At 59.0% G+C, this 57671-nt stretch carries 48 protein-coding genes (2 of these 48 cut by a window edge); 30 read left to right on the top strand and 18 right to left on the bottom strand.

Going from position 1 to position 57671, the window contains the following annotated elements:
- The 3 genes in view from HB393_RS19360 to HB393_RS19370 are tightly spaced (each overlapping or abutting the next) and all read right to left on the bottom strand, a layout consistent with a single transcriptional unit that may run on beyond the window.
- A protein-coding gene (locus HB393_RS19360; protein WP_213806848.1) for a sugar O-acetyltransferase crosses the window boundary here: on the bottom strand, positions 1-381 show its 5' portion. 195 nt of this gene lie to the left of the window's left edge; the window shows 381 of its 576 coding nt (coding positions 1-381); its start codon is at positions 379-381; its stop codon lies beyond the left edge, outside the window.
- Positions 359-1747, bottom strand: coding sequence for a thymidine phosphorylase (locus HB393_RS19365; RefSeq protein ID WP_213806849.1), 1389 nt, complete (start codon positions 1745-1747; stop codon positions 359-361). The genes HB393_RS19360 and HB393_RS19365 overlap by 23 nt, the downstream gene beginning before the upstream one ends.
- The gene (locus HB393_RS19370) at positions 1744-2238 is read right to left on the bottom strand and encodes a cytidine deaminase (RefSeq protein ID WP_213806850.1); all 495 of its coding nucleotides are present in this window, start codon (positions 2236-2238) and stop codon (positions 1744-1746) included. The genes HB393_RS19365 and HB393_RS19370 overlap by 4 nt, the downstream gene beginning before the upstream one ends.
- Before the next feature lie 136 nt (positions 2239-2374).
- Between HB393_RS19370 and HB393_RS19375 the strand changes: the two genes are divergently transcribed.
- Together HB393_RS19375 and HB393_RS19380 are read left to right on the top strand one after the other, a co-directional pair.
- Entirely contained in the window at positions 2375-7240 is a 4866-nt protein-coding gene (locus HB393_RS19375) for a DEAD/DEAH box helicase (RefSeq protein WP_255551377.1), read from the top strand.
- Between the two features lie 20 nt (positions 7241-7260).
- Entirely contained in the window at positions 7261-8115 is an 855-nt protein-coding gene (locus HB393_RS19380; protein ID WP_213806851.1) for a DNA-formamidopyrimidine glycosylase family protein, read from the top strand.
- 516 nt (positions 8116-8631) lie between these two features.
- Here HB393_RS19380 and HB393_RS19385 read toward each other — a convergent pair.
- Together HB393_RS19385 and HB393_RS19390 are read right to left on the bottom strand one after the other, a co-directional pair.
- The gene (locus HB393_RS19385; protein WP_213806852.1) at positions 8632-11232 is read right to left on the bottom strand and encodes a transglycosylase domain-containing protein; all 2601 of its coding nucleotides are present in this window, start codon (positions 11230-11232) and stop codon (positions 8632-8634) included.
- 24 nt (positions 11233-11256) lie between these two features.
- Positions 11257-13029 carry a proline--tRNA ligase gene (locus HB393_RS19390; RefSeq protein ID WP_213806923.1) on the bottom strand — a complete coding sequence of 591 codons (1773 nt, stop codon included), beginning with the start codon at positions 13027-13029 and terminating at the stop codon, positions 11257-11259.
- Positions 13030-13395: 366 nt separating this feature from the next.
- Here HB393_RS19390 and HB393_RS19395 point away from each other — a divergent pair, with 366 nt between their 5' ends.
- Positions 13396-14064 (top strand): Crp/Fnr family transcriptional regulator, encoded by a 669-nt coding sequence (locus tag HB393_RS19395; RefSeq protein WP_255551378.1) that lies wholly within the window; start codon positions 13396-13398, stop codon positions 14062-14064.
- A 101-nt stretch (positions 14065-14165) separates the two neighbouring features.
- Positions 14166-14576: a hypothetical protein gene (locus HB393_RS19400; protein WP_213806854.1), complete on the top strand. Its 411-nt coding sequence runs from the start codon at positions 14166-14168 to the stop codon at positions 14574-14576.
- Between the two features lies 1 nt (position 14577).
- Here HB393_RS19400 and HB393_RS19405 read toward each other — a convergent pair whose 3' ends face one another.
- Positions 14578-15579, bottom strand: coding sequence for a KpsF/GutQ family sugar-phosphate isomerase (locus HB393_RS19405; RefSeq protein WP_213806855.1), 1002 nt, complete (start codon positions 15577-15579; stop codon positions 14578-14580).
- 143 nt (positions 15580-15722) lie between these two features.
- On the opposite strand from HB393_RS19405, the gene HB393_RS19410 reads away from it, so the two are divergent.
- From HB393_RS19410 to HB393_RS19470, 12 genes are all read left to right on the top strand, one after another.
- Positions 15723-16469 (top strand): TlpA disulfide reductase family protein, encoded by a 747-nt coding sequence (locus tag HB393_RS19410; protein ID WP_275951544.1) that lies wholly within the window; start codon positions 15723-15725, stop codon positions 16467-16469.
- Positions 16466-16963: a protein-disulfide reductase DsbD N-terminal domain-containing protein gene (locus HB393_RS19415; RefSeq protein ID WP_345945316.1), complete on the top strand. Its 498-nt coding sequence runs from the start codon at positions 16466-16468 to the stop codon at positions 16961-16963. The genes HB393_RS19410 and HB393_RS19415 overlap by 4 nt, the downstream gene beginning before the upstream one ends.
- Positions 16964-17044: 81 nt before the next feature.
- Positions 17045-18226, top strand: coding sequence for an alanine transaminase (alaC, locus tag HB393_RS19420; protein ID WP_213806856.1), 1182 nt, complete (start codon positions 17045-17047; stop codon positions 18224-18226).
- Between the two features lie 548 nt (positions 18227-18774).
- Complete coding sequence (coxB, locus tag HB393_RS19425; protein ID WP_213806857.1) at positions 18775-19779, top strand: cytochrome c oxidase subunit II; 1005 nt, start codon at positions 18775-18777, stop codon at positions 19777-19779.
- 19 nt (positions 19780-19798) lie between these two features.
- Entirely contained in the window at positions 19799-21487 is a 1689-nt protein-coding gene (ctaD, locus tag HB393_RS19430; RefSeq protein WP_213806858.1) for a cytochrome c oxidase subunit I, read from the top strand.
- Positions 21488-21502: 15 nt separating this feature from the next.
- Positions 21503-22099 carry a cytochrome c oxidase subunit 3 gene (locus HB393_RS19435; RefSeq protein ID WP_213806859.1) on the top strand — a complete coding sequence of 199 codons (597 nt, stop codon included), beginning with the start codon at positions 21503-21505 and terminating at the stop codon, positions 22097-22099.
- A 24-nt stretch (positions 22100-22123) separates the two neighbouring features.
- Complete coding sequence (locus tag HB393_RS19440) at positions 22124-22996, top strand: hypothetical protein (RefSeq protein WP_213806860.1); 873 nt, start codon at positions 22124-22126, stop codon at positions 22994-22996.
- Positions 22993-23736, top strand: coding sequence for a cytochrome c (locus HB393_RS19445; protein WP_213806861.1), 744 nt, complete (start codon positions 22993-22995; stop codon positions 23734-23736). The genes HB393_RS19440 and HB393_RS19445 overlap by 4 nt, the downstream gene beginning before the upstream one ends.
- A 26-nt stretch (positions 23737-23762) precedes the next feature.
- Positions 23763-24401 (top strand): Rieske 2Fe-2S domain-containing protein, encoded by a 639-nt coding sequence (locus tag HB393_RS19450; protein WP_213806862.1) that lies wholly within the window; start codon positions 23763-23765, stop codon positions 24399-24401.
- On the top strand, positions 24389-25933 hold the full coding sequence (locus tag HB393_RS19455) for a cytochrome b N-terminal domain-containing protein (RefSeq protein ID WP_213806863.1): 1545 nt from the start codon (positions 24389-24391) through the stop codon (positions 25931-25933). Before HB393_RS19450 ends, HB393_RS19455 begins: the two co-directional genes overlap by 13 nt.
- Positions 25934-25936: 3 nt before the next feature.
- The gene (locus tag HB393_RS19460; RefSeq protein ID WP_213806864.1) at positions 25937-26785 is read left to right on the top strand and encodes a cytochrome c oxidase assembly protein; all 849 of its coding nucleotides are present in this window, start codon (positions 25937-25939) and stop codon (positions 26783-26785) included.
- A 236-nt stretch (positions 26786-27021) separates the two neighbouring features.
- Complete coding sequence (locus HB393_RS19470) at positions 27022-27501, top strand: nuclear transport factor 2 family protein (RefSeq protein ID WP_213806866.1); 480 nt, start codon at positions 27022-27024, stop codon at positions 27499-27501.
- Between the two features lie 203 nt (positions 27502-27704).
- Here the strand turns inward: HB393_RS19470 and HB393_RS19475 are convergent, their stop codons facing one another.
- The 3 genes from HB393_RS19475 to HB393_RS19485 all read right to left on the bottom strand — a co-directional run bounded on the left by HB393_RS19475 (position 27705) and on the right by HB393_RS19485 (position 30362).
- Positions 27705-29264 (bottom strand): sigma 54-interacting transcriptional regulator, encoded by a 1560-nt coding sequence (locus HB393_RS19475; RefSeq protein ID WP_213806867.1) that lies wholly within the window; start codon positions 29262-29264, stop codon positions 27705-27707.
- A 66-nt stretch (positions 29265-29330) separates the two neighbouring features.
- A complete protein-coding gene (locus HB393_RS19480; protein WP_213806868.1) occupies positions 29331-30029 on the bottom strand; it encodes an MgtC/SapB family protein in 699 nt (232 codons plus the stop codon).
- 21 nt (positions 30030-30050) lie between these two features.
- A complete protein-coding gene (locus HB393_RS19485) occupies positions 30051-30362 on the bottom strand; it encodes a tetratricopeptide repeat protein (RefSeq protein ID WP_213806869.1) in 312 nt (103 codons plus the stop codon).
- A gap of 169 nt (positions 30363-30531) precedes the next feature.
- Between HB393_RS19485 and HB393_RS19490 the strand changes: the two genes are divergently transcribed.
- The 6 genes from HB393_RS19490 to HB393_RS19515 all read left to right on the top strand — a co-directional run bounded on the left by HB393_RS19490 (position 30532) and on the right by HB393_RS19515 (position 36306).
- On the top strand, positions 30532-31053 hold the full coding sequence (locus HB393_RS19490) for an acyl-CoA thioesterase (protein ID WP_213806870.1): 522 nt from the start codon (positions 30532-30534) through the stop codon (positions 31051-31053).
- A gap of 54 nt (positions 31054-31107) precedes the next feature.
- Positions 31108-31941 (top strand): Mrp/NBP35 family ATP-binding protein, encoded by an 834-nt coding sequence (locus tag HB393_RS19495; RefSeq protein ID WP_213806871.1) that lies wholly within the window; start codon positions 31108-31110, stop codon positions 31939-31941.
- A 105-nt stretch (positions 31942-32046) separates the two neighbouring features.
- Positions 32047-33162: a heat-inducible transcriptional repressor HrcA gene (hrcA, locus tag HB393_RS19500; RefSeq protein ID WP_213806872.1), complete on the top strand. Its 1116-nt coding sequence runs from the start codon at positions 32047-32049 to the stop codon at positions 33160-33162.
- A gap of 233 nt (positions 33163-33395) precedes the next feature.
- Positions 33396-33920: a nucleotide exchange factor GrpE gene (locus HB393_RS19505; RefSeq protein WP_213806926.1), complete on the top strand. Its 525-nt coding sequence runs from the start codon at positions 33396-33398 to the stop codon at positions 33918-33920.
- Between the two features lie 129 nt (positions 33921-34049).
- The gene (gene dnaJ, locus HB393_RS19510) at positions 34050-35189 is read left to right on the top strand and encodes a molecular chaperone DnaJ (protein WP_345945326.1); all 1140 of its coding nucleotides are present in this window, start codon (positions 34050-34052) and stop codon (positions 35187-35189) included.
- 427 nt (positions 35190-35616) lie between these two features.
- Entirely contained in the window at positions 35617-36306 is a 690-nt protein-coding gene (locus HB393_RS19515) for a hypothetical protein (RefSeq protein ID WP_213806874.1), read from the top strand.
- Between the two features lie 40 nt (positions 36307-36346).
- Here HB393_RS19515 and HB393_RS19520 read toward each other — a convergent pair whose 3' ends face one another.
- From HB393_RS19520 to HB393_RS19550, 7 genes are all read right to left on the bottom strand, one after another.
- Complete coding sequence (locus tag HB393_RS19520; protein WP_213806875.1) at positions 36347-37078, bottom strand: RsmE family RNA methyltransferase; 732 nt, start codon at positions 37076-37078, stop codon at positions 36347-36349.
- A complete protein-coding gene (locus tag HB393_RS19525) occupies positions 37075-37662 on the bottom strand; it encodes a hypothetical protein (protein WP_213806876.1) in 588 nt (195 codons plus the stop codon). The genes HB393_RS19520 and HB393_RS19525 overlap by 4 nt, the downstream gene beginning before the upstream one ends.
- 63 nt (positions 37663-37725) lie before the next feature.
- Entirely contained in the window at positions 37726-38832 is a 1107-nt protein-coding gene (locus tag HB393_RS19530; protein ID WP_345945327.1) for an AI-2E family transporter, read from the bottom strand.
- A 56-nt stretch (positions 38833-38888) separates the two neighbouring features.
- Positions 38889-39503, bottom strand: a complete 615-nt coding sequence (locus tag HB393_RS19535) for a shikimate kinase (RefSeq protein ID WP_213806877.1) — start codon at positions 39501-39503, stop codon at positions 38889-38891.
- A 284-nt stretch (positions 39504-39787) separates the two neighbouring features.
- On the bottom strand, positions 39788-40093 hold the full coding sequence (locus HB393_RS19540; RefSeq protein WP_213806878.1) for a hypothetical protein: 306 nt from the start codon (positions 40091-40093) through the stop codon (positions 39788-39790).
- Positions 40090-40797 (bottom strand): RNA polymerase sigma factor, encoded by a 708-nt coding sequence (locus HB393_RS19545; RefSeq protein WP_255551380.1) that lies wholly within the window; start codon positions 40795-40797, stop codon positions 40090-40092. The genes HB393_RS19540 and HB393_RS19545 overlap by 4 nt, the downstream gene beginning before the upstream one ends.
- Before the next feature lie 126 nt (positions 40798-40923).
- Positions 40924-42189 (bottom strand): ThiF family adenylyltransferase, encoded by a 1266-nt coding sequence (locus HB393_RS19550; RefSeq protein ID WP_255551381.1) that lies wholly within the window; start codon positions 42187-42189, stop codon positions 40924-40926.
- Between the two features lie 248 nt (positions 42190-42437).
- Here HB393_RS19550 and HB393_RS19555 point away from each other — a divergent pair, with 248 nt between their 5' ends.
- The 5 genes from HB393_RS19555 (at position 42438) to HB393_RS19575 (ending at position 52738) form a co-directional block, all read left to right on the top strand.
- The gene (locus HB393_RS19555) at positions 42438-45680 is read left to right on the top strand and encodes a POTRA domain-containing protein (RefSeq protein WP_345945319.1); all 3243 of its coding nucleotides are present in this window, start codon (positions 42438-42440) and stop codon (positions 45678-45680) included.
- Entirely contained in the window at positions 45680-46471 is a 792-nt protein-coding gene (locus tag HB393_RS19560; RefSeq protein WP_213806879.1) for a peptidylprolyl isomerase, read from the top strand. Before HB393_RS19555 ends, HB393_RS19560 begins: the two co-directional genes overlap by 1 nt.
- Entirely contained in the window at positions 46468-50889 is a 4422-nt protein-coding gene (locus tag HB393_RS19565) for a translocation/assembly module TamB domain-containing protein (RefSeq protein WP_345945320.1), read from the top strand. The genes HB393_RS19560 and HB393_RS19565 overlap by 4 nt, the downstream gene beginning before the upstream one ends.
- A gap of 96 nt (positions 50890-50985) precedes the next feature.
- A complete protein-coding gene (locus tag HB393_RS19570) occupies positions 50986-51804 on the top strand; it encodes a BON domain-containing protein (protein WP_255551382.1) in 819 nt (272 codons plus the stop codon).
- A 67-nt stretch (positions 51805-51871) separates the two neighbouring features.
- The gene (locus HB393_RS19575) at positions 51872-52738 is read left to right on the top strand and encodes a UbiA-like polyprenyltransferase (RefSeq protein WP_213806880.1); all 867 of its coding nucleotides are present in this window, start codon (positions 51872-51874) and stop codon (positions 52736-52738) included.
- A gap of 63 nt (positions 52739-52801) precedes the next feature.
- Here HB393_RS19575 and HB393_RS19580 read toward each other — a convergent pair whose 3' ends face one another.
- Complete coding sequence (locus tag HB393_RS19580) at positions 52802-53137, bottom strand: CsbD family protein (RefSeq protein WP_213806881.1); 336 nt, start codon at positions 53135-53137, stop codon at positions 52802-52804.
- A gap of 90 nt (positions 53138-53227) precedes the next feature.
- A complete protein-coding gene (locus HB393_RS19585) occupies positions 53228-53377 on the bottom strand; it encodes a lmo0937 family membrane protein (protein ID WP_213806882.1) in 150 nt (49 codons plus the stop codon).
- Positions 53378-53534: 157 nt separating this feature from the next.
- Here HB393_RS19585 and HB393_RS19590 point away from each other — a divergent pair, with 157 nt between their 5' ends.
- The 3 genes from HB393_RS19590 to HB393_RS19600 form a co-directional block, all read left to right on the top strand.
- Positions 53535-54362, top strand: a complete 828-nt coding sequence (locus tag HB393_RS19590; RefSeq protein ID WP_213806883.1) for a prephenate dehydratase — start codon at positions 53535-53537, stop codon at positions 54360-54362.
- Between the two features lie 549 nt (positions 54363-54911).
- Positions 54912-57359, top strand: a complete 2448-nt coding sequence (gene lon, locus HB393_RS19595) for an endopeptidase La (protein ID WP_213806884.1) — start codon at positions 54912-54914, stop codon at positions 57357-57359.
- Positions 57360-57443: 84 nt separating this feature from the next.
- Positions 57444-57671, top strand: the 5' end (the start) of a protein-coding gene (locus HB393_RS19600; protein WP_213806885.1) for a DUF488 domain-containing protein. It continues 309 nt past the right edge of the window; the window shows 228 of its 537 coding nt (coding positions 1-228); it begins with the start codon at positions 57444-57446; its stop codon lies off the right edge, out of view.

Here is a 57671-nt window from a genome sequence, read left to right on the forward strand (position 1 = left end):
GCGGGCTTCGGGGTCGCGGGGATGGTCGGCGGCGTAGATCTGGACGGAGGGGCCGATCTGGGTGCGGTCGCCGATCTCAATGAGGTTGACGTCGAGGAGGACGCAGTTGAAGTTGAGGAAGACTCCGATGCCCAGGTGGATGTTGTAGCCGTAGTCGCAGAAGAAGGGTGGGCGGATGGTGGCTCTTTCTCCGCAGGAGGCTAAGAGTTCTTTCAGTAGGGGAGTGTGGGTCGCGGGGTCGTGTGGGGTGGTGTTGTAGGTGTGGAGGAGGGTGGTGGCGTGGAGGCGGTCGGCGATGAGGGTGGGGTCTTCGGCGTTGTAGAGGGCGCCGCTGAGCATCTTTTGTTTTTCGGTGAGGTTATTGGGTGGTTGAAGTGGCATCGGTGATGGTCTCGCGGATGAGGGGTTGGAGGGTGGGTGGAGTGGGAGAGAGTTGGAGGGTGGCGCGGAGCATCTCGTAGGGTTCGGTGAGGAGGGTGGGGTCTTCGCTGAAGAGAGTGATGAGGGGTTGGTTGGGTTCTACTTTGTCGCCGAGTTTGATGTGCATCTCGATGCCAGCGTGGGCGCTGACGGGGTCGCCGGGATGGAGGCGGCCGGCTCCGAGGCGTTGGACGGCCCAGCCTACTTCGGTGCAATCCATGGAGGCGAGGTAGCCGGAGGTCTCGGCTTTCAAGGTGCGGGTGGCAGTGGGTTTGTGAAACGCGGCGGGATCTGCGAAGACGCTGGTGTCGCCGTGGTGGGCTTCTACTATCTTGAGCCAGGCCTGGTAGGCCGCGCCGGATTTGAGGATCTCGTTGGAGAGGGCTGCGCCGGCTTCGGGGGTGGCGGCTTTGCCTGCGAGGTGGAGCATCCAGCCGGAGAGGGCGTTGGTGAGTTCGATGAGGTCGGCCGAGAGGGGGTGGCGGACTTGCTTCATGATGTCGACGCACTCCCAGACCTCGACCCAGTTGCCGGAGAAGCGGCCGAGGGGCTGGTCCATCTGGGTGATGAGGGCGACGGTGCGGGTGCCGGCGAGGGTGCCGGTCTGGACCATGAGGTTGGCGAGGTGGCGGGAGTCGTCGTAGGACTTCATGAAGGCGCCGCTGCCGGTCTTGACGTCGAGGACGAGGGCGTTGAGGGACTCAGCGAGCTTTTTGCTCATGATGCTGGCGGTGATGAGGTTGGGGGACTCGATGGTGCCGGTGTGGTCGCGGAGGGCGTAGAGGATGCGGTCGGCGGGGACGAGGGTGGGAGTTTGGCCAATGAGGGAGGCTCCGCAGCTCTTGAGGGTTTCGAAGAACTGCTGGAGGGTGAGTTGGGTGTTGAAGCCGGGGATGGTTTCGAGCTTGTCGAGGGTGCCGCCGGTGTGGCCGAGGCTTCTTCCGGAGATCATGGGGACGCAGATGCCGGGGACTCCGGCGGGTGTGGGAGAGGCAAGGCCGGCGGCGGCGACGATGGGGGCGATGAGCAGGGAGGTCTTGTCGCCGACGCCGCCGGTGGAGTGCTTGTCGATGGTGAAGGTGTGGAGGGGAGTGGCGTCGAAGACCTCGCCGGAGAAGCGCATGGCGGAGGTGAGGTCGGCGAGCTCCTGCGGGTTGAGGCCGAGGAGGAAGATGGCGGTCAGGAGAGAGGTGGCCTGAGCGTCGGAGATGGTGCGGTCGACGATTCCGCGGATGAAGGCCTGGATCTCAGCGGTAGTGAGAGGCAGGCCTTCGCATTTGTGGCGGATGATGTCGACGGCGTGGATGGTATTGCTTGATTTGGTCATATGGATTGCGGAGTGTCGGGGAGGAGGGATTCGGAGAGGAAGGCTGCGGGGAGCAGGTCGGCGATGGAGGCTTCGACGGTGATGCCGTTGGGGCCGGGGAAGAAGATGCGGGTGGTGGGAGTGCTGAACTCCTGGATGGTCTGGCGGCAGGCTCCGCAGGGTGGGCAGACGGCGCCGTTGAGGTTGACGACGACGATGGTGTCGAGACGGATGGAGGGTCCGTAGAGGGCGACGGCGGCGGCGATGGCAGACTGTTCAGCGCAGGTGGTGAGGCGGAAGGAGGCGTTTTCGACGTTGCAGCCGGTGAGGATGGTGTTGGGGAGGATGTTGGTTGCGGGGTCAGACGCGAGAAGGATGGCTGCTCCGACGCGGAAGTGGCTGTAGGGGGCGTGGGCGTTCAGGGCGACGGCGGCGGCGCGGTCGTTGAGGTCGGTGAGCTGGGATGGGGTGAGGGTGGGCGAGGCTTCGACCTGGGTGTCTGGAGTCGGCATGATGTGTGAGGGTACCGGGTGGCAGAGGGGAAGGCAAGTGAGGTGTTGGTTGTGTCGCGGAGCGCGGGGATGAGAGGGATTTGGCAGGGCGGATGAACTTGTCGAGGCTTCGAAGCATCGTATGGGAGGCGGCGGTATGCTGCTGAGAGTATGGAGTGTTATGCCGCCTGCGAAGACGAAAAAACCGGGTAAGAGCAAAGCCCAGGCGATTGCGCCAGTGGATGCGGCGGAGACTGCGCTGGGGCTGTTTCATCCGATTACGGCGCAGTGGTTTCGAGCGGTGTTTGATGGGCCGACGGCTCCGCAGGTAGAGGGGTGGCCGGCGATTGCGCGGGGGGAGTCGACGCTGATCCTGGCGCCGACCGGGACGGGCAAGACGCTGACGGCGTTTCTGTGGTGCCTGGACAAGTTAATGTTACGAACCCCGATGGATGCAGTGCGAGGGTGCCGGGTGGTGTATCTGTCGCCGTTGAAGGCGCTGGCGGTGGATGTGGAGCGGAATCTGCGGTCTCCGTTGGCGGGGATTGCGAACATGGCTGCGCGCGAGGGTGTTGCCGTGCGGATGCCGGAGATCAGCGTGCGAACGGGGGATACTTCGCCGAAGGATCGGGCGCGGTTTGCGCGGCATCCGGGGGATATTTTGATTACGACTCCAGAGTCGCTTTATCTGTTGTTGACGAGTGAGGCGGGGGAGGGGCTGCGGTCGGTCGAGACGGTGATCGTGGATGAGATTCATGCGCTGGTGCCGAGTAAGCGCGGGGCGCATATGGCTCTGTCGCTGGAGCGGCTGGAGGCGTTGACGGGACGGCGGGTGCAGCGGATTGGCTTGTCGGCTACGCAGAGGCCGTTGGAGGAGGTGGCCAGGTTCCTCGGCGGAGCCGAGACAGGGGAGAGGCAGGGATTAGGGGTTAGGGATCAGGGGTTAGCGGGCTTGGGGGATGGGGTTGATGGAAATGTAACCGATGCTGTTGCAGGATTGCCTGAGAGTGTTGAGCCTGGTGTCGGGATTGATGCTGTGTTGATGAGTGCAGCTAGTGATGATGGGGTGAAGCCGGATGTTGGGGTGGATGCGCCGCTGTACCGGCCGGTGACGGTGGTAAATGCTGGGGCGAGGAAGGTGCTGGAGCTGAAGGTTGAGGTTCCGGTGGAGGATATGGCCCGGCTGGGCGAGATTGAGGAGCAGCCGAGTGGGCCTGCGAGCCAGGGGCCGAAGAGGACGAGCATCTGGCAGAGTATTCATCCGAGGCTGCTGGAGATTATTCGCGGGCGGACCTCGACGCTGATCTTTGTGAATGCGCGGCGGATCGCGGAGCGGCTGGCTGGTGCGCTAAATGAGCTGGCGGGCGAGCCGATTGCGCGGGCGCACCATGGGTCGTTGGCTGCGGTGCAGCGGACGGAGATTGAAGAGTTGCTGAAGGCGGGGAAGATCAAGGCGCTGGTGGCGACGAGCTCGCTGGAGCTGGGGATCGATATGGGAGCGATCGATCTGGTGATTCAGATTGAGGCTCCGCCGAGCGTGGCGAGTGGGATGCAGCGGATCGGGCGGGCGGGGCACTCGGTGGGGATGCCTTCGGCGGGAATTATCTTTCCGAAGTATCGTGCAGATTTGATTGCGTGCGCGGCGGTGACGCGGGCGATGCATGAGGGGCATGTGGAGTCCACGCGGTTTCTGCGGAATCCACTGGATGTGCTGGCGCAGCAGATTGTGGCGGTGATTGCGCATCCTCCGCTTGGCGTGGTGGACGCGGAGCTGCGAAGGAAGCACGCCAGCAGCGAGGAGGAGAGTCCGGGGATCAGTTATGAGGCTCTATTTGCGTTGGTGCGAGGGGCGGCTCCGTTTGCGGGGTTGGGGCGCGGGATGTTCGATGGGGTGCTGGATATGCTGGCGGGGAGGTATCCGTCGGATGAGTTCGCGGAGCTGAGGCCGAGGATTACGTGGGACCGGACGAAGAACTGGATCACGCCGCGACAGGGGGTGAAGCGGATCGCGATTCTGAATGGCGGGACGATTCCAGATCGGGGTTTGTATGGCGTGTTCCTGGCTGGAGAGAGAAGCAAGCCGATTCGGGTGGGTGAGCTGGATGAGGAGATGGTCTTCGAGAGCCGGACGGGGGATACGTTTATCCTCGGCGCTTCGACGTGGCGGATCGATGAGATTACGCATGACCGGGTGCTGGTGACGCCCGCGCCGGGCGAGGCGGGCAAGATGCCGTTCTGGCATGGAGACCAGGCGGGGCGGCCACTGGAGTTCGGACGAAGGATCGGAGCGCTGGTGCGAGAGCTGCGCGATATGCCACGCAGTGTGGCGATAGCTCGATTGACGACGGAGCACGATCTGGAGCCGGGTGCCGCTGAGAATGCTTTGCGGTATCTGGCGGATCAGGAGCTGGCTACGGTAGTGGTTCCGGACGATCGCAACATCGTGATTGAACGGGTGCGGGACGAGTTGGGGGATTGGCGGGTGTGTGTGCTGACGCCGTTCGGAAGCAGGATTCATGCTCCCTGGGCGATGGCGATTACGGCGAAGCTGCGGGCGAGTGGCGGGAGCAGCGACGTCGAAACGATGTGGAGCGAGGATGGGTTTGTGCTGCGGTTTCCGGAGAGCGATACGCCGCCGGATGTCGAGGCGGTGATGCTGGAGCCGAATGAGGCGGCGGAGCTGGTGCTGCGGCAGTTGGGATCGACGGCGCTGTTTGCGGCGAAGTTCCGGGAGAGTGCTTCGCGGGCGCTGTTACTGCCGAGGCGCCGGGCGGACGGGCGAACTCCGTTGTGGCAGCAGAGAAAGAGGGCGTATGACCTGCTGAGTGTCGCGAGCCGGTATGCGAGTTTTCCGATTTTGCTGGAGGCTTACCGGGAGTGTCTGCGGGATGTCTTCGATATGCCGGCGCTGATGGAGACACTGCGGGCGATTGGGAGCCGCAGCCTGCGGGTGCATACGGTGGACTCGCGGACGCCGAGTCCGTTTGCTTCGGCGTTGTTGTTCAGTTATGTCGCGAACTACATCTATGACGGAGATGCTCCGCTGGCGGAGAGGCGAGCGCAGGCACTGTCGATCGATCAGGACCAGTTGCGGGAGTTGATGGGTGATGCGGATCTGCGGGAGCTGCTGGATCTGGCGGCGATCGAGGAGACGGAGGAGCAGTTGCAGTGCCTGGTGGAGAGTTACAAGGCGCGGAACATGGATGGTGTGCACGATCTGTTGTTACGGCTGGGGGATCTGACGCGGGTGGAGCTGTTGCGTCGATGTGTAACGGAAGAGGTTGCAGATGCTGTCGCCAAACTGATGCGTGCGCGGCGGGTGCTGGAGGTTCAGGTTGCGGGAGAGAGACGATTGATCGCGGTGGAGGATGCGGCGCGATATCGGGATGCCGTGGGGATTCCGTTGCCGCCGGGGTTGCCGGGAGCGTTTCTGGAGGAGTCGCCGGAGGCGATGGTGGATCTGGTGCGGCGTTTCGCGCGGACGCATGGGCCTTTTACGACGCATGAGGCCGCTGCGCGATTTGGTTTGCCAGCGGCGAGTGTGGAGGCGGTGTTGCAGCGGCTGGTGCAGGCGGGTCGGGTGGTGGAGGGTGGGTTTAGGCCGGGCGGGGTGCATCGGGAGTGGTGTGATGTGGAGGTACTGCGGGCGGTTCGGCGCAAGTCGCTGGCGAGGTTGCGGAAGGAGGTCGAACCGGTGGAGCAGCGGGTGTTGGCTCGGCTGCTGACGCGCTGGCAGGGGGTGGTGCAGCCAAGGCGGGGGCTGGATGCGCTGCTGGATGTGATCGAGAATTTGCAAGGCGCTCCGCTGCCGGCTTCGGTGTTGGAGACGGAGATTCTGCCGGCTCGGGTGGTGGGATATAAGAGCGCCGATCTGGACATGCTGGTGGCGGCGGGCGAGGTGGTTTGGGTGGGGTTCGATGCGATTGGGGAGAGGGATGGGAGGGTCGGGCTTTATCTTGCGGAGAGGTTGCCTGTGCTTTGGCGGGGTTCGGAGGGTGGAGCGGTTGCGGGGGCTTCGAAGGAGGAGGCGATTGTTGCGTTCTTGAAGGGGCGAGGCGCTTCGTTCTTTCAGGATTTACATGATGGGATTGGTGGCGGCTATCCGGGGGAGACACTGGAGGCTTTGTGGGGGCTGGTGTGGAAGGGGATGGTGACGAACGATGGCATGGCTGCGCTGCGGGCTTATTGCGAGCGGCCTGCGACGGCTTCGCGAGGGCGAAGGGTGCATCAGCAGGGGGCTGGATTCCGGTCGCGGCGGACCACTCCACCTACGGGACAGGGGCGTTGGGGTCTGAATGCTGCGGCGTTTGCGGAGGGGGCTGCGGGAACGGCTTGGAGTCTGGCGATGGCGACGCAGTTGTTGACGCGTTATGGGGTGGTGTTTCGGGAGACTGCGCATGCGGAGGGATTGGTGGGAGGCTTCAGTGCGGTGTATGACGTGCTGAAGGCGATGGAGGAGAGTGGCAAGGTGCGGCGAGGATACTTTGCCGCGGACCTGGGAGCTACGCAGTTTGCCATGCCTGCTGCGGTGGATCTGCTGCGGAGTCTGCGGATGCAGCGGGAGGGTGAGAGCGCCGAGATGCTGATGTTGGCTGCTACCGATCCGGCGAATCCTTATGGGGCTTTGTTGCGGTGGCCTGCGGGCGGCGATGAGGGGAGTTCGTTGACGCGGAGCGTGGGGGCGAGGGTGATCTTGTGCGATGGTGCGTTGGTGGCGTATCTGCGGAGAGGGAATCCGAATGTGCAGGTGTTTCTGCCGGAGGAGGAGCCTGGACTCTCGCAGGTGGCTCGGGCGTTGGCGGAGTTCTTCGTGAAGAGGGTGCAGGGGGAGAGGGACGAGGATGACGCTACGGGGCGGGCTGGGATGTTGATCTCTTCTGTGAATGGCGTTGCTGTGGCGGAGAGTGTGATGGCGCAGCCTTTGCTAGATGCGGGGTTTGTGGCGGGAGCGATGGGTTTCAATGTCAGGCGGGGTTTGCCGCAGTTACCGGGAGTTGCGAGGGTTGGGGTGCGGACTGCTTAGTGTGATTTGGGAGGTGGGAATTGCCTGAAGGGGATACTATTTATCGGGCTGCGAGGGCTTTGCAGAGGGCGCTGGGTGGGAAGGTTGTGACTGGGTTTGAGACTGGGTTGGCTAAGCTGGCTCGGGTGAATGATGATGCTTCGCTGGTGGGGCGAGTGGTGGAGAGGGTGGAGTCGCGGGGGAAGTGGTGTCTGATCTTTTTCTCGGGCGATTTGGTTTTGGTGACGCATATGTTGATGAGTGGGAGCTGGCATCTTTACCGGACGGGGGAGCGGTGGCAGATGGGGCGAGCGCGGATGCGGGTGGTGATTCGTACGGCGGATTGGGAGGCTGTGGCTTTCAATGTTCCGATCGCGGAGTTTCATACGGCCAAGTCGCTGGAGCGGAGTGCGCAGGTACCGAAGCTGGGGCCGGATATTCTGGCGGAGGGATTTTCGGTGGAGGGTGGGGTGGCTCGGCTGGCGGAGTATGGAGCGGCGCATCCGGAGGCGGAGGTTGGGGTGGTGCTGCTGAATCAGCGGGTGCTGGCTGGGTTGGGGAATGTTTATAAGAGCGAGGTGGCGTTTGCGGCTGGGGTGAATCCGTTTCGGACGATGCGGACGGTGACTGCGCGGGAGATGGAGGCGATGGTGGAGGTGGCTCATCGGTACATGAAGGCCAATGTTGTCGATGGGAAGGGCGAGGGGATTGTGACCTACTCGGGGAATCGCAGGACGACGCGGGCGATGGACCGGGAGGAGCGGCTGTGGGTGTATCGGCGGGAGGGGCAGGAGTGCCGCCGGTGTGGGGCGACGGTGGTAATGCGGAAGCAGGGGGTGCAGGTGCGGTCTAGTTATTGGTGTCCGGAGTGTCAGCCCTGGGTGGGGGCAGCTTAGGGACCCCCTCCCCCCCTTGCCTGCGTGTAACCGTATTTGTTTCAGTGAGATATTCGGCGGAAGGTGCGCTAAGTGCTTCTCAGGAAAGGGCTTGCGTCCAAATACGTGCAGTGGCTGGAGTTACGGGATTTCGATTGTTAAAGAGCAAAGCCCCCGAGTTTGGGGGCTGTTTTCTATTTCTATTTTATCAAGCTGGTTATAACTAACGTGCCACTTTTGTTTTCATTTTATCTTGTTTGTTTTTATTGGTTTGTGGGGTTTTAGTGGGTTTGGGGGGCTTGACAGGTTTGATTGCTTGGTGTGGGTTTGAGATTGGTTTCGGGGTAAGGGAGGGTTGTGATTCCCACCCTTCGCAAAAGCTCGAAGGATGGGGCACCCGGGCGGTTTTGGTTGGGGTTAGTGAGTAAAACGGGCAACGGCAAGTGTAACCGCAGGTCCTTCGACTGCGTAACTCGCGGTGAGACTGCGAGTTACTTCGCTCAGGATGACAAATTTGTGGGGGCTTGGTGGCTGTGGTTATTGTGGGGGTGGTTGGGTGGGTTGGGGTTCGGGTTGTTGTTTGTTTTTGTCGCCGCCGCCGAAGATTTTCTGGAAGATGTTTTTCTTCTTCTGGGGTTCGGCTGGCGTTGCGGGGCTGGGGGCGTTGCCGTCTGGTGGCGTGTTGGGGTTTTGGCGCTGGATGGGTGCGGTGGGGGGTGGGGTGTTGCCGGGGAGTGGCGTGGCTTCCGGGTGGCCGCCGATGCCGAAGAGCTTCTGGACGAAGTTCTGGGGGGACTCGGTCATCTGGCTGCAGGTGTTCTGGGGGGCGGTGCCGTCGAGGAAGGCGGCGGAGAAGGTGCTGGTGGCGCAGGAGGAGTCGGCGAGGAGGTTGGTGGCCTTGTCGATGCGGTAGGTGCTGACGCCCTCGGGGGCGGAGAAGGGTTTGACGTCGGAGTACTGGGGGAGCTTGACGGCGCGGTTCATGAACTCGGCCCAGATGGGGGCGGCGGCGATGGCTCCGGAGAGTTTTACGTCGGTGTAGTCGTCGTTGCCGACCCAGACGATGCAGATGAGGTTGGAGGTGTAGGCGGCGAACCAGGCGTCGTGGGAGGTTCCGGTCTTTCCGGCGGCGGGGGCGGTGAAGCCGCGCTGACGGACGGCGTATCCGTAGCCGAAGTTCATGACGCCTTCCATGAGGGACTGGGTGAGGAAGGCGGCGCGGGGGTCCATGACCTGTTTGGCGTCGGGGGTGAAGTCGGAGACGATGTCGCCGTGGGTGTTGCGGACGGAGGCGAGGAGCCAGGGGTTGATGTGGACGCCGTTGTTGGCGAAGACGGTGTAGGCTCCGGCCATGTCGAGCGGGGTTGCGTCGTAGGCTCCGAGCGAGACGGAGGGGGTGCCGCGGGCGGCGGTGATGCCGGAGGAGCGGGCGAGGGCGGCGACGTTCTCGAAGCCGATCTGCTGGCCGAGCGAGATGGTAGCGTTGTTGAGCGAGTGGGCGAGGGCGTAGATGGAGGTGACGTTGCCGTGGAACTCGTCGTGGTAGTTGCGCGGAGAGTAGGTCTGGCGGCCGTTGTCGAAGGTGAAGGTGGTGGCTTCGTCGTTGAGCTGGGTGAGGGCGGTGAAGACTCCTCCGTCGCCGAGGGTGGTTCCGTTGAGCGAGGAGTTGTAGGCGGCGGCGTAGACGAAGGGCTTGAAGATGGATCCGGTGGGACGTTTGGCGACGGCGTGGTCGTACTGGGAGATGCCGTAGTTGCGGCCGCCGACGAGGGCGAGGACCTGTCCGGTATGGGGGTTGAGGGCTACCAGGGTGACCTGGGGGTAGGTGATGGGGGTGGGAGCCTGGCCCTTGGGGGTGCGGTGCTGTTTGCGGACGAGCTCGTCGACCTCGCGCATGCCGACCTCGACGGCCTCGGAGGCGGCGCGCTGGAGTTCAGGATCGAGCGAGGTGTAGATGCGGAGGCTCTGGTGGCTGGTGTCGGAGTCGCCGATGCGCTGGACGATCTGGTCGTGGACGAGGTCGACGAAGTAGGGGGCTTCACTGGCCTCGACGTTGGGGGTGGTGAGGTGGAGGGGCTCAGCTTTGGAGCGAGAGGCTTCGGCGGCGGTGATGGCACCGGTCTCGACCATGGAGGAGAGGACGAGGTTGCGGCGCTCCATGGCGCGCTCGGGGTGGCGGTAGGGGTTGAGGCGGTTGGGGCTTTGGACGGTTCCGGCGAGGAGGGCGCACTCGGCGGTGTCGAGTTGGCTGAGGGGTTTGCCGAAGAAGGCCTGGGCGGCCTCGCCGAAGCCGTTGATGGCGTAGCTGCCGCGCTGGCCGAGGTTGATCTGGTTGGCGTACATCTCGAAGATCTGCTGTTTGTTGAAGCGGGCTTCGAGCTGGAAGGTAATCATGATCTCGATGAACTTGCGGGTGAACTTCTTTTCGGGAGAGAGGAAGAAGCCGCGAGCGAGCTGCTGAGTGAGGGTGGAACCGCCGCAGTTGAGACGGTGGGACAGGATGTCCTGAACGGCGCACTTGACGATGCGGAGGTAGTTGATGCCACCATGCTCGAAGAAGTTACGGTCTTCGATGGCGGTTAAGGCCTGCACCATACGCGGGGGAATCTCGCTGTAGGTGACGAGGCGGCGCTTGGTGCGGTTCTTGTCTTCGGAGAGGGAGGTGATGAGCTGGGGCTCAAGGGAGTAGCCGCGGAGGGCGGCGCCGTTCTCCGCGGTGATGGACTGAACCTCGCCGCCTGTGGTGTTGATGGTGGCTCCGTCGGTGGCGTGATAGCTCTGCGGACCAGGCTTGATGACGATGGTGTCGCCGGAGAGCTGGAAGGTGCCGAGTTCGGAGTTGGCGTTGTAGCCGGCCTGGCGGAGATCGCGGGCGATGAAGGCGGCGGTGAGCTTCTGGCCGGTGCGTACCTCGCGGGGCGCGGCGTAGATCTGCGAGACGCTGGCGAAGATGGGGCCGGAGGCGAGGCGGTCGTCTACGACCCGTTGATATTTGAAGTAGAAGTAGCCGAAGACGGCAGCGCCGACGAGCAGGATGGCGAGAGCGGCGATGAGGAGAGCGCGGATGAGCCGCGTGCGCATACCCTGCTGTGAGTTGGCGGTTCGGGCGGTGTTGCCGTATTTGACTTTGACAGGCATAGGGTAGGGTTTAGGGCCTAGGGGTTAGCGTACGGAGGAGATCAATTCGCTCAGATGTTGGACGGCTTCTGTGAGAGGGACGTCTTGATTTTTATTTTCGAGACGGTTGACCAGTTCGACTTTGCCTTCGGCTACTCCTCTGCCTATGTTGATACGGAAAGGGATGCCAGTTAGATCCGCGTCTTTGAATTTCACTCCGGCGCGTTCGTCGCGTTCGTCGAGGAGGACGTCGAGACCGGCAGCGGTGAGGTCCGCGGCGATCTTTTCGCCGGCTTCGAGGAGGGCGGGGTCACCGATGTTGGTGATGGTGACTACGACCTGGAAAGGAGCGATGGACGGGTGGAGGGCGTAGGCGTCGCCACCGTTGGCGGCAGCGGAGGACTCGATGGCAGCGGTGAGGATGCGCTCGATGCCGATGCCGTAGCAGCCCATGATGGGCGTGACTTCCTTGCCGTCGCGATTGAGGACGGATGCTCCCATAGCCTTGGAGTACCGGTAGCCGAGTTTGAAGATGTGTCCTATCTCGACGGCTTTGCCGAGGCGCAGGGGTTCGCCCCCGATGGGGTCGAGCTCTCCTTCGACGATATTGCGAACGTCGGCGGTGAGGGTGGGCTTGAAGTCGCGCATGGGGGTGACGTTGCGGAGGTGGTACTCCTCTTTGTTGGCTCCGGCGATCAGGTTGGTGCGGCCTTCGAGGGCCTTGTCGAGGATGACGAGGGTGCCGGGCTTCTTCGGATGGGGTGCGGCTTCGAGGCCGAGGGGGCCGAGGTATCCGGCGGGGGCTTTGAAGGTGGTGGCGAGCTCTTCTGGCGTCATGGGGCGGAGTTCGCCGCCGGAGATGGCCGCGAGCTTGGCCTCGTTGAGAGAGTGGTCGCCGCGCAGGAAGACGACGACGGGGCGGGACTTGCCCAGCTTGGCGTGGTCTGCCGGGGGAAGCTCGGCGATGTAGGCCATGGTCTTGATCTGGTGGTGGGAGATGACGTTGAGGAAGCCGCCGACTTCGTCGATGGTGCGGAAGCCGGGGGTGTGGATGAGCTCCGGGGCGCCGTCGCCGGTGGGGGCTAGGTCTTCGACGGGTGCGAGGCGGCTGGTGGCCTTCTCCAGATTGGCGGCGTAGCCGGAGGCGGAGGAGGCGATGAGATCTTCGCCAGCGTCAGTGTAGACCATGAACTCCTGCGATCCGGAGCCGCCCATGGCACCGGAGTCGGCTTCTACGGAGACGAAGTCCAGCCCGCAGCGGTTGAAGATGCGGACGTAGGCGTCGTAGTGCCGGTTGTAGCTGGTGTCCAGGCCGGCTTCATCGATGTCGAAGGAGTAGGAGTCCTTCATGATGAACTGACGGACGCGGAGGAGGCCGGCCTTGGGGCGGGGCTCGTCGCGGAACTTGGTCTGGATCTGATACCAGATCTGGGGTAGCTGCTTGTAGCTGCGGATCTCTTTGCGGGCGATATCGGTCATGACCTCTTCGTGGGTCATGGCGAGGCAGAGCTCCGCGCCTTTGCGGTCCTTGAGGTGGAACATGTTGTCGCCCATAACCGACCAGCGACCACTGGCCTCCCAGAGCTCTTTGGGATTGAGGGCGGGGAGGAGGAACTCCTGGCCGATCTTGTCCATCTCTTCGCGGACGATGGCGACGATCTTGTTGACGGAGCGGTTTCCGAGGAAGAGGTAGCTGTAGATTCCGGCGCCCAGTTGGCGGATATATCCAGCACGGAGCAGGAGTTTGTGGCTGGCGACCTCGGCGTCGGTTGGGGCTTCGCGGAGGGTGGGGATGAAGAGAGTAGACCAGCGATGCATGGACAAGGAAGGCACTTTCCGGCCGGCTACGATGATCCGCGCGGGCATTCGAGATGAAGAGTCCATTCTAAACCGTGAGCTTGGGACGCTGCGGAAGGGTGAAAGGCTGGCTATGGGGAACACAAATGAGCAAGGGAGAAATGCTCGTATGTTGTATATAAGACAGACTTTTTCGGCAAAAAGCGTAGAGTCGACCTAATCGCACATGCTCGACTCGCGCTTAGTGGGTTCGTTGTCTTGGCGGCCAGAGAGAAGATCTCTCGCTTAAAAGGACAATCAGTGGCAACTGGACAATCTGGGCCCGGTCAAACGTTAAGGCCACGAAATCTAATTCTGTCGCAGCTGCCTGACGCTGAGTATGCAGCCTTGGCTAAATTTCTGGTGCCCGTGGACCTTCCATTGGGGAAGCGTTTGTCGGAGCCAAATCTTCCCATTGAGTATGTCTACTTTTTGAATACGGGTCTCATTTCGACCGACGCCTTAACGGAGAAGGGCGAGTCGGTGGAGGTCGGGGTGATCGGGCGGGAAGGGTTCTCGGGGCTTCCGGCGTTGCTGGACCAGCCGCAGATGTCGCACTCGGTGATCATGCAGGGACTGGGCGAGGGGTTGCGCATCCGCGCCTCGATTATGAGGGATGAGTTCCTCAAGGGCGGGGTGCTGCGAGCGTTGGTCCACTCGTTTTCTTATTTGCAGATGGTGCAGGTCTCGCAGTCTGTTCTATGTAACCGGATGCATGCTGTAGATGCGAGGCTGGCGCGCTGGCTGCTGACTTCGGCGGACAGGACGGAGTTGGATACTTTGCACCTGACCCAGGAGTTCCTGGCGCAGATGCTGGGGACGCAGCGGTCGACGGTGACGGTGGCGGCGGGTGTGATGCAGCGGGATGGCCTGATCAGCTACAGCCGTGGGAAGATTCAACTGCTGGACCGTCCCAAGCTGGAGGCAACTGCCTGCGAGTGCTATGGGATTGTGCGGAGTTCATACCATAGGATTCTGGGCACGGGTGAAGGGCAGAAGCCTGCGTACATTCTTTAATGCGAGCTTTGTTTTCCAGAAGACAGACTGTTTTTAGATGACCCGCTAGGCTAGGCGCAAGGGCTAGTTTAAGCGCCGTCGATGGCTCCCGAGGAGAAGTAATGCTATCGATATTGGCAATAGGCCGCGATGAGCGGCTTCTCGACACTCGATCCGCAGTGCTTCGCCGGACCAAGGCTGAGGTGACGCAAGCCAAACCTGAGGCGGGCGTGAGGCTGCTGCAGACGACGAGGTTCGACCTGGTGATCCTGTGCCACAGTTTGAGTTTGGAGGAGTCTATTGAGATTGCCGAAGCGGCACATCGCAGGCCGGAGGGCGTGCATGTACTGCAGGTGATTACGGGGGCTTTGTGGGGGCAGAACTATGAGGGCGTCCCTGTCGATGGCTTGATCGAGTCCGATCCGGAACGGCTGGTGGAGAAGGTGGTCGTGCTCTCCAAGAGGATGGATTGTCTCCCTTTGAAGGATGGAAATGTTCTGAACTTCAGAACCGGCTCCGAGAGAGCGAACTGAGTCAGGTTGTGGGTGGGATCCAAAGATCGTGGAGGTGAAGGACTCCCTGTGCGTGGGTGTTGGTGTCTACCACGATCAGGGAGGTGATCTTTCTTTCTTCCATGATTGCCAGGGCTGTCGAGGCGAAGGCGCTGCCGTCGATGGTGATGGGAGCAGAGTTCATGATCTCGCGGGCGGTGTGATCCAGGGCTCGGTTGCCGTCGCGTTCGAGCAGGCGGCGGAGGTCGCCGTCGGAGATCATGCCCAGGAGCTTGCCTGGGTCGCCGGTTGAGTCGAGGACGGTGGTCATGCCGAGTTTTTTGCGCGACATCTCGTAGATGACCTGGGACATGGGGGTATCGGGTGCGACCTGGGGAAGGGCGTCTCCGGCGTGCATGAGATCGCGGACGCGAGAGAGGCGGATTCCGAGGCGGCCGCCGGGGTGGAGATCGGCGAAGTTCGCTGCGTGGAAGCCGCGGCGGCGGCTGAGTTCGAGGGCGAGGGTATCGCCGAGGGCGAGCATGACGGTGGTCGAGGCGGTGGGGGCTAGGTTCAGAGGGCAGGCCTCGATGGAGACGCTGACGTCGAGGAAGACGTCAGCGGCTTGCGCGAGGGTGGAGTGAGGTGAGCTGCACAGGGCGATGAGGGTGGTGGGGAGGCGCTTCAGAGTGGGGAGCAGGTTGAGGATCTCTTCGGTCTCGCCGCTGTAGGAGAGCGCGATGAGGGTGTCGTGCGGGGAGACCATGCCGAGGTCTCCGTGGACTGCTTCGGCGGGATGAAGGAAGTGGGCGGGGGTGCCGGTGGAGCGGAGGGTGGCGGCGATCTTGCGGGCGATGATTCCGGATTTGCCGATGCCGGTGAGGAGGACACGATGGGTTGGGGGGGCACCGATCAGGAGATCGACGGCGGCGGTGAAGGGGGCGAGCATGACGGTGTCCAGGCGAAGGGCGAGGTCCAGGAGGGCCGCTGCTTCGATGCGGATAAAGTCAGAGGGCGGGATGGGGATTTGGCTTTCGTTCGGCATGATGGTCCGGCATGACGATGCTAGCAGAGGGGCAAACGATGCGGGATTGAGTTGTGGATACAGGAGGTGTTGATCGCGGAGGAGCGAAGTGAGTTTGCGGCGGCGTTGTTGCGAGGTTGGCGTTAGACTTAAAGAGAACGGGCATGCAAGCGGACTGCGGTGCCAGAAGGACGGACGACGTGAAGCGAATGGCGCTGGTAATTGTGCTAATGGTGGTGGGGATCTCACTGATGCTATGGGCGGGTTGGCATAATCTGCGGGAGCGGAAGCTGGCGATGCAGAGGGCGCAGGAGAACAAGATGGTGCTGGTCCCGGAGCAGGGTGGAGCGACGGTGAGTCCAGGTGAGGGTGACGGACCAAAGATGACGGGCAAGGCGGCGCCGGGATTTACCCTGGTGAGTCTGGATGGGAAGAAGGTGTCGCTGAGCGACTATAAAGGCCGGCCTGTGCTGGTGAACTTCTGGGCGACGTGGTGTGGGCCGTGCAAGGTGGAGATGCCGTGGTTCGAGGAGCTGCGGAAGCAGTATGCAGGGCAGGGGCTTGAGATACTCGGTTTGGCAGATGATGTGGACGCCGGCAAAGAGGCGATCACCAAGGTAGCGACGAGGGCCGGGGTGACGTATCCGATCCTCCTGACGGACGGCAAGGTACAGACGGCATACGGCGGCCTGGATGTGCTGCCTATGTCGTTCTACGTGGATAAGAACGGTGTGGTGGTGGTGCAGACGGCCGGGCTTGGGACGAAGGACGATATCGAAGCGAATATCAAAAAGACGATCGCATCTGGCGGAGCTCCGAGCGAACCGAAGAAGATGCAGATGAGTTCCGTTCCATCTTTGTCCGGTGAAGGCAAGACCGCGATGAAGACGGTTGGGACGGGTGCTCTGTGAGGCTGGCTGGGGGTTTTCTGGCGGGCGTCGCTTTGAGTTCGACGTTCCTTGGATCTGGAATTGGGTCTGCGCAGCAGTTGGACGGAGTGCCTGCGAAGCCGAAGGGCTACGTGATCTACGCGGCTGAACCCCAGGTGATCAAGGCGGGGAGGCCCAGTGTGTTGGAGCTGCGCTTCCAGGTGCGGGAGGGATTTCATGTGAACTCACATACTCCGAAGTCTGAGCTGCTGATTCCTACGGCCTTGAAGCTACAGCCGGTGGATGGAATCAAAGCCGCGGAGATTGCGTATCCGGCGGGCACGCCGTATAGCTTCAGTTTTGAGCCGAACGAGAAGCTCGATGTGTATACGGGGAACTTTATTGTGAAGGTACCGGTTGTAGCTGTAGCCGGCGAACATACATTGGATGGATCGTTGCGATATCAGGCTTGTGATAATGCGGCTTGCTATCCGCCGAAGACGCTGCCGGTTCAGGTGGTCTTTACGGCGAAGTAGATTGCCCGATGGGCGGGTGTGGTTCATGGTTGCGAACTGAGTTTGAAGTAGATGGAACGATGGGGGCGATGAGTAGGGGTTATGGAAGAGTTTAGAAGGCTGACACGGCTGCCAGCGTATGTGTTCAACATAACGAGTGAGTTGAAGGCTGCGGCACGTAAGCGGGGCGAGGACATCATCGACTTTGGGATGGGGAATCCCGATGGGGCGACTCCAAAGCACATTGTGGATAAGTTGATTGAAGCGGCGCAGCGGACCGCGACCCATCGCTACTCGTTGTCGCGTGGTATTCCACGGCTGCGGAAGGCTATTTGTAACTGGTACGGGTCACGTTACGGGGTGGAGCTGGATCCGGAGTCCGAGGCGATCGTCACGATAGGATCCAAGGAAGGAATCGCTCATCTCTGTCTGGCTATGCTGGACGATGACGATACGGTGGCGGTACCGAATCCAAGCTATCCGATCCATATCTTTGGGCCGGTGATTGCGGGGTCGAAGGTGCAGAGCATCGCGCTCGATGGCACGGATGAGGCTTCGCTTCTGGCAAAGCTGGAAGATGAGCTGCCGCGCATGCAGCCACGACCGAAGATCTTGATTTTGAATTTTCCGGCTAACCCTACGGCCCAGTGTGTGGAGCTTTCGTTCTTCGAGCGACTGGTGCCCCTCTGCAAGGAGTTAGGGATTTTTCTGGTGCATGACCTGGCCTATGCCGATCTTACGTTTGACGGCTATCGCGCTCCGAGTGTGATGGAGGTTCCGGGGGCCAAGGACATCGCTGTGGAGTTCTTCACTCTATCGAAGAGTTACAACATGCCGGGCTGGCGCGTAGGGTTTATGGTCGGCAATAAGAAGATGGTGGCGGCCCTGGCGCGGATTAAGAGTTACTTCGACTATGGGACGTTTACGCCGATCCAGGTAGCTTCGATTGCCGCGCTTGAAGGTCCGCAACAGTGCGTGGAAGATATCTGCAACATCTACAAGTGCAGAAGGGATGTGCTCGTCCCGGGACTGAATAAATTGGGTTGGCCGGTCGAACTGCCGAAGGCGACGATGTTTGCATGGGCGCGCATTCCGGAACAGTACCGGGCGCTCGGATCCGTGGAGTTCTCGAAGAAGCTATTGTTGGAGGCGAAGGTGGCTGTGAGCCCTGGGATAGGGTTTGGCGACCATGGGGATGGTCATGTGCGTTTTTCCCTGATCGAAAACGAGGAACGGACACGGCAGGCGTTGCGGGGCATCAAACAAATGTTCAAGAACGGTTGAACTTGATGCGAGCAGGCAGGATGGAACAGTATCCGAGGCCGATGGGTAGTAACATTTATTAAAACGTTCCTTCGGAGGCAGCTTCGACTTACTCTGCGGGTGACTTAGTTTTTGGAATAGTGTTCTTTTTTTATCATCGTTTTTCGGGACGATCGAAGAGAATAACTTCACAAATTTTTATCTGAGAAGATTTGCCAGCGGTCACGTATGTTAGGCTCAGCGTCAGTCGGATCGTCCTTGGTTGCTTCTTCTATTTACGGTAACTTGATTTCCCGGGTCGGCTATTATTTCTTCGCCTAGATCGTTCTGCATACCATTTGCTTTTATAGCTTTTGCATTGTCTCGTTCTTGTTATCGGCTTAAGCCTATAACTTCGCTTCGATCTATTCGGATTTGTTTTCGTAAGGTGCAGTCTATTGGCGACGCCTCATGTTTTTTGCTCTTATCAAAAGACGGCAACTTCGCACATACTACAATCAAGTTACGTCGCTGTCGTTTTCGCGCACTGTTGAGAGCTCTGGGCCCGCCAGATAAACTCCGGGAGTCATATGTCTACGCATAGGATAGGGAGTTGCCTCGCCGCAAGCATTCCATTCGACTCAGCTCATGGGTCGACTAGTGTCTTTTCGCCGGCTGCAACACCTGCGCACGCCATCTATAGCTTGTCGATGTTAGTGCTCAGCATCACGGCCGCTATCTTTCTAGTGGTAGCTGGGTTACTGGTCTATGTTCTTATTCGCTACCGGAGCCGGGCTTCGGATACAGAAGAGCCGACGCAGATCTACGGGAGTAATCAGATTGAGCTCTCCTGGACTGTCATTCCAATTTTGATTGTGGTGATGCTCTTTCTCGCCACGGCTCGTGTCATATTCGCCACGGAGAGCGCCCCGAAGCCGGTCTCAGCGATGGATGTTACAGTGATCGGCCATCAGTTCTGGTGGGAGTATCGTTATCCTGGGTTTGGTGTTGTCACTGCAAATGAACTGCATATTCCAGTGAGCGATCCGCAACATCCGACTCCGACTTACTTGACGATGTCGTCTGCCGATACCGATCACAGCTTCTGGATCCCTCGTCTCGCAGGCAAGATGGATTTGATCCCAAATAAGATCAATACGATGTGGATCGATCCGCCGGCAACTGGCCTTTACCTCGGGCAGTGCGCACAGTATTGCGGTACGCAGCATGCCAAGATGTTGCTGCGCGTCTACGCCGATAGTCCCACGGATTTCGCGGCATGGATCAAGCATCAACAGCAGCCGGCTGAAGAGAACGCCGCGGTCGCGGAGGGGCGGACCGTCTTTCAGCACAACGCTTGTATCAGTTGCCATTCCGTGGCGGGCACTGTCGCGACTGGCCGGTTCGGGCCTGATCTGACGCACGTCGCAAGTCGAGACACAATCGCCTCTGGAGCAATCGTCAATACACCCGCGAACGTTCGCGACTTTGTGAGCGATCCATCGCACCTCAAACCCGGGGCGCTGATGCCCCCGATGCATTTGAACGATCACGATCTTGATGCTGTCACTGCTTATCTGATGACTCTCAAGTAGAGATTGGAAACGGAACCTTATGGCAACTCAAACTCCGGTGACCGCAATCCTTGATAAGACGCCAGCGTCCCCGCCGCGACGTCTACTGTTTCAAGTTCTGCATGATTGGCTGACAACGCTCGATCATAAGAAGATCGGCCTGATGTACATCGTCTATGCGCTGATCTTCCTGGTGATCGGTGGCCTTGAGGCCGTGCTGATGCGCATCCAGCTCGCGATTCCGAACAACCACTTCGTTTCGCCAGAGACCTTCAACCGGTTGTTCACCATGCATGGCACGACGATGGTCTTCTTCGTCGGTATGCCGATCCTATTCGGCTTCGGCAACTATCTCATCCCACTTATGATTGGCGCGCGCGATATGGCGTTCCCGCGCCTGAACGCTTTCAGCTTCTGGATATCGGCGTTTGGTGGCACTCTTCTTTATTTCAGCTATGTCGGCGGCAGTGGATTGTATGGAGCGGGCAGCGCGCCTGACGTTGGCTGGTTTGCCTATGCTCCACTTACCGCTCACGTCTTCTCACCTGGCCATAGTACGGATTACTGGACGCTCGCAGTGCTGCTTAGCGGCGTTGGGACTGTAGGAACGGCTGTAAACATTGTCGCAACGACTCTCTGCATGCGCTGCCCCGGAATGAAGTTGAGCCGCATGCCGTTGCTGGTCTGGCTCTACCTAATTACTTCGTTCATGGTCTTTGTGACCATCAGCCCATTGACCGCTGCACAGATCATGCTCATGCTGGACCGCTACGTCGGATCGCACTTCTTCGACACGCAGGCCGGCGGGTCCGCTGTGCTCTGGATGCATTTCTTCTGGATCTTCGGGCATCCCGAAGTTTATATTCTCGTTCTTCCGGCGTTCGCATTCGCCAACGAGATCATCCCGGTATTTTCCCGCAAGGCGATCTTCGGCTATCCGGCGATGGCCGCGGCTTCGGTCTGCATCGGCTTTATCAGCCTGAGCGTCTGGGCGCATCACATGTTTACGGTAGGGATGGGGCCGGGAGCGAACACCTTTTTCACGCTGTCTACGATGATCATCTCGGTACCCACGGGTATTAAGATTTTTAACTGGTTAGCCACGTTGTGGGGAGGCAAGATTCAGTTCACCACTGCGATGCTGTTTGCGATCGGCTTTCTCTTTCAGTTTCTGATTGCGGGCCTCACCGGCATCATGCTCTCCGTATCGCCTTTCAACTGGCAGTTGAGCGCCTCTTACTTTGTGATCGCGCACTTCCACTATGTGCTGGTGGGCGCGATTCTCTTCATGATCTTTTCGGCCTTTTACTACTGGTATCCAAAGATAACGGGCCGCATGCTGAATGAGAGGCTTGGCAAGTGGCACTTCTGGCTCTTCCTCATTGGCTTCCATCTTACGTTCGACTTCATGCATATTCCTGGCCTGCTGGGGATGCCGCGGCGCGTCTACACCTATGAGGCGGATCGCGGTTGGATGATGTGGAACATGATCGTGTCGAGTGGAGCGATCGTCCAGACGGCAGGGACTCTTCTCTTCGTCTTCAATATGGTCCGATCCTATTTCAAGGGAGCTATCGCAGGAGCCGATCCGTGGGATGCGTGGACGCTGGAGTGGTCGACGACCTCGCCACCGCCGGAGTATAACTTCGCGGTTACTCCGAGTGTCGCTAGCCGACGTCCACTGTGGGACCTGAAGCATCCGGAAGATCCGGACGGTAACTATGAGTAAAGAGGGTAAGTCTTCATGAGCGAAACAGCCGTCATTCCTCATAGTCCGACCGAAGTCTGGAAGTTGCCATCGCGCGGCATCGTGGCGATGGCTTGTCTCATCCTGGCCGAGTCTGCGATTTTTATTATCTTTGTTGTGGCTTACGTCTTCTATATCGGCAAGAGCGTAAGCGGACCGACGCCGCGTGAGGTTCTTGAGCTTCCTATCTTCAGCTCTATCTGTCTGCTGTCGAGCAGCCTGACTGTGCACTTTGCGGTCTCTGCGTTGCACGATAGCAAGCGGGGGATGTGTTCGCTCTGGCTCGGACTCACTGTTCTGCTTGGCGGCATCTTTCTGGCTGCTACGGCGCGTGAGTGGTATCAGCTTATCTATCATGATGGACTCACGATCAAGACCAATCTCTTTGGGACGACGTATTACTCGCTGGTAGGTCTGCATGCGACTCACGTCGTGGTTGGTCTCTTCATGCTTTCGCTTGCTCTCCTCTTCTCGTTGCGAGGGGGGCTGACAAGCAATCACACGGAACGGTTGGAAGTGCTGTCACTCTATTGGCACTTCGTCGATGCAGTGTGGATCGTCGTCTTTCTTGTTGTCTATGTGTTGGGAAGATAGATCCTGGATATTAAAGGAGGCATCATGCAAAACGATCACCGGAGCGACGAAGCGCATGTGATACAGCTTCCTGCGCCGACTGCGTGGCCTATGATTCTGGCCCTCGGCGTCTCGCTCATCCTGGCGGGCATGGTGACGCATCTTGTGGTCGGATTGCTGGGACTGGTGCTTACAGTTGCCGGCGGCCTCGGTTGGTTCTTTCAAGTGCTCCCACATGAGGCGCACGAGTCTGTTGCTGTTCGTACGGAAGAGGTCCAAATCGTCAGCAGGCGCACTTTGAGTGAGCGAGAGGCTCTCGCTGTGACACACCGGAAGATCCTGCCAGTCGAGACCTTTCACATCACTACGGGGATCAAGGGAGGCATCGCGGGTGGCATTGCGATGACGATTCCTGCGGCGCTCTTCAGCATTTTGCGATATCACAGCATCTGGTACGCGATGAACCTGCTTGCTGCAGGAGGCTTTATCAGTTGGGCGGGAGCGAGCGATGCATTTCTGAGTGAGTTTCACTTGCAGGGCTTTCTGGCGGCGCTCGCCATCCACGGACTCACCTCGCTTCTGGTTGGGCTCTTGTATGGCGCGATGCTGCCTATGTTTCCGAGATATCCGATCCTTACGGCGGGCTTTATATCGCCTTTGCTGTTTACCGGGATTCTCCACTCAGCACTCAACATTCTTAGTCCGATTCTGAATCAACGCATCGACTGGTTCTGGTTTGTTCTCTCGCAGATTGCGTTTGGTCTGGTCTGCGGCTTCGTGGTGAATCTGCAGGTCAAGGTTCGAACCCCACAGTTCCAGGCGCTGCCGTTCGCTATACGAGCGGGAATTCATAGCGATCTGACTGAGAGGACCTACGACGAGGCGAGACATTCGGACGAGAGGGACAGTCCCAAATGAATATTCGCTCCCTCATGTATTCGCTTTTGGCTTGCTCCCTGTTACTTGCTAACGTGGGTTGCCTCAGCGCGCCTGGAAAGCCAAAGGCAGAGTCGGAAGGTGGGCGTCCGGACGACGTCCACGACTTTGCAACTCTCTATGGTCAAAATTGTGCCGCTTGCCATGGGGACAAGGGCAAGAATGGGGCCGCTATCTCGCTGGCTAATCCTGTTTATCTCGCGATCGCGGACGTTTCTAATCTTCGACGCGTTATCAGCAGCGGCGTTCCAGGAACGATGATGCCTCCTTTTGGCAAGAGCGTTGGTGGGATGTTGACCGATCAGCAGATTGGCGATCTGGCTCAGGGAATGATGAAGGCTTGGGGAAGTCCGGCGGCTCTCTCTGGCCAGACGGCGCCGGCGTATGCGGGTCATGCTCCGGGCGATCCGGTGCAGGGACAGAAGAGCTTTGCGGTCTTCTGTGCGCGATGCCATGGCGAGAGTGGCGAAGGAGTTAGCAAGGACAAGCTTCGTACGGGGTCGCTGGTCGATCCTGCGTATCTCGCGCTGGTCAGCGAGCAGGGATTGCGCAGTATCGTCATCGCCGGCGAACCGGATCAGGGAATGCCGGATTGGCGCTCTGACCTAACGGGCTCTGGCGCTCGAGCGATGACGGACCAAGAGGTAACCGATACTGTTGCATGGCTTGTCTCGCATCGGGTTGCGAACCCAGGCCAGCCTTATCAGCAACGGCATCCTTAGATTGGACCAAAGATGTGGAGAGACGGATGAGTGAACTTCTCAAGTACCCTGGCGAGTCCAGCAACGACGATCTACCACCAGAGGGTAAGGCGGCTGCGCACTCGCGCCGAACTTTTCTCTTCAAGCTTTCGGTCATGCTGAATGTCGTGGTCGGGAGTGTGCTGGGCGTTCCTTTAGTGGGTTACTTGTTAGGACCGGCGAGGAAGAAGAGCTCAGATGTCGGCTCGTGGGTCAGCCTCGGATCGACCAGCGGTTTTCCGGTTGGAGAGACGCGTCTCGTAGACTTTCAAAGTCCGGTTTCGAGTCTTGGCGATGGCGAAACCGCCAAGGTCGCGGCCTGGGTTCGGCGGATCTCCGCGCAGCAGTTTCAGGTCTTTGCGGTCAACTGCGCGCATCTGGGTTGCCCAGTGCGATGGTTCGCACAGTCAAAGCTGTTTATGTGCCCTTGCCACGGCGGCGCTTACTATGAGGATGGGGCGAGGGCTTCAGGGCCTCCGGAGCGGGGGCTCTTTGAGTATCGCTATAAGGTCGATGGCGATTCTCTGGTCATCCACGCGGGCGATATGCCGACGCTTGCAACGCAGGCCTCATGTGGCAAGAAGCCTTTGATCCAGATCGAGCCTGCTGCAGCCGACGAGACGAGGACTACTCCATGGCAAGCCTAAAGCAGCGCGGTGTTTCGGTTGTGCTGAAGGGCTATGAATGGCTCGAGCACCGGCTCGGCCTGATCAAGCCGATAGCGACGGCAGCGGGGCATCCGACGCCTTCCAACAATGCCAGTTGGTGGTATGTCTTTGGAAGCGCCGCGAGTGTGTTGCTTGTGCTGCAGGTTGTGACCGGCATCCTGTTGGCTCTTGTTTATAGCCCATCTGCGAACGAGGCCTGGGGAAGTTTGCAGTTGCTGAACCACAACGTGGCGTTGGGCTGGTATCTGCGTGCGCTGCATGGCTGGGGCTCGGACTTCATGATTGCCATCGTGCTGATCCACATGGTGCAGGTCTTCCTCTTTGGCTCCTTCAAGTTTCCCCGCGAGCTGACCTGGATCATCGGCGTTGTGCTGCTTCTTCTGACGCTCGGCATGGCCTTCACTGGGCAGGTGATGCGATTTGACCAGGATGCTTACTGGGGCCTTGGCATCGGGGCTTCGATTATGAGCCGCATCCCGTTCATTGGGGCTCCGCTGGTTCACCTTATGTTGGGAAGTCCCATCATTGGCGGCGCTACGTTGTCGCGGTTCTTTACGCTGCATGTCTTCGTCATTCCAGGCATGCTGTTGGCTGGAGTCGGCTTGCACATCTGGATGACTCTTCTGCATGGCGTCAGCGAGTGGCCGATGCCGGGACGGATTGTCAGCAAGGCGACCTACGAGCGCGAGTATCACGAGATGACGGAGAAGACGGGCATTCCTTTCGTTCCGGACGCGGCGTGGAAGGATGCGGTCTTTGCTGCCTCGATTCTCTTCGCGGTCATGGCCTGCGCGTTCTTCTTTGGACCCTTTGGACCGGGGGGACCGCCCGATCCGACGATCATTCAGACGGCTCCCAAGCCGGACTTTGCCTTCCTCTGGATCTATGCGGTGCTTGCCTTTCTTCCGCCGTCGATCGAGACGCCGGTCATGCTGGTGGTTCCTGTGCTCGCCATTGCGGGCATGTTGCTTCTGCCTCTGATTATGGGGGAGGGAGAACGTCACTGGGCGCGGCGTCCGGTGGCGGTGCTGATGGTCTCGGTCATCGCGGTATCGCTTGGCATCTTTACGCATCTCGGGACGTATACGCCGTGGAGTCCGATCATGAACGCCTGGACGAGCGATGCGATTCCGGCGAAGTATCTGCAGGGCCGTAGTCCGCTGGAGCGGCAAGGCGCGCTGGTGCTGCAGAACAAGCAGTGCCGCAACTGTCACGTTCTCGATGGAGCGGGCGGCCAGCGCGGTCCGTCGCTGGATGCGGTTGCTTCGCTCCTGACGGAGGATCAGATCATCCGGCAGCTGCTGCAGGGCGGCGGCAATATGCCTGCTTACGGCAATGCGCTTAATCCTTCCGAGACGAAGGCTCTCATGCAATTTCTTATGACGCTGCGTGGCAATGACCTTGCTCCGGCGGTGGATGCGTCGCGCAGCCTGGTGCATGCGGATCAGCAGTCTGCTCCTGTTGCTCCCGCGCCTCCTGCTGCTTCTGCGCCGGATGGGAAGACTCCCTAAAGCATGGCCGATCCTGTAAACGAGATGCTTGCAGACTGGTCTCTTCCGGTCTGGCTCACGCTATCGATTGCAATTACTGCGATCGTCTATGTGCGCGGCTGGATGGCTCTGCGACGGACTCGCGCTGCGCAGTTCGACGAGGTTCGACTTGCATCCTTTCTTTCAGGCCTCGGAGTTCTGTGGCTGGCGATCGGTTCGCCGATGGATGAGTTTGCCGATGCGCTGTTGAGTGCGCATATGGTCGAACATCTGCTGATCATGTCGGCTGTCCCGCCGCTTTTGCTCTATGGCTTGCCGGTGGTTCCACTGTTGCGAGGAGTTCCGCTGGGGTTGCGGCGTTCCGTGCTCGGTCCGCTGCTTCGACTGACGTTCTTGCGCAGGCTGGGACATTGGCTGGTTACGCCGGTCGTCGCGTGGCTTGCCATGAATCTTATGTACCTTGGGTGGCATGTTCCGGCGGCCTATGACTTCGCTCTGGAGCATGAGGGGTGGCATGCGGTGGAGCATCTGTGTTTTCTCAGCACTTCTCTTCTGTTCTGGTGGTGCATTCTGCGGCCTTGGCCTGCTCCGGCTCACCCCCAGAGCTGGGGTATTCTGATCTACCTGGTTGCGGCGGATATTGTGAACACCTTGCTCTCGGCCTTTTTGGCGTTTTGCGGGAGACCGGTGTATGGGTTTTATCTGGACCATCCCAATCCGTTTCAGATCGCGCCTCTCGATGACCAGGTGTTTGGGGCTTCGATCATGTGGGTTTTTGGGTCGATGGTGTTTCTGGTGCCTGCCGTTGTGGTCACTTTGCGGTTGATGGGGCCTAGTGGACGGCGGCCGGTTTATGGGAAGGTTCCTTTGTAGGCTTGGGTGGGAGACTGGGGCTAATGCCCCTTTGGGGTGGTTTTTTTCGTAGGGCTAAAGGCAGCGGCGTGCGGCTTTTCGAGTCAGACGCACATGATCGACCTCTTTCGGTCTCACATTGGCAAAACACCACTGCACTATCGCCGAAATTCGTAGTAATAACCCAGAATCGTAGGCTTTTCTAGAAGACCACGCCGCCATGAAGCCGCTATCGTCTTTATAGGAGTAAATGACCCATGGGAAACGATCTTCCTATCAATGCAGCTTATCCTGATCGCGTAGAAATCATCGATGCTCTATATCGACTTGTGACAGGAATCGACGATAATGATCCAGCCCTGCTCATGAGCAGTCTAACTAGTGATTGTCATGTGGATTATCAAAAAGCGGGTCAAATCATGGGGCTGAGTTTCCCGGTTTTCAACGACCGCGACGCAGCCGTAGAGACGGTCCTTGCCATAGTGGGCCCTCTGGATACCCTTCATAAGGTATCCACTTCTCGCGTCTGGGTAAATGGCGATACAGGCCATATGACTGCGGCGGTAGAGGCTCAGCATTTCCCGCACAATAACCGCTCACGACATCTGATGATGAATAGCCGTTACGAAGTGGAAGTCAGGAAAGAGGATGGTGCATGGAAGATATCAAGCCTTGTTTGTAATTTGGTTTGGTTCGATGGCGACCCTCAGGTGCTCGTGGACCATTTGCCAAAGTAAGAACCAGCCGGGATCGATTTCTGGAAGTATGTTGGAACCGTCGATCAAACAGAGTCCGACTCTACTGGAATTGACACAGGTTCCTGCACAGTTCCTGTACAACAGAAATATATACGTGATTATGTTCAAGTAAATCATTGCCGCGGAAAATTCTTATCATCGGCCAATAATGATAAGAATTTGTGTGAAGCCGGGAGGTGGGTTTAGTTGAAGCCTCGGCGGGTGCGGTTTTTGGCGTATTCGTCGCGTTCGGAGTCGCGGTCGCGGATCTTTTCGGCGTAGTTGGCGGCGTCGTTGTTGCGTTGTTTCTTTTCGGCGGCGGTGAAGCTGCGCTCTTCGCTACGGCTGATGCGTTTGTGGGCGTACATGCCTTCGAGGAGGAACTCGGCTGCGCTGACGGCTACTTCGGCGGAGGACTTGGAGTTGATCTTGAGGGGGGAGAGTTTCTCGAAGAGGCCCTGGATCTGCTGGAGCTCTTTTTGGCTGTCGGCGGCAGCCTGGGCGTCGTTGAGTTGGACGGTGCCGCCGAGATTGAACCACTGCTCGATCTGCTGGGTGTTGGTGGCGGCGAAGTACTGGTCGAAGACGCTGGCTACGCTGGTGCGGATGATCTCGCGGATGACGGTGTCGGCTCCGCGCATCTCGCCTTCGTATTCGAGCTCGATCTTGCCGGTGATGCCGGGGAGTGCTGCGTAGATGTCGCCGACGCGGGGGACGGCCAGGGTCTCTCCGTGGAGGAAGGCGCGGCGCTCGGCGTTGGAGATGACCAACTCCATGGTGGAGATGGGGAGGCGCTGGGAGACGCCGCTGCGCTTGTCGACTTTTTTGTCTTCGCGGGCGGAGAAGGCGATCTGTTCGACGATCTGACGAATGTAGTGGGGGATCTCGATGCCGTCGGTGGAGGGCTTTCCGGCCTTGTCCTTGTTGCGTCCGCTCCAGGCTTCCTGGGTGGTGATGGAGATGGCTTCGTCGATGGATTCTGGGTAGTGGGTGCGGATCTCGCTGCCGATGCGGTCTTTGAGGGGGGTGACGATCTTGCCGCGAGCGGTGTAGTCCTCGGGGTTGGCGGAGAAGACGATGGCGACGTCGAGGGGGAGGCGGACGGGGTAGCCCTTAATCTGGACGTCTCCTTCCTGCATGATGTTGAAGAGGGCGACCTGGATCTTGCCGGCGAGGTCGGGGACTTCGTTGATGGCGAAGATGCCGCGGTTGGCGCGGGGCAGGAGCCCGTAGTGCATGGTGAGCTCGGAGCCGAGGTCCTGGTTGGAGCGGGCGGCCTTGATGGGGTCGATGTCGCCGACGAGGTCGGCTACGGTGACGTCGGGGGTGGCGAGTTTTTCGACGTAACGCTCGTCGGGGGTGAGCCAGGCGATGGGGGTGTCGTCGCCGTGCTTGGCGATGAGGTTGCGGCTGAACTGGGAGATGGGGGCGTATGGGTTGTCGCGGAGCTCGGAGCCGGCGATGTAAGGGCAGGCGGGGTCGAGCAGGGTGGTGAGGGCGCGGAGGATGCGCGACTTGGCCTGGCCGCGGAGGCCGAGGAGGATGAAGTTGTGCTTGGAGAGGACGGCGTTGACGATCTGGGGGACGACGGTGTCTTCGTAACCGACGATGCCGGGGAAGAGAGGGGCTCCAGATTTGCCGTTGGTGCGCAGGCGGGCGATGAGGTTCTCGCGGAGCTCGTCTTTGACGGAGCGGGCGAGGCGGGCGGGAGTGAATTCAGAGCTGCGGAGTGCGCCTAAGGTCGTTGGGAGGGAGTTCGCCATGGAGGAAGTATAGATGTTTGGCGAGGAGGGATGGATTCGGGGTGTTGATCTGGCTAAAGTTATGGGTCAGGTTTTCCAGGTGAGTTTCGTTATCGGGACAGAACTGGCGAGTTTCCGGATGGCCTCCGGGGTGTCGGGTTCGGCGCCGGACTGGGTGGGCCAGTGGAGCTCGCAGTCTAAGGTACGCAGGGCGGGGCCGGTGTAGGAGGTGCTCCAGGTGGAGATGGAGAAGCCGGCCCGGTGCAGGGTGGTGCGGATCTCGTCTTCGGTGAGGTTGGGATTTTCTACCAGCTCGATGCAGAGGGTGGCGGTGCGGCGGGTGGGAAGACGCTTCTCGAAGTGTTTGAGCGCGGAGAGGATGAGGCACACGAGGATGGTTCCGGTGATCCCGAGGGCGATTTGGCCTCCGCCGAAGAGGAGTCCGAGGATGGTGACGAACCAGAGGGTGGCGGCGGTGGTGAGGCCGTGGACGAGGCCGTCGCGGCGAAGGATCGCTCCGGCACCGATGAATCCGATGCCGGAGAGAATGCCTAGGGGGAGGCGCATCAGGTCCAACTCGACGAAGGAGGTGGGCGGCTTGCCGGCTGTCGCAAGCAGGGCATTGGCCTGGATCATGGCGAGGGTTGCGGCCAGGCAGACGAGCATGCAGGTGCGGATACCGAAGGATTTGCCGTGTTCGTCGCGGTCGTATCCGATGAGGAAGCTGGCGGCGAGGGCCAGGAGGATGCGAAGGGCGATGTGCTGCCAGGTGAGGTTGACGGGCATCGTGGCTCCCAAGAGATTGGGTTAGATGCTGAGATCCTCGCGCATGGCGTCCATTTCGGCCAGGGCGTGCTGGTTATTGGTGCGGTTGGCGGCTGCGATTCCTTCGTGGAGGCGGGCGAGGGCTTCTTCGGTGCGGCCCAGCTTGGCGAGGGTCTGGGCGGACATCTGGAAGGCGGGTACGTAGTCGGGGTTATGGCCGATGAGGGTGGTGAATTCGGTGAGGGCGAGGTCGGGGTGGCCCTGGCTGATGTGCTCCATGGCGAGGCCGTAGCGGGCGAAGGCGTTGGTGGGGTCGAGCTGGAGGATTTCGTTGAGGGCTGCGATCTTGTCCATAGGGTTATGGTGCGACGTGGGTGGGGGATTGGCAAGTTCTGGAAGGCTTAACACCGATTTGCACGGATGATACCGATTTTAAGACAGGCAACGGCTTTCTTTGAGGATGGCTATGGTGCTCATGGTCGGGAGGAGGTGTGGGTGGCTGTAACAATTTAGAATGGTAGGAATGAGTGATGAGGGAGTTCAGCGGACGGTAGCGGAGTCGCAGTCGGAGCGGAGTGAGATTATCTTTCCGGCGGATGCGAATGCTTTGGGGAATCTGTTTGGTGGACGGCTAATGCAGTACATCGACCTGGTTGGAGCCATGGCTGCGAGCCGTCATGCGCGGGCTATCACGATCACGGCGAGTATGGACCATCTGGACTTTGTGGCGCCGGTGCATGTTGGGGATCTACTGATTCTGAAGGCGAGCGTGAATCGGGCGTTCCGGACTTCGATGGAGGTCGGCGTCAAGGCGATGGTGGAGGATGTGCGGGAGCAGCGGCTGAAGCATGTGTCTTCGGCGTACCTGACGTATGTGGCTGTGGATCCATCAGGGAAGGGTTTGGTGGTGCCGCAGTTGGTTACGGAGACCGAGCAACAGAGGCGCCGGTATGAGGATGCAGGGCGGCGGCGGGAGATGCGGGCGGGTGAGACGCAAAGGCGCAAGGAGATGCGCGCCGCTCTGCCGGCGGGTTGGTATGTGTAGAGGATTTAGGCGTTTATCCACAGATTGAGTTAACGGGCAGTAAGGGAGATCGATATGGGACATATGGGAGCAGGAGCACCGCAGGGGCCGCAGCCTTTGCCGGGAGTTGCGCATGTTGTGGCAGTGGGTAGCGGCAAGGGTGGGGTGGGTAAGACGACCGTTGCTGTGAATCTGGCTGTGGCCTTGGGGAAGCTGGGCTATCGGGTTGGGCTGATCGATGCGGATATCTATGGGCCGAATGTGCCGATGATGCTGGGCGTGACGCGTCAACCCAATGTGGTGGGGGAGAACCGAATTGAGCCGATTCTTTCGCATGGGGTGAAGTTTATTTCGGTGGGGCTGATCTCGCCGGGGGATAAGCCGATGGTCATGCGGGGTCCGATGCTGCACCAGATCATCCGGCAGTTTCTGCAGCAGGTGGAGTGGGGGGAGCTGGATTTTCTGATTGTGGATCTGCCTCCGGGTACGGGCGATGTGGTGATCTCGCTGGTGCAGACGGTGCCGTTGACGGGTGCGGTGGTAGTGTCGACGGGGTCGAGCGTGGCGCTGCAGGATGCACGGAAGGCTTTGGAGATGTTTCACCAGGTGAAGGTGGATGTGATTGGTTTGGTGGAGAATATGTCGCAGATGACGCTGCCGAGCGGAGAGGTGATCGACGTGTTTGGCGCGGGTGGGACGGAGCGGACAGCGGCCCAGTTTGGACTGGAGTTTTTGGGGGCGGTTGAGCTCGATCCGGCGATTCGGGAGGGCGGAGACAAGGGCCTGCCAGTGACGCTGGCGGGGCCGGAGTCGAAGCTGGGCAAGGACTTCTTCCAGGTGGCGGCTAGAGTTGCGGCGAGGGCGAAGGAGTTGGCTGCCAACAGCGAGAGTGTGTTGGAGATTACATAAGGATTTAACGTGGGGTTCGGGGTGAGATTCGCCGTTTGGCTTGACGGACGGCGTAAGCTTGTGTTGAGGGCTGAATATGGACCGATGCCCAGATGGAGGTAAGAGATGGCGAATGCAGACCGTATGACGACGCGGCAGCGGGCCATTCTGACCTCTATTATCGAGAGCTATATCGATACCGGAGAGCCGGTGGGGTCGGCGAAGGTGGCGGAGTCGATGGGCCGCGTTCAGAAGGGCGACGGCGCGGGGATGAGTTCGGCTACGGTTCGGAATGAGATGGTGGAGCTGGCGGAGGCGGGGCTGTTGGAGCAGCCGCATACGTCGGCGGGACGGATTCCGACGGCGCGGGCGTTCCGGATGTATGTCGAGGGCTTGAGCGGGGGGGCGAATCCTCGGGTGGATGCTACGCGGCTTTCGGTGCAGTCGCGGCAGCAGATCGATTTGAGCTTTGTTGGTGTAGCGGGGACGCAGGCTTTGTTGCAGCGGACTTCGCATGTGCTGGCCACATTGTCGAGTGGCGTGGGGGTAGCGATCGCCGCGGTGGCGGATGGGGATCTGTTGGAGCATGTGCATTTTTCGAGGCTGGCGACCAGGCGGGTATTGGCGGTTGTGGTGACGAAGAGTGGGTTGGTGCGGGACCGGGTGCTGGCGTTGGATGGGATTGGAGATAAGGACCTGTCGACGCTGGAGCTGGAGACCGCAGCTAACTTTTTGAATGAGAACTTCCGCGGGTGGAGCGTGGAGCGGGTGCGGGCCGAGGTGGCCCGGATGATCGACCGGGAGCGGAGCGAGTACCAGGTGCTTTTGGGGTCGGTGCAGCAGCTTTGGGTGAAGGCGGTTCCGGATAGCGACTCTGCGAATCGAACAGTTTATGTGGAGGGTGTGGCGAACCTGGTGGGAAGCCAGGGGGTGGGAAGCGTCGAGGACCGGGAGCGGCTGCGGGATGTGCTGGCTGCGCTGGAGGCGAAGCAGCGGCTGGTCGAGCTGCTGAATGCCTATATCGATGCCCGGCAGGAGAGTGTGAGGGTGGTATTCGATCTGGAGGAGCAGGTTCCGGAGATGGCGGGACTGGTACTGATTGCGGCTCCGGCGCGGATGGCGGGTGAGAGCCGCGGGACGGTGGGGGTGATTGGACCGAAGCGGATGCACTACGAAAACACGATGAATGCTGTGGGTTACATTGCGAATGTCTTCGATAGGATGCTGCATCCAGTGGAATGAGGGCAGCGATGGCGGATGAGATGGGGATTTGAGCGACAGGCTAAAGTTGGGACTGAGTGGGGTCTATGAAAATTGAAGAAGAGTTGGGCCGACTCGCGCGATGGGCGCGAATGGGCAACAATAGAGAAGGAAATAATAAAGATGCGCCAGCAGACTCACAAGGCGCGGAAGATTTGAGGAGCGAAGAACAGATGCAGGATGAGAAGACCGGACGGGACATTCAAGAGCCGGAGATGGTGACGGGAGACGAGTTTCCGCAGGACCGTGTGGCAGAGGCGCAGGAAGATGGCGTGGGCCAGGCGGAGCTCGAACAGGTGAAGGCGGAGCGGGACCAGTTGCTGGACCGGCTGGCCCGGCTGCAGGCCGAGTTCGACAATGCGCGGAAGCGTGAGATGCGGGAGCGCGCCGATTCGCGGGACTATACGATCTCCAGCACGGTGGAGCCGTTTCTGGGCGTGATGGACAACTTCCAGTTGGCCTTGCGGGCGGATGGTACCGTAGAGCAGCTTCGCAGCGGTGTGGAGCTGATTCTAAAGCAGATGGAGGAGGCACTTCGAGGGTTGAATGTGCAGCCGGTGGAGACGGTGGGAGCGCAGTTCGACCCACGAATCCATGAGGCGCTGGGTAGCATCGAAACCAAGGAGTTCCCCGACCATCAGGTTTTGGAGGAGATTCGGCGCGGTTACAAGATACGGGAGAAGCTACTGCGCCCGGCGCTAGTTCGGATCGCAGAGAATCCGGACCAGGTTTCAGACTAAACACCTCACCAGTGGGTAAAATGCTGTGGGCTGGTTGTGGCGAAGACACATATTAGAGGTTTCTTGATCTGTATGAGTTCGGTGCCAGTTTTTGGAAGAGAGATCTGAGAGATGAGTGCGACGGCAGACGTGACGAAGATTGATTACTACGAGTTGTTGACGGTTTCGCGGGATGCTTCCGACCAGGAGTTGAAGACCGCGTATCGCAAGCTGGCGATGCAGTACCATCCCGACCGCAATCCGGACAATCCGGAGGCGGAGGAGAAGTTCAAGGCCTGCAGCGAGGCTTACCAGGTGCTAAGCGACCCGGAGAAACGGGCCGCGTACGACCGGTACGGCCATGCGGCGTTCAATGGCGGTGGAGGCGGCGGAAATCCATTTGCGGGCGGCGGGTTTGCCGGCGGCAATGCGCAGGACCTGGGGGATATCTTCGGCGACCTGTTCGGCGAGATGTTCAACATGGGCGGCAGCGGCGGACGCAAGGCTTCGCGGGTACAGCGGGGACGCGATCTGCGCTACGACATGACGCTGGAGTTCGAGGAGGCGGTCTTCGGGAAGGAAAAGGAGATCACCATCCGGCGGATGGAGACCTGCGTCGATTGCAAGGGCACGGGAGCGGCCAAGGGTAAGTCTCCTGTGACTTGTACACAGTGTGGCGGACGTGGCCAGCAGAGGTTCCAGCAAGGGTTCTTCTCGGTTGCGCGGACGTGTTCGGTGTGCGGCGGTACGGGCACTCTGATCGTCGATCCGTGCATGACCTGCAAGGGCGAGACACGGGTCCAGAAGGAGCACAGCATCCTGGTGAAGGTTCCGGCGGGCGTGGAGCAGGATACTCGCATCCGGTATCAAGGCGAGGGTGAGGCTGGGAAGTTTGCGGGCCCCGCAGGGGATCTTTACGTTGTGCTGAATGTGAAGGCGCACAAGTTCTTCGAGCGGGATGGCGATGACCTGCACTGCGTGATGCCGATCTCTTTCCCTCAGGCGGCGTTGGGTACGGAGCTGGAGATCCAGACGCTGGAGGGTCCGGCGACGATCAAGGTTCCGGAAGGAACGCAGAGCGGCAAGACGTTCAAGCTGCGTGGCAAGGGTGTTCCGCACCTGAATGAGCACGGCAAGGGCGATATGATCGTCGAGCTCCGGGTTCAGACGCCGGCCAAGCTGAACAAGCAGCAGAGGGATTTGCTGCGTCAGTTGAGCGAGACGATGGTGGTCGAGAATACCCCGCACTCGCGGGGACTGTTTGAGAAGGTCAAGGACATCTTCAGCTAAAAGGTCAGTTAGATCGATCTAATTGGATCAAAGAGGCTCTCCTTCCGTGTCACGGTGACTCCGTGAGATGGGGAGAGCTTTTTCTTTTAGTGGGTTTCCGTTGCTCCGGAGGCATGTCACGAGAGCCGGATCTTATATCGCTCCGGGGGATGCAAAGAGGGCAGGAACCGGGGGTTACACAATTGGTTCGGGGCGCGAAACGACGCTCTCCGGCGATGGGAGCCAACTCTCTGTTTTATGAGGACATATACCGGTTTACGGTGTGCCGGTATCTTTTTACCGAATATCCATGGTCCAGTAATGATCCTGAAAAAAGCAACGGATGCCCGGGGTGGGGCATCCATCCTAGCATGCACGAAGATTCGTTAAGTCAATTTCCTTCAACGTTTACCGGGAATTGACGAGGGTCAGAAGTGTTGGAGAAAACATGCATAAATTTTTATTGAGCTTAGTGATTGCATCGTCTACGGCGATGTATGCGCAGGGTCCTGCAGATACAAATGCCACAACGCCAGATACAACGCCAGAGTTGTCCTCGACTTCTGCTCCGGCCGTGGCGACCGCGACTGTGGCGGAGGCACCACAACCTGCTGGCCAAGGCTCCGGGGAGTCCAGGAGAAAGTATTTTAGTGTCTTCGATCTTCGCCGCGAGAGGGCTCCGATCGGTTCGTTTGCCGCTACCTTTACCTACGCTGACACCTTTGGTCTCGCGGGTCAGAATCGCAGCCTGATGGGCTGGACGGCGACTCCGGAGATTAATTTCACGAAGTACCTGGGATTGCAGGCGGATTTTACGAGCCTTTATGCACGGGGAATCTATCCCGGACAGAATCGCTTCTTGATCGCTGCTGGCCCCCGCGTCACGTTCGCACCCCACTCGAAGATCACTCCGTTCGTCTTCGGCGAAGGCGGAGAGATTCGTCTGACGACCAAGGCGAACAACTCGCGCGATTGGAACCCAGTCGCCAAGGCTGGAATCGGATTGGATTACAAGCTTGCTCACGGGTTTGGATTTGAATTGATCCCGGGTGAGTACATCGGACAGCGACAGGACGACGATACTTGGCTGAATAGCTACAGTGCGCGTGCCGGTATCGTGTTCAACTTCTATCGCTAGAAGTGATCTAAATATCTAAATCTGAATAAATAAATATGGGTTAGCCCAATTGGGTGGCGGCGATTGCTATAGCAGCAATCGCCGCTGTTTCTGCGCGGAGGATGCGAGGGCCCAAGGTAACGGGTAACCATTGGCGATCTACGAAGAGGAACATCTCTTCGGGCGCCCAGCCTCCCTCCGGGCCGATGGCCAGGGCTGTCTGTGAGGTGGAAGATGAAGTTTGCAGGGCAGCCAGGAGGGTGGTGGCTTGCTCGGTCTCGGAGAGAAGGATGCGGGTGGGGCTGGTCTCTCGTTCGAGGGCAAGTTTGAGGGTGACGGGTTCGGCGATCTCGGGGATGTCGGTGCGGCGGGATTGTTTTGAGGACTCGAGGGCGATGCGGCGCCAGCGTTCGACACGCTTGGGTGCGGCTAGGCTCAGGTGTTTTTCGGTGCGGCGGGCCAGGATCGGGGTGATCTTGGCGATCCCTAACTCCGTGGCCTTTTCTATGGCCCATTCCAGGTGATCGAATTTGAAGATGGCGATGAGGAGATGGAGCGGGAGGGCGGAGCCGGACTCCAACTCTTCATGGAGGGTGAAGACGACCTGCTGCTCGGATGCGCTGACGATTTCGGCGCGGTGGAGGAAGCCGTTGGCTACGACGTCGTAGATCTGGCCAGGTTCGGCGCGGAGGACGCGGGCGAGATGGACCGCCTGATCGCCGATGAGGGTGGCGGAGGTGGCGGTTCCGGTTGCGGGGGACCAGGTGTCGGCGATGAAGCGGCGGCGAGTCATGACTTGGGGATGGGTACGATGAGGGGCTGCTGGTGGTAGAGGGCGATGCTGAGGGAGGCGGACTTGCGCTGCTCCCAGGCGTGCTGGCTGGCGGGGAAGTGGAGCAGGATGATGCCTTCGGCGGATTGACCGGGGTCGATGCGGGTCTCGCGCAGGAGGAGAGGGACGCCTTGCTGGCCGACGAGGGATTTCAGCGCGGGGAAGCTGGCGTAGAGGTTGGGGATGTCGAGCTTTTCTATTCCGTTGGCGGTGACGTCTTCGGCGGGGGTTCCGTCGGGGTTGGAGGGGGTGAGGGTCGCAGTGAAGTCTTTGAGGAAGAGAGGAAGCCTGAGGCGGTTGTCGATGTGCAGGGTGACGAGGACGTAGAGGTCGTCCTGAGCGGTGTCGCGGCCGACGATGGTGGACTCGGACTTGAAGACGGTGTGTGCGGAGTAGACGGCTGTCTTTTTGACCGCAACGTCAGCGGTGGTATGGGGGGTGAAGAGGAGCATGAGGCCGCCCGCTATGACCAGAACTACAACGGCGAGAAGGATCGGGGTCGCCAGGTTGCGGCGAACGGGTTGGGAGAAGGTAAGGTCGGCCACTTGATTCAGGGTAACGGGTAAAGGGGCAGAGGGTAAAGGTGAGGGCGGAGGTTTATAGGCGGATCAGGCTTTCTGGACGACGTACTCCTCCAGCAATACCGTGATGAGCGCGGCGGTGGGGACGGCTACGAGAGCGCCGACGATGCCGGCGAGGGCGGTTCCGATGAGCAGGGATACGAGGATGGTGAGACCCATGAGATTCACGCTGGATCGCATGATGCGGGGGATGAGGAAGCCGTTCTCGATGTTGAGGTAGATGGCGTAGAAGATGAGGACGCCTGCCATCTTGGTCCAGGAGTCCAAGGCGGCGACGAGGGCGGCGAGCAGGATGGTGAAGATGCCGCCGGCCACGGGAATGATGTTGAAGAGCCCCATGAGGACTCCGAGGAGCAGAAAGTAGCGGACGTGCAGGATGCCAAAGACGACGATGCTGGCGACGCCGAGGATGAGCATCAGAAGGCCCTGACCGAGGAGCCATTTGCTCATTTTGACATCGGCCTTAAGGAGGGTCTGATTGAGGCGAGGGCGATGTTCGCGGCTGAAGAGGGAGAGAAAGAAGTGGTACGCGTACTCGCCTTCTAGCATGAAGTAGACGCAGAGGAAGAGGGCGGTGAGGATGTCGAACATGTGGCTCAGCCAGGCGGGGAGTGAGGTGAAGAGGTATCCGGCTGTTGCGGAGAGGGCGCCTTCGGTGCGCTGAGCTACGGACTCGATGCCGATGTGGTCGGCCATGGGGATTCGTTTGAGCTTGGCTACGACGGCGGGGATGCGTTGAGGTAGTTCGGTGGTGAACTCGCGGAGGTCGCGCAGCACTGGCGGCAGGCCGAAGGTGAAGAACAAGGTGAAGGCGAGGATGACGCCTACGAGGAGGATCAGGATCGAGACCGGCCGGGAGGGGTGACGGCCGCGGATCTGCAGCTTGGAGATGCTGTTGACGATGGGCATGAGTACGACGGCGAACAAGGCGCTGACGTACAGGATCTCCAGTTCCTTGGTGAGCTTCCATGCGAGAGCGAGAAGCAGCAGGATGACGAAGGTAAAGAGAATGTGTCCACGGACAGCGATGCGTGTTGCCTCCGGCTGCTTTGCGGGAGCGGCGGGCTCAAGGTCGTAGGAGTCGGACTGGGGAGGATCTGAGATGAGTTTGGACAGCGCGTGCTCCTGTCTGATGACGCGGGATCTCGCAGCTTTGCGAGGGACTAGTGGCTATGATGCCGTCCGTTGCGTTAGCGTCTGCGCGGAGCCGGGTTTTTCAAGGCTTTCAGTAACGCTTCGACGGTCTCCTGGGGGGTGAGGTTGGAGGTCTCGAGGGATAGGCCGGCGAGACGGACGTAGAGCGGATGACGGGCGGCGAAGCGGGCGTGGGCGGCGTCAGGGTCGGCGAGGACGGGACGGACGATGTCCTGGAGGACGCAGCGGTCGAAGAGGGTGGGAAATGGTGCGTCGAGGAAGATGGTGAAGGTGCCGGGGGTCTGCTCGAGGAGGAGGCGGTTGGTGAGGCCTTCGGGGGTGCCTCCGCCGAGAGCGATGACGGTGGAGCGATGGGTAAGGGCTGAGGCCAGGGCCGAGGATTCGAGCCGGCGGAAGCGGGTCTCGCCATGGACGGCGAAGATGTCGGGGATGGTGGAGCCGGTGCGCTGTTCGAGGTGCGCGTCGAGGTCGAGAAAGGTCCATCCGAGGCGGGCAGCGAGGAGGCGGCCTACGGTGGATTTTCCTGCTCCCATGAAGCCGGTGAGGACGATGCGCTCCAGAGATGGCGGGAGGGAGGGGGTTTCAGCGGCGATGGTCTCGGTTTGGGTGGCTGGCTCGGGCGACGGGGGCTGAGATTCGGTCGAAATCATGGTCGTTCTCCGTAGTTTAGTAGTTTCTGCTGCTTTCAAACCAGTTCTTTGCAACTGCAAACAAAAGCCGCGACCTTTTGGGGGTCGCGGCTCGGGAAGATCGAAGACTCTGAAGTGCGTTTAGCTTTTTCTCAGAGATTCATGCGAAAACTCCGCCCGGCCGCAGATACGGGCCAATAGCAGAGGGTAAAAAACACGGACTGGAAGCTCTTCGACATGCTTGAGGTAGCGTACACGCGGTAGAAGTGAGTTGCAAGCGAATCTTTAAGTCAAAACGCTCGCTTTTAGCTAGGCAGGGGAGGCGAAGAGGGAAAACCGCCTTCGGCCTGTTCGGATTTGAGTTTGTTCTGGATGTTGCTCCAGACATCGTCGCTGGGTTCGTCCTGGGCGGGTTCGAGCAGCATGCGGGCTTGATCGGCGATGTACTGCAGATCGCGAACCAGGGCGGAGCAGTTTTCGCAAGTGTCCAGGTGGGCTTGCAGATTTGGATCGGAGGGGACCCCGCCGTTTCCGGATGCGAAGAGCTCAGGAAGCTGCTCCTGAAACTCAGCGCAAGACATCGTTGACTCGAGTTGCTGGGAGTTCTTCATCGCACAGCCTCCTTCAGAACGGCCGGCTGGAGCGACTGGCCGGATTCACGGAGCAGTTCGCGAAGCTTGAGTCGGGCCTTATGCAGTTGAGATTTGCTATTACCAGTGGAGCATTCGAGCATAGTTGCGATCTCATTGTGTTCGTAGCCCTCGACATCATGCAGGACGAAGACCATGCGGTAGCCGGGGGGAAGGGAGGCAACGGCACGCTCCAAGGTGACACGGTCGACGGAGCCGGTGAGATGGGGATCGCGACTACCGAAGTCGCGCTTGGGGGCGTCGTCTTCTGAGGGATTGATGGTCTCTTCCAGAGAGACAAGTTGCAGGCCCTTTTTGCGGAGCTGCATGAGAACCAAATTGACAGTGAGGCGATGGAGCCAGGTAGAGAAGGCCGATTCGCCGCGGAAGCTGCCGATCTTGCGAAAGAGATGGAGGAAGGCCTCCTGGGTCATGTCTTCGGCTTCCGAGACGTTTCCCAGCATGCGCAGGCAGAGGGTGTAGACCCGGCGCTTGTGGAGGGCGTAGAGCTTGGAGAATGCCTCCGGATCGCCGGCCTTTGCTGCTTCTATAGCTTCGGCTTCTCCGGCGATGGGGGGATTACGTTTAAAGAGACCTTGCGCGGCTCTCGGCTCGGTGGCCGGGGGAGTCGCGGGAGGCGTTTGTAAATTGACTGGGCTGGATTCTGAGCTCATCGTTACGGTCATCGCCTCTTCTCGTTCTCAGACTATCGCAAAGCGAAGGCCGAGGTGTTATTTACCTGAGTCTGTTAAGAAGCTTCGACGGGTGCAAAGGTTGTATTTCCACGATGATGCGAGGAAAGCGGAGCAATATCAGGAACCTATGAAACGGGCGTAGAGGGTTCGGGCGAGGGTGATGTCGGTCGTGCCCTGGATTACGGCCCGTCCGTCGGCGAAGAGGGTGAGGGTGTGGTCTCCGCGGCGGGTCCGGAAGCGGAGGAGGAGATCGTTGGAGCGGACGTCCGTGAGGTCGGAGTTCTGCGTCAGGCGCTCGCGCATGGCGGGCAGATCGACGGGGCGGTGGCGCTCGTGGATCTGAACGGAGTTGCGGCCGCATAGGGTGATGTGGGGGCGGCCTTCGCCGGCGAGATGCGAGAAGATGCGTTCGCCGCAGACGGTGCAACCAGGGCGAGGAGTCGAGGTGGCGATCTCGGAACGATCCAGATTGCCCTGACCTGCGAGGTTCCAGAGATCGAAGGAGAGCAGAGTGCGGCGCATGAGGTGGGGCTGGCCGGTGAGGAGTTTGAGGGCTTCCGTGGCCTGGAGCGAGGCGGCTAGATTTACGGCGGTGGAGAGGATGCCCGAGGTGTCGCAGGTTTCGACGGGGCCGGAGGGTGGCTTGGGGAAGATGCAGGCGAGGCAGGCGGTGCGATGTTCCGAGGGGGCGGGGAGGATGTTCATGGTCGCCGCATAGCCGCCGATCGCGGCGGCGTAGATCCAGGGGATGGATTCGCGGATGGCGTAGTCGTTGATGAGATAGCGGGTCTCGAAGTTATCGGTGGCGTCGAGGATGAGTTGGACGGGACGGCCGCCGCTGGGGGCCAGGAGCTCGTCGATATTGGCGGGGATGAGGTCGGCGATGCGGGGGTGAACGGTGATGGTGGAGTTGAAGAGGGCTATCTTGCGGCGGGCGGCCTCGGCTTTAGGGAGGGAGTCCCGGGCGTCGGCCTCGTCGAAGAGGACCTGGCGTTGGAGGTTGGAGGGTTCGACGAAGTCGCGGTCGATGAGGGTCAAAGTTCCTACGCCAGCGCGGGCCAGCAGCGAGGCGGTGGCCGCCCCTGTGGCTCCGCAGCCGACGATGGCGACGTGGGAGGTGGAGAGGAGTTGCTGGCCTGCGGCGCCGATGCCCGGGAAGAGGATCTGACGGGAATAACGGTCGGAGTCGACGATGTAAGATGGCCGATCGGATGCCGAGGGTTCGGCGGTGGATTGGGAGGAGTCAACGGTGAGTTGCGAGATAGGAGACATGGGCAGAGAGGGCGCGAGTTTGACAATCCCAAAGACGCCGCTTCTTCGTAGTATAGGGAAGAAGAGTTGGTTCGGCATCCGGGGGCCTGGGAGGGGATCGGTTTTCTGCATCCAACGTAAGAGCCTTCCTATACATCGGAGAGGATTGGAGCTTATTCCCAACTCACTCAATATTTTTTTTGCGACGTTTTGGGGAACGGTTGACGAATCTGGATGCGAGATGGGCAGTTGAGCTGAAGCAAGCAAGGAAGACGAGGTCGGATTTGCCGGGCTGGGTTCCAGGATTTCGAACGATATCGCGGTGGATCGCTTCCATATGCGGGGGGACAGCTGGCCTGGCGGCTGGCGCCTTCGTGTTGGTGCCGTGTATCGCTGCGACAGCACAAGGCGTTCCTGCGGGGACTCCGGCCGCTGTTCCTGCGCCCTCGAGCCAGACGCTTCCGTCGTTGAGCCCGTCTTCGAATCCGGCGCCTGGCGTTCCCGTGGCTCCGGGGCAGCAGATGGTGGCGCCAAGGTTCGCTGGGGCTCCTCCCGCGTCTACGCCGGAACAGAGTCAAGCGGTACCTCCCCGGACGACCGATGTGTCGATTTGGTCGTGGCGCGGGCTGCGCGTCAGCAAGATCGATTTTGAAGGCGTGACGTTTGAGGAAGCCGACACGCTGCCGGCGGAGCTGGCACAGAAGACTGGCGAGGCGCTCGATCCTGAGAAGGTGCGCGAGAGCATGCGGCGACTGTTTGCGAGCGGGCGGTATCGAGATATCTCTGTGCGGGGCGTTCGTGAAGGAGATACGGTTCGGCTGATCTATACGGGTACGGTGCGTTACTACGTGGGGCGAGTGACGATCCTTGGGGTGAAGAGCGAGCGGCTGACATCGCTGTTGGAGTTTGCGACCAAGCTGGAGCCGGGAACGGCGTTCAACGAGTCGGCGCTGCAAGCCGGTGTGGAGGGGATTCAGCAGTCTCTGCAACAGAATGGGTACTTCGAGTCGAAGGTGACCGTGACCTCCGTGGTGGACGTGGAGGGAGCTCAGGTGGACGCTGCCTACACGGTGACGATTGGGGCGCAGGCGCGTGTAGGACAGGTGGTGGTTGAAGGAGCCGATGCGGGCCTGACCACCGAGGAGTTTCGCAAGAAGGGAAAGCTGAAGGCGCGAAGCAAGGTGACGCGAGAGACGGTCGGCAACGCCCTGACGCGGCTGCGGGCACAGTACCAGAAGAAAGACCGCCTCGAGGCGACGATTGCGTTGCAGAAGCAGACGTATGACTCAGGGCGAAAAGAACTGGACTACGACTTTCTAGCGAAGCAGGGGCCAGAGGTAAAGGTAGTAGTGGAGGGCGTGAAGCTCTCGAAGAGCAGGATGCATCTGCTGGTGCCGATCTTTGAAGAGGGCACGATCGATAATGACCTGCTAAACGAAGGGCTGCACAATATTCGCGAGTACCTGGAGCAGCAGGGCTACTTCGACGCGTCGGTCGATGTGAAGGTGCTGGGTGCAGATACGCCGACCGAACGGGTGGTATACACGGTGGACCGCGGGGTGAAGCATAAGGTCATCAGCGTGGTGATCGAAGGCAACAAATACTTCAAGGAAGACCTGCTACGGGAACGGCTCCGGGTACAGAAGGCGGACAACTACCAACGCAGTGGACGGTATAGCCAATCGCTGGTGAATTCCGATGTGAGTTCGATTCGTGCGCTTTACCGGGCCAATGGATTCGACCAGGCCAAGGTAGCGACCGATGTCGATGACACGGATGAAGGGCAGAACGGAAAAGCGCTGAAGTCCGCGCAGATCCATGTGAAGTACACCATTGAAGAAGGACCGCAGCAGAAGTTCGGTACGGTCGATCTGGCGGGCGTGGATGCGAGCCGGACGAAGGACTTGAAGGGGCTCTTGAACGCGCAGTCCGGGCAACCGTTTTCTCTGATTACCTTGTCGGGCGATCGCGATGCGGTGCTGGCCTATTACGTCAGCCATGGCTTCGATCAAGCCCGCGTGGAGATCAAGCAGGCGAAGGAAGACGATAATGCAGGCGTGACGGATGTGGTTCTGAATGTCACAGAGGGGCAGCAGGTCTTTGTCAACCATGTCTTGACGTCTGGCATAAGCCATACGCGTCCACGGGTGGTGGCAAGCCAGGTGCTGGTGCATCCGAATGATCCGCTCGACCAGAGCGCGTTGTTGGAGACGCAACGTAATCTTTACAACCTTGCGCTTTTCAATGAGGTGATTGCCGCGGTGCAGAACCCTATGGGAAATGCTCCGCGCAAGAATGTCCTGATTCAGCTCACAGAGGCGCGGCGCTGGGACGTGACGTACGGCTTCGGTTTTGAGGCGCAGACGGGCCAGCCTGGTACCGGTACTATCTCGGAGGCTTCGCGCATTCAGCTGGGGCTGCCGCCCAATGCACAGTTTTCGCAGGAGGGGAACGCGGGAGTCAGCCCTCGGGTCACCCTGGATGTAACAAGGATCAACCTGCGTGGCTCGCAGAATTCTTTGACCCTGCATACGACGTATGGACTGTTGGAGAAGATTGCGACCTTGAGCTTCCAGAACCCACACCTGCTCGGAAAGAAGAACTTCGCGGCGACGGTCTCGGGTGGATACTCCAATGTGCAGAACATCACTACCTTCAAGGCGTCGACGCTGCAGTTCGATTTCAGAGTGACGCATAAGGTGAAGCGGGCGGATACTTTTCTTTACGATTTCCAATACCGGCGTGTTAAAGTCGACCCGAATAGCCTGCAGGTATCTGCGAATCTGATTCCTCTGCTCTCGCAGCCTGTGCGTGTCGGTGGGCCGGGGATCACCTGGTTCCACGATACGAGGCAGCCCGGACCCCTGGATGCAACCAAGGGCATGTATACGTCGGTGCAGGAGTTTCTGGCTTCGTCCAAGTTTGGATCGCAGACGGACTTCAACAGAATCGATGCATCGAACTCGACGTACTACGAGTTTGGCAAACGAAAATATGTGCTGGCTCGCAATACGCGCGTGGGATTCGAACAGACGTTTGGTGTCAATCCCAACGCCTCTACCGATCCGACCTCGACTTGCTTTGTGGCGCTGTTGAAGACTAATCCGAGCTGTGTCGCAGTGCCCTTGCCAGAGCGGCTGTATGCGGGCGGCGCTTCCTCGCATCGCGGCTTTGGAATCAATGGCGCTGGGCCGCGCGATCTGCAGACGGGCTTTCCTGTGGGCGGAACTGCAGCCTTCGTGAACACGCTTGAGTTGCGGCTTCCAGCTCCGACACTTCCTTACGTCGGTGATAGCGTCAACTTCGTCATCTTCCACGACATGGGCAATGTGTTTCAAAGTGCCGGCCAGGTGCTGCCGAGTTTCTTAAGATTCAAACAGCCGGATCGCGATACTTGTAAGAATGTCTCCGGCTCTATTGGGACCTGCAACTTCAATTATTTTTCGCATGCGATTGGGCTTGGAGCGCGATACAGGACGCCGGTGGGTCCAATACGGGTCGATTTTAGTTACAATCTCAATCCGCCGATTTATCCGGTGATCTACGACTTCAACAATAGTCTGCCGCATGTGGGCCAGGCGAATCACTTCGGCTTCTTCTTCAGCATCGGGGAGAGTTTCTGATGCGACAACTGCGATGGAGCGCGAGGATCGAGCAAAGGCATTGCCGCCGGTGGGCGATGGTGCTGGCGCTTCTCTGCGTGGGAATGGCGAGTTGGGCTCAGACCTCGAATCCTGTTGTTGCAGATCCGGCTACTCAGGGGAGTAAGGCTCCGGCGCCCCAAGAGGCGGTTTCCGGAGTTGAACTGGATCGTGTCATCGCGGTCGTAAATGACGATGTCATTTTAGAGAGCGACGTCGACCAGGAACGGAGGCTGATCGCGTTCCAGCCCTTTCGTGATGCCAGTAGAGGGTTTGGGCGGGAGCAGATTATTGAACGCCTCATCAACCGCGCTCTGATTTTGCGGCAGGCGCAACTTCAGCCTGAGGGTGAGGTGACGGACAAGCAGGTCGAAGAGCAATTGACCGCGCTGCGAAAGGCGATTCCGGCTTGCAAAGAGTATCACTGCGAGACGGATGCCGGTTGGAGTCGGTTTGTAACTGACCAGGGCTTCACGATGCCAGAGCTGAAGAAGCTGTGGAGGGAGCGCATGGAGGTGCTGCGATTTATCGAGCTGCGCTTTCGGTCGGGCATCCAGATAACCAATGATGAGATTCGGGAGTATTACGAGAAGACGCTGCTGCCGCAGTATGCGAAGCAAGGATCTGTCGCACCGAAGATGGAGACGATCGCGGACAGAATCCAAGAGATACTGTTGCAGCAGAGGGTGAGTAACCTGCTGGGAGATTGGCTGAAATCGTTGCGGGCCCAAGGCACTGTGCGGACGATTCAGCAGGATGGGGCGCCACAGTGAACGAACACGATCAGGAGCCGAAGCGCGAAGATTCGAAGCAGAAGGTCGGTCATACGATCGAAAAGATCGAGGCTGGTCTGCATCGCATCGAGGCCAAGGTAAAGCGATCCCTGGCTACGAGGATTGGCCGTGCTGTCGCCTGGACCATAGGCGGATTGCTGCTGCTTCTGGTGATCGTGTTTGGCACCTTTGCCTGGTATACGACGACCAAGGACTTTCAAGACCGGGTCGGCAAAGAAGTCGTAACGGTGCTCCAGGATGCAACGGGTGGCCGGGTAGAGCTGGGCTCTATCCGATTCAACCTGCGCCATCTTGCGGTGGAGGCGAATGGGCTTGTGATTCATGGTTTGGAGGGTCCGGGAGAGGCGCCTTATTTAGCTGCTCAGAAGATTCAACTGCGGATCAAGCTGTTCAACTTTTTCCAACACAGCTCTGGGTCAGGAATGGCTTCGCATGTTTCGTTGAACTACCTGCGGGTTGACCGCCCGCAGTTCCATCTGATCATCGATAAGGATGGTAAGACGAATCAGCCAGTACCGAAACATCCGACGATCAGTAAAACTCCATTGACGGATACTCTGCTGGATCTTAAGGCAGAGCGGGTGGAGATCGCGAATGGAGTGGCTCTGCTGAACAACCGGGCGATTCCGTTCGACCTGGCAGCGAATGATCTCAACGCTGTAGTCAACTACATCTCATCGGACGATCGATATAGGGCTACGATTGACCTGAACGATCTACGGACGAAGATGGCCAAGGAGCCTGAGGCGCAGTCGAAGCTGCACATAGAAGCGGAGCTGGGCCGAGATGTGGCGGAGCTGAAGAAGCTTGAGTTTCACACCGGCAAGGCTTCGGTTCTGACTGCAACAGGAAGCATCTCCCATTTTGTTCAGCCGGAGTGGCAGACGAGAGTGGATGGCACGTTGGAGCTTCCGCAGATCTCTATCCTGACCGGGGTGGATGGATTGAATGCCGGCACGGTGGACCTTGAGCTGAACGGACGCAATTGCACGACTTCCCCTGCGGTCGCTCAGCAACGTCCGAAGTTTTGGCAACGTACTCCGAAGAATGAGAAGCCAAGCATGAAGGTTCTGACGCCCGATCCGGATTGCAAGTCGGGCTATCTCCTGGTGGGTAAGGCGAAGGTGCACAATGCAGCGTATCGCGACGAGTATGTCCGGCTGCATGATGTGAATGGCGGCGGCCAACTGCATATCACTCCGAGCGAGCTTCTGTTGACGACGTTGACGGGAACGCTCCCAGGAGGAGGGAAGGCAGAGGGTAGCCTGCGGATTATGAACTGGCTGGGCGAGGTGCCGAGCGGTGCTCCGGCGGCTTCTGCCACTACTAAGGCCGCGGTTACGACGGCGAACAAGACAGCTAGCGCAGTCGGTGTGAAGGCTCCTGTGACGGGGACGGTTGAGCTTCCGAAGGTGCAGCCCGCCCATGCGTATCTGGATGCGATTCTGACGAAGATTCCCTTGCGAACGGTGATGGATGTAACGGCGCCGGAGCACTATGGTGATCTGGGCTTCGATACGGCTGTCAGCGGTCCGGTAAAGGTCGAGTGGGGCGGCTCTACTGCCGATATCGCCGACACCGTTGAGGTTGACGGCACTCTAACGCTCTCGCCTACTGGCGTGAGCCGCAAGGGCGCACTCTCTAACATCCCGGTGACGGGACAGGTGCAGGCGCACTATACGGGTAAGACTGAGGTCGTCAATATTCAGCGTGTAGCGTTTCAGACGCCGCAGTCCTCGTTGGAGGGAAGCGGTGTTTTGGGCGTGAACAGAGGCGATCCGTTGACGTCACTTCGAGTCGATCTCATCGTGCATGATCTGGGGGAGTACAACCAACTTCTTCAGACGCTTGGCTTCGAAGCGAATGGTAAGAAGGGAACGGCCGCGATTCCCGTGGTGCTTCATGGCGCGATGCAGTTCAATGGGACGGCTAAGGGGGAGATCCAGGATCTGGATGTGAAGGGGCACCTCGAAGCCAATCGGGTGGAGGCAAAGTTAGGAACTGCCGCCGATGTGCTGATCGATTCAGTAGTGGCGGACGCGGAGTATTCACCCTTTGCCGGTTTGGCGGTCGCCAGTTCGACCATCAAGCGCGGTACTGCGGTGCTGAATCTATCTGGGACGGCGAGACCGCGGAAGGTGGTCTCTCGCCGTGGCGCGGTGACGTATGTGTGGGATGACAACTCGGCGGTCGATACGAATGTTCAGTTGGAGAATGCGCAGCTAACGGACGTGCTGCAGATCGCTGGACAGCAACTGAATATTCCGGTCACCGGGATGATCGAAGTTCATGCACATGCGTCCGGCCCAATTCAGGCCCCTACGGGCAGTGGACGAGTGGTCCTGAGCAATGGCGTAGCGTACGGTGAGTCTTTTGAATCCGCCGCAGCTGACCTTAGTGTGCAGGGCCGTGCAATTGAGGCGAGCCGGGTCGTCGTGAAGTTGCATGGAATGCAGATCGCAGGAAACGGTGGGTATGACCTGAACTCTGAGCGCCTGCATGGACATCTTGAAGGGAATGGCCTACAGCTTTCGAAGTTTCAGGCTGTGCAGCGGACGAATATAAACGCTGATGGAACGTTGAGTATTATCGCCGATGCCAACGGGACTCTGACGGAGCCGGGATTGAAGGCTGGGATCAAGCTTACCGGTATTAAGGCGAATGGCCAGGCGGTCGGAGAGGTAGCTGCGGATATCCATAGCGAGGGCAAGAATCTTTTCTATACCACTACCTCTAGTTTGGTTGGAGCTAAATTAGAGGGCTCTGGACAGACGCAGCTCACCGGGAACTTCGATACCCAGGCGAAGTTGAGCTTTGCCGGTCTCGATGTGAATAAGCCTTTGGCGATCTTTGCGCCGGGAAGCATCGCAGTGCAGTCTTCACTGGGAGGTGTAGTGACGGTGAGCGGCCCGCTGAAGACTCCGAAGGACTTGACTGGACGAGCAGAGTTCAACGACTTCGACGTGAAGCTGCAAGGTGTGGAGTTGAAGACCGCGGAGCCCCTGAAGCTCAGCCTGCAAGGAGGAGCAGTAAGGCTGGAGCAGGTTCACATCACAGGTCTGGATACGGATCTGCGAGCGAGCGGCACCGCTCAGATCCTTGGTATTACCGATCCCAAGGGAGGGAAGTTGGATGTTAAAGCGACGGGCACGTTGAGTATGGCGTTGCTGCACAACTTCGATCCGGACATCCTTACGAGCGGCAAGTTGGAGTTCTCAGTCGTTGCGGGCGGCCAGGTGATGAATCCGGCGTTGACTGGAAAGGTACAGTTCGATCAGGTCAGTGCCTCCATCGATGGCGTGCCGAATGGTCTGAGCAATATGAACGGGACGCTCATCTTCAATCAGGACCGGTTGCAAGTAGAAAACCTGACGGCGACGACAGGGGGCGGCCAGTTGAAGATCGGCGGCTCCATTCGTTATCGAAACGGCGTTTACGCAGATTTGACCGCGACGGGCAATGTGGTTCGGGTGCGTTACAACGGTCTAAGTGCAACTGCGAATGCAAATTTCAAGCTGCAAGGGACTCAGCAGAATGCACTGCTGAGCGGCAATGTGTTGCTTACACGATTCGGGATAGGACCGGACGTTGATTTCGCCGCTTTTTCGGGGATGGGTGGAGTCTCTGCGCCACCTGATCCCAATGCGGCGGCGAATAAGATTCGGCTGGATGTTCGCGTTACGAGTTCTCCGCAGCTCGATTTTCAAAACTCCTATGCCAAGCTCTCCGGGACCGTGGATCTGACGGTCCGTGGCACGATCTCTGTCCCCTCGGTTTTGGGACGCATCCAGATTACGGATGGAAGTGCGACCTTTGCAGGAACTAAATACCAGCTCCAGCGTGGAGATATCTACTTCACCAATCCAGTGCGAATCGATCCGATCATCGATCTGGACGCTACCGCCAGGGTGGAGAGTTATGACATCACGGTCGGCTTGCATGGCACCTCAACGAGCCTCAAGCCGACCTACCGATCCGAACCTCCTCTCAGTGAGGCCGATGTCTTTGCGCTATTGGCGTTGGGCCGGACGCAGGAAGAAGCGCAGATCTACCAAGAGCGTCAGGTGCAGGCGGGAACGGATCCTACGACCAGTTCTCTCCTAGGCGGCGCGTTGAACGCGACGGTGAGCAGTAGGGTAGAGAAGTTGTTTGGAGTAGGGAGCGTCAAGATCGATCCGGCATTTATCGGGACGCTGGGTACCTCGTCCGCCAGGATTACAGTGCAACAGCAGCTTTCAAGGCAGCTCACGGCGACATTTGCGACGAATGTTAATGTTTCTGCACAGCAGTTGATCCAACTGCAGTACGATGTGAACCGCAATGTGTCGATTGTGGCGACACGGGACGAAACGGGAGTCTTCAGTGTTGTTTACAAGCTGAGGAAACGATATCGATAGTTGTGCTGATGAGCTACATCAAGCACGGCATTCGCGTCTAACCCAACCGGCTGATCAGTAGAATCACATCTAAAAAGAATTAAAAGGAGAATCATCATGAATGGTAAAAGGGAGACTGGGAACGCATCTTCTAAGCTCAAGAGGGCTTGGAGGAGTGCTTTTGTTCTTGGGTTTGGAATCATCCTGATGTCCGGGAGCGCCGCATCGAGTCGCGCACAGACTGCTGGTTCCAATGACGCCCAGATTCAGGCCGATGTCATTAAGGCTCTGGATAACAAGAAATTCAAGGATGTAAAAGCTACGGTACAGAACGGTGTTGTGACTCTGACTGGAACCGTCGATCTCTACAGCGATAAAGAACAGGCCGATCAAAAGGCTCACCATCGTAAGAATGTCAAAGCTGTGCAGAACATGATCGAGGTGGGAGGTCCCGGAACCGCAATCGATGATGTTCAGTTGCGAAACAAGCTTGCCGAAAAGCTAGCCTACGATCGCGTTGGCTATGGGACGACTGCCTTTAATGCCTTGACCATTGGTGTACAGAACGGCGTGGTGACTTTGGGTGGAGTGGCATATGGTCCTACGGATAAGGACTCTGCTGTCAGCTTGGTGGCGAATTATCCGGGGGTGAAGGACCTGGTGGATAACATCGAGGTTGCTCCGCTGTCTCCGATGGATGATCGCATTCGGCTGGCAGAAGCTCGGGCTATTTACGGTGCTCCTCAGTTGAACAAATATGCACTGGATCCTGCGAAGCCGATTCGGATTACGGTGGTGAATGGCAACGTTACGCTCTCTGGTGTTGTCGATAACCAGGCAGATAAGGACGTTGCGAATATCCGTGCGAATGGAGTTCCGGGAGTCTTCAAGGTGATCAACAATCTGCAGGTAGCAGGCGGTTCGCCCGAAAAGTAGCGATCTGCAAGGAGAGATTGGCTCGTACCGAATAGCGGTGCGGGCCAATTCTTATTTACGATAGAGTATGAGCACTTTTTGGAAGGATACTGCGTCTACGCTGGAGATGATCAAGTGGGAACACTCGGTGTTCGCACTCCCGTTTGCACTGACTGGGGCTGTGTTGGCTGCTGGTGGTTGGCCTCCGCTGCGGGTGTTGGGTTGGATTGTGGTTTGTATGGTTGCGGCTCGGAGTGCGGCGATGGCGTTCAATCGGCTGGTGGATCGGGATCTGGATGCGGCGAATCCGCGGACTGCTATGCGGGCTTTGCCGGCTGGGACGTTGACCTCGGGTTTCGTGGGTGGGTTCGTTCTGGTTGGTTCGTTGGTGTTTGTGCTGGCTGCTGCGATGCTGAATCGTCTGTCGCTGGAGCTTGCTCCTTTGGCTCTGTTGGTGTTGCTGGCTTATAGCTATATGAAGCGGTTGACGCGTTGGTCGCATCTGGTGCTTGGACTTGCGCTGGGGATTGCGCCTTCCGCGGCCTGGATCGCAGTGCGTGGATCGCTCGATGTACGGATCGTGGCCTTGACTGGAGCAGTGTTGCTTTGGGTTGGAGGCTTCGATGTTCTCTATGCTTGTCAGGACTTCGAGCATGATCGAAGAGTTGGGTTGAACAGCGTTCCGCAGGCGTTTGGGGTGGAGGCTTCGTTCTGGATTGCGCGAGCGATGCATGTTGGTATGCTGCTGATGCTGGTCTGGTTGATTGCACTCTTCGGTTTAGGGAAGGTTGCAGTTGTAGGTGTTGCTTTAGTAGCTGTGTTGCTGTGTTACGAGCATTCGATTGTGTCTCCTAAAGATATGCGGCGGATGAATGCTGCTTTCTTTACGTTGAATGGAATCATCTCTGTGCTCTTCTTTGGCTTTGTTGCGGCTGATGTTTTGAGTAAGCGCTAAGACGATTGCATGTAGAAAAGGCCCGCTTTTAGCGGGCCTTTTCGTTTAAAACTTATGTTGAGTTTAGTGGGTGTGGCGTTCTTTGAAGTCGTCTATTTTGTCGGAGATTTTGTCTTTGACGTTTTGAGCGGTGGAGGTAACCTTTGAGCGAACGTCGTGTGCGGTGTGATCGCTCTCTGCTTTTGCGTGAGATGCTTCGACTTTGGCGTCGGCGCGTTTGGAGTCCGAGACGTCGCTTGCGGTGTCCTTGGCTTTGCCCCAGGTTTCGCGTGCCGCGCCTTTGATCTCGTCTACCGCGCCTGAGTTGGCAATCTTCTGGTTTCCAGTGGCTTCACCGAAGGCCTGTTTTACCTTGCCTGTTACCTGTTCGACTTTTCCTTCAACTGTGTCTTTGTTCATGTTCTTACTCCTTGTGAAAGCAGGGACGTCGATGATTTGATGCGCCGAATGTTGAGATCTTATTCGGCACCTCGAAGGATCGAAGTTAAGCTAGAGTGCGCGTCGGCCAGAGAGTAGATTAAAGATGAGAACGATGATGGCGAGTACCAGCAGTATGTGGATCCATCCACCGAGGGTGTAACTGCTAACGAGACCGAGAACCCACAGAATGAATAGAATGATTGTGATTGTCCAAAGCATGCGGTTCTTTCTCCTAATGCAGGCCCGGCAATAATTTCTACCATGGGCTATAAATCCAGGACCTTGCGGCCTTCGTAAGTTAAGTTGCCCTGGAAACCCCATAGGTTGCCACTCTGGTGAAAATAGGAGGTTCTTCTGGCCTCTTTGAGGGAATAACTTGAAGGTTGCGATACAAGGTGAGTTCGGTTCGAACAGCCACATGGCTGCCCGGGAGATGCTCGGCGAAGTGGAGATCGTTCCTTGCGCTGTCTCGGCCGAGGTGCTGGCGAAGGTTGTTTCGGGCGATGCGGATGGGGCGGTATTGCCGATCGAGAATAGTTTGCATGGCTCGGTTGCGGAGCACTATGATCTTCTTCTCGAGCTCCCGGTACGAATCGTGCGAGAGAGTTTGTTGCGGATCCGACATAACCTGATTGCGATGCCGGGCGTGAAGATCGCGGCGATCCGACAGGTGATCTCACATCCGGTGGCCTTGTCGCAGTGCAGGCGGTTTCTGACGGCTCACCCGGAGTTCAAGGTGGTTTCGTTTTACGATACCGCCGGCAGCGTGAAGCATCTCATGTCTGAGGGGCTACGCGATGTCGCCGGTGTGGCTCCGGAGCTAGCTGCGACGGAGTATGGTGCGGAGGTGCTGGTGGCCGGGATCGAAGACCACGCCGAGAATTACACACGCTTTCATCTGGTGACGCGCGAGGGAGCCCAGAGGCGGAATGCTCCGGATATGGGCGGAAGCCCTGACAAGATGAGCCTTGCGTTTGCTATTGAGCATCGTCCTGGGACCTTAGTGGCTGCGTTGCAGCGTTTGGCGGATACGGGAATCGATCTGACCAAGATCGAGTCGCGTCCGGTGATCGGAAGTCCCTGGGAGTACGTCTTTTATGTGGACGTACGCTTTGGGCGGCCTGAGATGGCAGATGAGGCCCTGCTGGCGCTGCGAGGACACTGCCGCATGGTCAAGGAGTTGGGGCGGTATCGGGCTGCCTAGCCTTTCCGGCCAAGGTTTCGAGGGGGTACCCCCCATTGACCGGGCGCAAGTGGTTTCTTTGCATACAGTTACGGCTGGACTTGGGTTGTAAGCGATTGCTGCTAAAAGGGTTACGTCCAAATTCGTCTCCGGTAAAGGGTTAGGGGTTTAAAGGTAGAAGCCCCGGCGCTGGCCGGGGCTTCTGGTTTCAGTCTTTTCTTAATCTCTGTCTCTATTCTAAAAGAACGACCAAAACTAAAGTGCCACTTTTAATTGTTTTTATTTGGTTTGTTTTGATGGAGTTAGGTTGTTTGAGGGGGTTGACAGGAAAGGCAGGGGTTAGGGGCTAGGGATTAGGGGTTAGAAGGCTAGTTGTTTGGATGATGTGGTGAGGTTTTTATTAATTGTTGGTGAAGGGTCGTTAAATTCGTGGATGGGTGTGTTAATCATGCGAGCTCTTGTGATGCCGATGACGGGGAGGTTGGCTGTGGTTTGGCCTCTGGAGTAGAATTGCGACCATCGGCAGACTTGAGCATCGAATAGTAAGAAATCTGATAGGGGGGCACTCAAATGCCAAACGACTTTGTAAGTGTAATCAAGCCGAGCGCGACCAAATCTGAGAACACTGGGGAGAGCTCTGGGGCTTCGAGGGCGATTCCGGTGCTTCCAGTTCGCGATACGGTGCTCTTCCCGCACGCGGTGTTACCGCTGACGGTGGGAAGGGAGAGCTCGATTCAGTTGATTCAGTCCCTGGGCGAGGAGAAGTCGATCCTGGTGGTCGCGCAGCGAGATGCGCGCCAGGACTCGCCGCTGGCGGCGGATCTGTACTCGGTTGGAACGCGCGCCACGGTCCACAAGGTCGTGAAGATGCCGAACCAGAGTCTCTTTGTCTTTACGGAGGGCAACGAGCGGGTGAAGATGGGCGAGTTCACGCAGTTGACGCCGTTTATGACCGCGGAGTACGAGGTCATCGACGAGGCCGAGCCGGGCGTTTCGCCCGAGGCTGAGGCTTTGCAGCGCAATGTGGTGAGCCAGTTCCAGAATATTGTGACCTCTTCGCCTACGCTCTCGGACGATCTGCAGACGATAGCGATCAATATCGATGAGCCAGGCCGGTTGTCGGACTTTATCGCGTCTTCCCTGCCATTCCTGACGACGACCGACAAGCAAGAGCTGTTGGAGATGCCAAATGTGACGGCGCGATTGGAGCGCATCAATAAGCATCTGGCGAAGGAGCTTGAGGTGCAGCAGTTGCGCAACAAGATCCAGAGCGAGGTGCAGGACTCCGTACAGCAGTCGCAGCGGGACTACTACCTGCGCGAGCAGTTGAAGGCGATCCAGAAGGAGCTTGGCGATCTCGACGATACGCAGAAGGATATTGCGGATCTGAAGGAGAAGATCGAGAACGCCGGCATGCCGGACGAGGTAAAGAAGGACGCGCTGAAGGAGCTGGGACGGCTGAGCCGGATGAACCCGGCGGCGGCGGACTACAGCCTGACGCGGAACTACGTGGAGTGGCTGGCGGTGCTGCCGTGGGCGAAGACCTCTTCGAGCGAGGTTGACATCCTGAAGGCGAAGGAGATTCTCGATGAGGATCACTATGGCTTGAAGAAGGTCAAGGACCGCATTCTGGACTACCTCTCGGTGCGGCGTTTGAAGCCGGACATGAAGGGGCCGATCCTGTGCTTCGTCGGGCCTCCGGGTGTCGGTAAGACCTCGCTGGGACGTTCGATCGCACGGGCTTTGGATCGCAAGTTCTCGCGTATCTCATTAGGCGGCATGCATGACGAGGCGGAGATTCGCGGACATCGCCGGACCTACATCGGCGCGTTGCCGGGACAGATTATCCAACACCTGAAGAGGGTGGAGGTGAAGGACCCGGTGTTCATGCTGGATGAGATCGACAAGCTGGGCCGCGACTTCCGTGGCGATCCTGCGAGCGCATTGTTGGAGACGTTGGACCCGGAGCAGAACAACACGTTCCGCGACAACTATCTCGATCAACCGTTCGATTTGAGCAAGGTTCTGTTTATCTGCACAGCCAACCAGCTAGACACGATTCCTGGACCTTTGCTGGACCGCATGGAGATCATCGAGCTGACCGGCTATACGGAAGAGGAGAAGGTGAACATCGCCATCAAGTACCTCATCCCGCGGCAGACGAAGGAGAACGGCATCAATCCTGACTTGATCGAGTTCCCGCAGGAGAGCGTCCACCTGATCGCACGGCACTATACGCGTGAGGCTGGCGTTCGAAAGCTGGAGCAGCAGATCGGTACGGTGTGCCGGAAGCTGGCACGGCGTATCGCCGAGGGCAAGGACACGAAGCTGGTGATTACACCGGAGATCGTGCACGAGTTCCTGGGCGGCATCAAGGTTCGCGTGGATACGGAGATCGCGGAGCGGACGAAGCGTTCGGGCGTGGCGGTTGGCCTGGCGTGGACTCCAGCAGGAGGCGACGTGCTCTTTATCGAAGCGAACAAGATGAAGGGCAAGGGCGGCTTCACGATTACCGGGCAGATCGGCGATGTGATGAAGGAGAGCATGCAGGCGGCGCTGACGTGGGTTCGATCGAACGCGGCTGCGCTGGGTCTGGATGAGGACTTCACCAAGGACACGGATCTGCACATCCACGTCCCTGCGGGAGCGATTCCGAAGGACGGACCTTCGGCTGGTGTGACTATGGCTACGGCTCTGGTCAGCCTGCTGACGGATACTCCGGTGCATCCGTTGACGGCTATGACGGGTGAGATCACGCTGAGCGGCAATGTACTGCCGGTGGGCGGGATCAAGGAGAAGTTCCTGGCGGCGAAGCGGGCTGGCGTGCGGGATGTGATCCTGCCGAAGGACTGCAAGCAGCAGGTGGATGAGGACCTGACGCCGGATCAGATCGAAGGCGTTACGATCCACTACGCGACGCGGATTGAAGATGTGCTGGCGGTTGCTCTGCCGAAGACGACGAGCGAGCTGGTGCAGGATGAAGAGGTCCGCGAAGAGGTACTGCACGCTACGGTGTAATCCCGTAACGAGCAGGAAGCATCGAAGAGAGCGGTTCGGCGATTGCCGGGCCGCTCTTTTTGTTTCCCAGGAGGTGTGTGGCGAATGATGACGATTGGGCACTCGACGCTGGAGATCGAGGCTTTTCTATGGGCGTTGAAGGAGAACGACTGCCGCCTGCTGGTGGATGTGCGGCGGTATCCGGGTTCGCGGCGGCATCCGCAGTTTGGGCAGGCGCGGCTGTTTGAGGTGTTGGAGGCTGCGGGGATTCGTACGGCGTGGCGGGAGGGTTTGGGTGGGCGGAGGGCGACGCGGAAGGACAGCATCAACACA

Origin of the sequence: Granulicella sp. dw_53 (assembly GCF_018449545.1) — a bacterium.
In the GTDB taxonomy this organism is placed as follows: Bacteria; Acidobacteriota; Terriglobia; order Terriglobales; family Acidobacteriaceae; genus Edaphobacter.

Excerpts from the sequence above, each read along its gene's own strand:
- HB393_RS19490 (WP_213806870.1), top strand. The coding sequence starts at position 30,532 with ATGAGTGATGAGGGAGTTCAGCGGACGGTAGCGGAGTCGCAGTCGGAG.
- HB393_RS19475 (WP_213806867.1), bottom strand. The coding sequence starts at position 29,264 with ATGGCGAACTCCCTCCCAACGACCTTAGGCGCACTCCGCAGCTCTGAA.
- HB393_RS19470 (WP_213806866.1), top strand. The coding sequence starts at position 27,022 with ATGGGAAACGATCTTCCTATCAATGCAGCTTATCCTGATCGCGTAGAA.
- HB393_RS19535 (WP_213806877.1), bottom strand. The coding sequence starts at position 39,503 with ATGATTTCGACCGAATCTCAGCCCCCGTCGCCCGAGCCAGCCACCCAA.
- HB393_RS19540 (WP_213806878.1), bottom strand. The coding sequence starts at position 40,093 with ATGAAGAACTCCCAGCAACTCGAGTCAACGATGTCTTGCGCTGAGTTT.
- HB393_RS19520 (WP_213806875.1), bottom strand. The coding sequence starts at position 37,078 with ATGACTCGCCGCCGCTTCATCGCCGACACCTGGTCCCCCGCAACCGGA.
- HB393_RS19560 (WP_213806879.1), top strand. The coding sequence starts at position 45,680 with ATGCGACAACTGCGATGGAGCGCGAGGATCGAGCAAAGGCATTGCCGC.
- HB393_RS19390 (WP_213806923.1), bottom strand. The coding sequence starts at position 13,029 with ATGCATCGCTGGTCTACTCTCTTCATCCCCACCCTCCGCGAAGCCCCA.
- HB393_RS19450 (WP_213806862.1), top strand. The coding sequence starts at position 23,763 with ATGAGTGAACTTCTCAAGTACCCTGGCGAGTCCAGCAACGACGATCTA.
- HB393_RS19400 (WP_213806854.1), top strand. The coding sequence starts at position 14,166 with ATGCTATCGATATTGGCAATAGGCCGCGATGAGCGGCTTCTCGACACT.
- HB393_RS19545 (WP_255551380.1), bottom strand. The coding sequence starts at position 40,797 with ATGACCGTAACGATGAGCTCAGAATCCAGCCCAGTCAATTTACAAACG.
- HB393_RS19580 (WP_213806881.1), bottom strand. The coding sequence starts at position 53,137 with ATGAACAAAGACACAGTTGAAGGAAAAGTCGAACAGGTAACAGGCAAG.
- hrcA (WP_213806872.1), top strand. The coding sequence starts at position 32,047 with ATGGCGAATGCAGACCGTATGACGACGCGGCAGCGGGCCATTCTGACC.
- lon (WP_213806884.1), top strand. The coding sequence starts at position 54,912 with ATGCCAAACGACTTTGTAAGTGTAATCAAGCCGAGCGCGACCAAATCT.
- alaC (WP_213806856.1), top strand. The coding sequence starts at position 17,045 with ATGGAAGAGTTTAGAAGGCTGACACGGCTGCCAGCGTATGTGTTCAAC.
- HB393_RS19460 (WP_213806864.1), top strand. The coding sequence starts at position 25,937 with ATGGCCGATCCTGTAAACGAGATGCTTGCAGACTGGTCTCTTCCGGTC.
- HB393_RS19515 (WP_213806874.1), top strand. The coding sequence starts at position 35,617 with ATGCATAAATTTTTATTGAGCTTAGTGATTGCATCGTCTACGGCGATG.
- HB393_RS19550 (WP_255551381.1), bottom strand. The coding sequence starts at position 42,189 with ATGCAGAAAACCGATCCCCTCCCAGGCCCCCGGATGCCGAACCAACTC.
- HB393_RS19410 (WP_275951544.1), top strand. The coding sequence starts at position 15,723 with ATGCAAGCGGACTGCGGTGCCAGAAGGACGGACGACGTGAAGCGAATG.
- HB393_RS19505 (WP_213806926.1), top strand. The coding sequence starts at position 33,396 with ATGGTGACGGGAGACGAGTTTCCGCAGGACCGTGTGGCAGAGGCGCAG.
- HB393_RS19455 (WP_213806863.1), top strand. The coding sequence starts at position 24,389 with ATGGCAAGCCTAAAGCAGCGCGGTGTTTCGGTTGTGCTGAAGGGCTAT.
- ctaD (WP_213806858.1), top strand. The coding sequence starts at position 19,799 with ATGGCAACTCAAACTCCGGTGACCGCAATCCTTGATAAGACGCCAGCG.
- HB393_RS19480 (WP_213806868.1), bottom strand. The coding sequence starts at position 30,029 with ATGCCCGTCAACCTCACCTGGCAGCACATCGCCCTTCGCATCCTCCTG.
- HB393_RS19570 (WP_255551382.1), top strand. The coding sequence starts at position 50,986 with ATGAATGGTAAAAGGGAGACTGGGAACGCATCTTCTAAGCTCAAGAGG.
- HB393_RS19440 (WP_213806860.1), top strand. The coding sequence starts at position 22,124 with ATGCAAAACGATCACCGGAGCGACGAAGCGCATGTGATACAGCTTCCT.
- HB393_RS19370 (WP_213806850.1), bottom strand. The coding sequence starts at position 2,238 with ATGCCGACTCCAGACACCCAGGTCGAAGCCTCGCCCACCCTCACCCCA.
- HB393_RS19585 (WP_213806882.1), bottom strand. The coding sequence starts at position 53,377 with ATGCTTTGGACAATCACAATCATTCTATTCATTCTGTGGGTTCTCGGT.
- HB393_RS19575 (WP_213806880.1), top strand. The coding sequence starts at position 51,872 with ATGAGCACTTTTTGGAAGGATACTGCGTCTACGCTGGAGATGATCAAG.
- HB393_RS19435 (WP_213806859.1), top strand. The coding sequence starts at position 21,503 with ATGAGCGAAACAGCCGTCATTCCTCATAGTCCGACCGAAGTCTGGAAG.
- HB393_RS19405 (WP_213806855.1), bottom strand. The coding sequence starts at position 15,579 with ATGCCGAACGAAAGCCAAATCCCCATCCCGCCCTCTGACTTTATCCGC.
- HB393_RS19375 (WP_255551377.1), top strand. The coding sequence starts at position 2,375 with ATGCTGCTGAGAGTATGGAGTGTTATGCCGCCTGCGAAGACGAAAAAA.
- HB393_RS19485 (WP_213806869.1), bottom strand. The coding sequence starts at position 30,362 with ATGGACAAGATCGCAGCCCTCAACGAAATCCTCCAGCTCGACCCCACC.
- HB393_RS19385 (WP_213806852.1), bottom strand. The coding sequence starts at position 11,232 with ATGCCTGTCAAAGTCAAATACGGCAACACCGCCCGAACCGCCAACTCA.
- HB393_RS19365 (WP_213806849.1), bottom strand. The coding sequence starts at position 1,747 with ATGACCAAATCAAGCAATACCATCCACGCCGTCGACATCATCCGCCAC.
- HB393_RS19495 (WP_213806871.1), top strand. The coding sequence starts at position 31,108 with ATGGGACATATGGGAGCAGGAGCACCGCAGGGGCCGCAGCCTTTGCCG.
- HB393_RS19445 (WP_213806861.1), top strand. The coding sequence starts at position 22,993 with ATGAATATTCGCTCCCTCATGTATTCGCTTTTGGCTTGCTCCCTGTTA.
- coxB (WP_213806857.1), top strand. The coding sequence starts at position 18,775 with ATGTCTACGCATAGGATAGGGAGTTGCCTCGCCGCAAGCATTCCATTC.